Source organism: Streptomyces sp. NRRL F-5755, assembly GCF_001279365.1.
GTDB classification, from domain to species: domain Bacteria; phylum Actinomycetota; class Actinomycetes; order Streptomycetales; family Streptomycetaceae; genus Streptomyces; species Streptomyces rimosus.
In genome coordinates this window covers 1-57,671 of sequence record NZ_LGCW01000261.1, presented here as the reverse complement: position 1 = coordinate 57,671, position 57,671 = coordinate 1, and the positions used below count along the sequence as shown (strand labels likewise).

Here is a 57,671-nt window from a genome sequence, read left to right as displayed (position 1 = left end):
GGTCGATGAGGAAGGCGCCCACGAAGCCGGTGGCCCCGGTGACCAGGACGCGCGCCGGGTTCCGCCAGCGGGGGACGGGGCCGCCGACGGGCGGCAGCCGCAGCCCCAGGCGCGCCTCGCGCAGGAAGTCCGCCTCCGAGGCGGGCGCGGAACCGGTCCGGCGCCCGGCGCGGTCGGCCCGCAGCGCCCGGACCACCGCCGCCGTGTACGCGCCGAGCGTCGGCTCCCGCAGCAGACTGCGGACGAGGAAGGTGCCGTGCGCCGCGTCCATGCCCAGCGCGGTCATCGTCCTGGTGGTCACCTCGGCGATGAGCAGCGAGTCGCCGCCGAGGTCGAAGAAGCTGTCGGCGGGCGCCGGGCGGACGCGCAGGATGTGCTCCCAGACGTCGGCGAGCACCCCCAGCAGACCGGAACCGTCCTCCGTCGCACCGCCTCCGGCCCCCGAATGCGCCACGCGCGCCCGGCGTTGCCCGTTTGCGTTCGTGTCGCCGTTCCCGGTTGCATCCGTTTGCCCGGCCGGCACGCGCGCGTACGGCCCGGTGCCGGTCAGCCCGGAACCGGTGCGTACGGCGGCGTCCGGGCGGGCCCCGTCGCGGGCCGCCGGCATCGTCGTCCGCGCAATCAGGGCGCGCCGGTCGACCTTGCCGGCGCCGGTGACGGGGAACCGGTCCAGGACGTGGATGCGCGCCGGTACGGCGGGCGCGGGCAGCCAGGACGCCACGTACGCGCGCACCTGGTCGACCTGGACCGCCCCGCCGGGGCGCGCCGGCGTCACGAAGGCCACCGGCCGGGCGGCGGCGCCCTCCCCGTCGATCTCCACGACCGCCTCCCCGACGGCCTCGTGCGAGCGCAGCCGCGTCTCGATCTCGTCCAGCTCCACCCGGAAGCCGCGCAGTTTGACCTGCCGGTCGCGGCGCCCCCGGTACTCCAGGGCGCCGTCCGGCCGCCACCGTGCCCGGTCGCCCGTGCGGTACAGGCGCCCGCCGGGGCGGGGGCCGAACGGATCGTCGCGGAAGCGCTCGGCGGTCAGGGCCGGGTCGTTGAGGTAGCCGATGGCGATGCCGTCGCCCCCGACGTACAGATCGCCCTCCTCGCCGGGCCCGGCGGGCGTGCCGTCGTCACGCAGCACGTAACAGGCGGAGTTGGGGAAGGGGCGCCCGATGGGCACGGTGGCCGCGTCGGCGGGCAGGTCGCGGACGACGTAGGCGCTGGAGACGACGCTGTTCTCGGTGGGCCCGTAGAAGTTGACCAGGGTGATCCCCGGGCAGGCGGCCAGCACGCGGCGGCACAGCCGGGCGTCGAGCGCCTCGCCGCCCGCCGAGACGAACCGCAGGCTGCGCAGCGCCTCGGGCCGGCTGCGGGCCACGTGGTGCAGCACCCCCGCGGTCAGGAAGGCGACCGCCACGTCCTCCGCGCGCAGCAGCCGCTCCAGCGCGTCCACCGACAGCAACTGCTCCCGCTCCGCGACGACGAGGCAGGCCCCGGACAGCAGCGCCGTCCAGATCTCGATCGTCGAGGCGTCGGAGGAGCAGCTGTACGCGTGCAGCACCCGCTCCCCGGGGGCGGGCGGCGAGAGCCAGGGGCCGGAGGAGGCCAGGCGCACCACGCCGCGGTGCGGGATCGCGACGGGCTTCGGACGGCCGGTCGAGCCGGAGGTGAACATGACGTACGCGCAGTCCTCCGGGGCGACGGCGACGGCCCGCGGCGCAGGGGGCCCGGCCGGGTCGCCCGTCCCCGGCGGCGGCGCGGTGAGATCGCCCTCGATGCACGCCCGCAGTCTGCGCACCCGGCAGGCGCTGCCCGGCAGCGCCACGGCGACGCGCACGTCGGCCTCCTCGGCCATCGCACGCAACCGGGCGGGCGGGTACGCGTCGTCCAACGGCACATACGACGCGCCGCACTTCAGGGCGGCCAGGAAGGCCACCAGCGCCTCGGGGCACCGGCCGCCCATCACCCCCACGGCGCTGCCGGGACGGACACCCGCGGTCAGCAGCCGCCCGGCGAGGGCGTCGGAGTACCGGCTCAGTTCGCCGTACGTCACGGTGCGGTCGCCGTGCCGGACGGCGGGTGCGCCGGGTGCAACCTGCGCCCGTTTCTCGAACAGCTCGTGCAGGCAGTGGTCGCGGGGATACGGCGTCACCGTGTCGTTCCACGGCGCGGGCCGGTCCGGCCGGCCGGACGTCTGGTTGGGTCGCGGCATGATCAGTACCTCGGAACGGTCGACGGGCCGGAACGGCCGGGACGGGAGGGGAGAAAGGGAGGCCGGCGGAGGGGGAATCGGCGGGTTCTGGCGGTCCGGGTCAGCTGAACGCGGCGGCGAAGGAGGCGAAGTCGGCGGTGCGCCACCGCTCGGGGCGCATCCGTACGGTCACGTCGGTGGTGAGCTGGTCCGCCGTCGCGGCCAGGTAGGCGCGGGCGGTCTCCGGCGGCAGATAGCGGTGGGCCAGCGCCGCCCGCTCGGCCGCGTCCACCCGGTCCTCGAAGGCGGTCACCGGGCCCTCGACGCTGACGTACTTGTACGGAGCCGTCTCCCGCTGCACGCAGAGGCCGAGCCGGCCCGCCGCGCGGATACGCCGGGCCTTGACGGACTTCCGGCCGGTCAGGACGACGATCTCGCCGCCCGGCCGGTAGGCGTACCAGACGGGTACGAGCAGCGGTGGCCCGTCCGGGGCGCCGACGCCCAGCACGGCCACGTGGGCACCGGCGAGGAACGCCTCCCGGTCGGCCGTAGTCATCGCAAGGGACATGTCAGACACACCTCTTCGTGTGCGGGGGGACGGAGAAGGGGAACGCGGGGAGGGCCGGGCGGGAAGAGCCGGCCGGCGCGTTCGGCGGGACGCCGCCGGGGGCGGTCGGCCGGGTGCCGCGTACCGCGTCCGGCGCGGCGGGGCCGGCCGGGCGTGTCGCCCTGACCTCCACATCACCCGGAAAAACGGGTGCACTAGGCAGTTACCCAGCTATGCGCTGTCGGTGTTCACTCATGCGGATGACGCGGAACGTTCCGGTGAGCAAATACGAGCCTGCCGGGAGCGGTGTACCACCGTCCACGCCGCCGTGCGCCCCGTGGTGCGGGTGACGCTGCCCGGCAAGGGGTTTGCGGAGGGGTGCGGTTGCGCAGAAATCGTGGCGAACGTGTCCACACTGCGGAGGCGAAGCGGCACCGGGGCTCCCGGAGTTGCCCGGCGGCGCTCCGTGGCTGCCCGGCCGCCGGGCCGCACCCGCCGTCGGCCGATCACCTCAGGTTCTTCACGTCCGTAGCCGGCCCGGCGCCGGCGCGGCACCCGCGACAGCACCGGCCCTGCGTACGGAATCGGCCCCCGCGTACGGAACCGGAGCCGCCGCGCTGCCCACACCCGTGCCCGGCCCTGGCTCCGGGCCCCGGCTCTCGGCCTCCGGTCACGGACCTCCGGCCCCTGGTCCCCGCCCTCGGACCCCCGGCTCCGGTCCCCACCAGCCCCGGACCCTGGCCGTGGTCCCCGGCTCCCCGGGCCACGGCTCCCTGACCGCGTTCCCGGAACCGGCTCCGCCGGGGCCCGGCGACCCCTTTCCCCGCACTCCCCGTGGAGGCCCGCATGCCCGACCCAGGCCCTGCCCCCGACTCTGCCCTCGCCCAGGAGACGACAGCCCCCGCCCCGTCACCGGCCGTCCCCCAGGCCCGGCCGCCCGACGAGCCGCGCGACCGCGTGCCGCCCTGCGACCCGCGTGCCCTGTGGCCCGCACTCGGCGCGTCGCGTCAGGCACGGCGCAGCGCGCTGCTGGCCCCGCTGACGCGGACGGCGGGCCCGCCGCCGGAGCGGCAGCACCTCACCTGGGTGGGAGACCTCCAGCAGGGCGACGGCGGCAAGGGCGCCATGACCGACCGGCTGGCGCCCGCGCACCAGATCGCCGCCCGGGTACAGGGCGGGGACAACGCCGGGCACACCACGGTCTTCCGGGGCGCAGAGGGCGGCGAACACACCCTCAAGAATCATCTGCTGCCGTCCGGGCTGCGCCACCCCGGCGTGCTCGGTGTCATCGCCAACGGCGTGCTGGTCAACCCGCAGACCCTCGCCGAGGAGGTCGCGTCGTTCGCCCCGCACGTACCGGCGCTGCGCCGACGGCTGGTGATCAGCGACCGGGCCCATCTCGTACTGCCGTTGCACCGGCTCGTCGACGGCCGCCAGGAGAGCGGCGGCGGACGCTGCTCGGACGTGATCGGCACCACCCGCCGCGGCATCGGCCCGGCCAACGTCAGCAAGGCCAACCGCATCGGCATCCGGGTGCGCGACCTGCGGGACCCCGGCCTGCTGCGGCGCCGGATCGAGCAGAACATCCGCTTCTTCGGCCTGCCGTCCGGCCACGCCGACAGCGACCTTGAGTGGCTGGAGACCTACCGCAACCTGCTGCTGTCCCTGGCCACGGACACGGTCGCGCTGCTCGACGCCGCGGTCGAAGCGGGGTATTCGGTCCTGCTGGAGGGCGCCCAGGGCCCGGTGCTCGACGTGGAGCACGGCACGTACCCGTACGTGACGACCTCGCCCACCGCCTTCTACTCCGTCACCAGCGGCACCGGCCTGGACGGCTCGCTGGTCGGCCACCGGATCGGCGTGCTGAAGGCGTACCAGACCATGGTCGGCAACGGCCCCTTCGTCACCGAGGACGCCGGTGAACTCGGCGACCGCCTGCGCCGGACCGGGGAGGAGTTCGGCACCACCACGGGCCGCTCCCGGCGCTGCGGCTGGCTGGACCTCGCGCACGCGCGGTGGGCCGCCGGCTTCAACCGCTACACGAGCGTGGTGGTGACCAAGCTCGACATCCTGGACGGCTTCGACCGTATCGGTGTGTGCGTCGGGTACCAGATGCCGAACGGCGAGTACGGCGAATTCGTACCGGACCACGCGTATCTGGAACGCTGCCGCCCGCTGTACTGCTGGCTGCCCGGCTGGCGCCCCCGCACCCGCGGCCTGACCCGCTTCGACCAGCTCCCGCCCGAGGCGCGCGACTTCCTGCGCTACATCGCCGACTTCCTGGGCGTCGAAGTGGCCGCGGCCGGTACGGGCCCGGCGGACCGGGACCTGCTCGTCGACCCCGCCGCACGCCTGGCCGGCCTGCTCCCCGCGCCCGCGGCGGCGGGACTGCTGCGGGCGGTCCGCAACGGACGAAAGAAGAGGACGACGCCATGAACCCGCACCCGAACCCGCACACCGGCTCCACCGGGGACGCGGCCACGGCACGCCCGGCCGACGGCACGCTCAAGAGGCTGTGTGTGTTCTGCGGCGCCAGTGCGGGCGTGCGGACCACACACGTCCAACTCGCCGCACGGCTGGGGCAGACATGCGCCCGGCGCGGCATCCACGTCGTCTACGGTGCGGGCGGCGTCGGCGTGATGGGCGCCCTGTCCGACGCGGTGCTCGCCGAGGGCGGCAGCATCACCGGGGTGATCCCGCAGGCGCTGATGGACCGGGAGTACGGGCGGCGCGACCTGACCGAGCTGCGCATCGTCGGGTCGATGCACGAGCGCAAGGCCCTGATGCACTCCCGGAGCGACGCCTTTCTCGCCCTCCCGGGCGGTTACGGCACGCTGGAGGAACTCTTCGAGATCACCGCCTGGGCGCAACTGGGCCTGCACCGCAAGCGCATCGTGCTCCTGGACGACGGCGGATTCTTCACCCCCCTCAGCCGGATGCTCGACCACGCCCGCGACGAAGGGTTCCTGTCCGACGCCGACCGGCAGCTCGTCCAGCACGCCAAGTCCGTGGACGACGCCCTGCGCCTGGCCGCCCGGCCGCCCGCCCCGCCCACGGAGGCACCGGCGATCGGCCCGTCGCAGACCTGACGCGCGGAAAGAGCGGCTACGCGCCCGGGGACACCCTTGTCCCGCCCCGGGACACCGCTGCCCCTTGAAACACCCTGCCCTCCGCCCCTCCCTCCAGGCCGAGACAAGGAGCACCAGCCCATGCCGGACGCCGGACGTCTCCCTCGATACCCCTTCGCCTTCCGGGGTGACCACCTCGCGCCCGAGCTGGCCGAATCGGTGGTCCACCGCCCGATCCAGCGCGTACGGACCAACACCGGTACCGACGCCTGGCTGGTGACCGGCCACGAACTGGTGCGCTCGGTACTCCGGGACCGCCGCTTCAGCCTCACCCTCACCTCCGACCCCTGGATGCCCCGGCAGGACCCCCTCATCCCACCGCTCTCGGTCACCGACATCCGCACCCAGTGCGAGAACGCGGGCCTCCTTCAGGACCTCTTCCAAGGCGTGGGACCGCACCAGCGGTACCTGACACCGGGCCGCGTGCGGGAGATCGCCGGCGGGCTGCTGGACACCTTTCTGGCCGGAGAGCAACCGGGCGATCTGATGGACGGGTTCATCATGCCGCTCTCCCGCGCGCTCACCATGGAACTGCTGGGCCTGGACCCGGAAGGCTGCCCGGACAACGCCGAGCTCTTCAACATCTTCCGTACCGGCCCGGAGAGCATGCAGGGCGTGCCGGAGAGCTGGAACCTGGCCCTTACCTGGATGCTGGGACGGCTTCCCGGGCTGCGCGCGTCCGGCGCCGGACTGCTGGGCCGCCTCATCACCCTCAGCGACGCGTCCGGCGTACTGAGCGAGGAGGAGGTCGCCGACCTCTTCGTCTTCCTCCTCATCTCCCAGTTCGGCAACCCCGCCACCTTCCTCGGCGCGGCGACCGTGGGGCTGATGCAGCACCCGGAGGTGACGGCCCGGCTGCGGAAGGACCCCGGGCTGCTGCCGCGGGCCGTCGACGAACTGCTGCGCTGGACGGTCTTCCTGGGCGACGCGCTGCCCCGCAACGCGCGCGAGGACGTGCTGCTGGGCGGCGTTCTCGTACGGGAGGGCGACCTCGTCTTGGTGTCCACCGACGCGGCCAACCGCGACCCGCGGGTCTTCCCCGACCCGCACCGCCTCGACATCGACCGGGAGCCCGGCCCGCACCTGCGGTTCAGCGACGGGCGGCACCGCTGCCCGGGCGGCCCGGTCGCCCGCATGCAGGCCGCGGAGACGCTGCGCGTACTGCTGGGGCGGACCGCCGATCTGCGCCTGGCGGTGCCCGCCGACGCGATCGAATGGCACCGCTACTACGCGGTCACGCTGCCGGTGGCGGTGCCGGTCCACTGGACGCTCCCCGGAGCGGCCGTTCCCGGGCCCGATGGCGGGACGCTCACTCCATGAACCCCTGATCGCGCAGGATCGTGTCGATACGGGCCCGATGGGCCGCCTCCCAGGCGTCGAGGGTCTCGTCCGCCTCCTTGGCCAGCTTCTCCCGGGCGTCGGCGAGCACCTGTCCCTGGCGGTCCCCGGGCCCGGGGGTGACCACGACGCCCTCTTCGTCGGCCACCACGATGTCACCGGCGCGTACGGTCACACCGCCGCAGCGCACCGGTTCGCCGAGCGGCGCGACGGCTGCCTTCGACCCGGGAACGGGGATGACCCCGCGTGCGAACACGGGGAAACCGGCCTCGCGTACCTCGCCGAGGTCACGGATCAGCCCGTCCGCCACGATCGCCGCGACCCCGCGCCGCCGGGCGACGGCACAAACGTTTCCTCCCGCCAGTGCGTAGTCCATGTCCCCCGACTCGACGACGATGACCGCACCCGGCTCTGCCCGGTGCACGGCCGCGTGCAGCATCAGGTTGTCACCCGGCGGGCACCGCACGGTGAACGCGGGACCGGCCACGCGCGGGACGGGGGACCACAGGGGGCGGATGCCGATGTCCATGACCTGCGCGCGGCCCAGGAGATCGGCGAGGGTGGTGGTCGGGATGCTTCGGAAGCCGGAGAAGTCGTTCATGAAACACTCTTCTACCGGCTCGGGCGAATCACCGTCAGGGTTTCTTGATGGCCTTTACATTTTTTGATGCCGAGCCGCGGTACGGCCATCGCCCCGCGCCCCTAATGTGATCACCGTGCCGCGTGGCCCCGGCGGGCCGGGCACCCGACCACCCACCGCACCCACGGAGACACCCGCCATGCACCTGCGCTGTGCCGTGCTCGACGACTACCAGGACATCGCCACGACCGCCGCCGACTGGAGCCCCGTCCAGGACCGGGTGGAGGTCACCGGATTCACCCGGCACTTCGCCACCGAGGACGAACTGGCCGCGGCGCTGGCCGGCTTCGACATCGTCGTCACGCTGCGCGAGCGGGTGCCGTTCCCGGCGGGGCTGTTCGCCCGGCTGCCCCGGCTCAAGCTCCTCGTCGCCTCGGGCATGCGCAACTCCGTGATCGACTTCGCGGCGGCGGCGGAGCACGGCGTGACCGTGTGCGGTACGGCCAGTTCGTCCGCCCCGCCCGTCGAACTGACCTGGGCCCTGCTCCTCGGCCTCGCCCGTGGCGTGGTCACCGAGCACAACGCGCTCCGCGCGGGCGGCCCCTGGCAGTCCACGGTCGGCGCCGACCTGCACGGCAAGCGGCTCGGCCTGCTCGGACTCGGCAAGATCGGCAGCCGGGTCGCCCAGGTCGGCGCGGCGTTCGGCATGGATGTGGTGGCCTGGAGCCGGAACCTCACCAAGGCGCGGACCGACGAGGTCGGCACCGGCCTCGCGGCGGACCTGGAGGAACTGCTCCGCACCAGCGACTTCGTCTCGGTCCACCTGGCCCTGGGCGACCGCACCCGCGGCCTGCTCGGCGCCCCCGAACTGGCCCTGCTCAAGCCGACCGCGTACCTGGTGAACACCTCACGCGCGGCCATCGTCGACCAGGACGCCCTGCTCGCCGTGCTGCACGAGGGCCGGATCGCCGGCGCGGGCGTCGACGTCTTCGACACCGAGCCGCTGCCCGCCGATCACCCGATGCGCACGGCACCGCGGCTGCTGGCCACGCCGCATCTCGGTTATGTGTCCCGGGACAACTACCGTACGTATTACGGCCAGGCCGTCGAGAACATCGAGGCGTTCCTTCAGGGGGCGCCGATACGTCGGCTGGGATGACCCTGGCCTGGCCGGAACCCGGGCGGCATCTGGGCGGTGGCCACCGGACCGGTCAGCACCGGGCTGCCCGGTGACGGAGGCTTCGTAACCACCGTAACCACCGGCCCGTGCACCGGCGATCGGGCGGCACGCCGATGCCGGCGCGCCGCCCGACGCGGTCCGCCGGTCCGCCGCCGTTCAGCCACCGTGCGAGGACACGGAAGGCCGACGGGACATCAGGCACCGAAGGGCACCTGATGTCGGCGAGACACTAGATGCCGTTGGCGAACCGCTTGAACGCGGCCTTGGTCTTCGTGCCGGCCTCACCGTCGATCCGGCCGGTGTAGCCCCAGCTGTGCTTCAGCAGACGCTGCAGCGCCTTGATGGTGCCGGACCCGACCTTCCCGTCGATCGCCCCGGTGTAGCCCCAGTTCGCCTTCAGGCAGCGCTGGAACGCCTTCCAGCTGTCCGTGCCCAGCTGCCCGTCGATCGCTCCGGTGTACCGCCAGTACGTCTTGAGCCACCGCTGGACCTTCTTGGCCTCCGCGACGGACAGACCGAGGTTGTTCACCGCGAGCACGGTGACGGCCTCGGCGCTCACCGCCGGCTGGGCCGCCGGCGCGGACGCCGCGTAGCCGGCGCCCGCCCCCGCCAGGCCCCCGGCGGCGATTCCGACGGCTGCGGTGACACTGACGAGGACCCTCGTCACGGTATTCGGTCGCATTGCGTTCCCCCTTCGGGTCATGGGGCACCACCGGCCCGGCCGACGCGCATGTGATCGGCCGTACCGGTACGCCCACTGATGGCCGTACGGCGCCGCGGCGACTCCGGCGGTGACGCTCCCCGTTCGCCTCAGCGCGGCACGGGGGAGAAGCTATCCGTGCGGCGTGGTGCCCTTCGTCAACCCACGAAGGGAAATCGGGGTCAACCAGGAGTTGATGTCCGGGCTCCGCCAACGGCGGTAGCGGCAGAGGTTGTACAACTTCCGCGGTACCCGGCGCGCAAGGGGCCGGTGACGGCCTTCAGCGCCGGCCGTGGTCAGCTGGGGGCCAACCGGGGCCCGCCGATTGCCATGCCGATCGCCTGCCGGGGGTCAGCGATCCGCCGACCGCTGCGCCCGCCACTCCGGCGCCAGCACCGACCAGATCTCCATGTCGTGCCGCTTGCCCCGGTACAGATAGCTCTGGCGCGCGACCCCGTCCCGCGTCATCCCCAGCCGCCGGGCCACCGCGATGCTGGGCACGTTCTCCGCCGCGGCCCACCACTCCACGCGGTGGATGCCCCGCTCCTCCACGGCCCAGTCGATGAGCACCCGTACGGCCCGGGTCACCAGCCCCTTGCCCGCCGCCGCCGGCTCCAGCCAGCAGCCCACCTCGGCGGTGCCCTGCGCGACGTCCATCGTCCGGAAGAAGACCGCGCCGACCAGCGTGCCGTCGGTCCGGATTCCGTACAGGTGCCCGGTGTCGGAGGCGACCTTCTCCGCGTACGTACGGAGGAACGCGCGGCACGCGTCCAAGTCCTCCAGCACCTCCGGCAGGCCGTTGTACTGCCCGATGAATTCCCGCCCCCGGTCGATGTGGGCCAGCAACTCCCCGGCCTGCCAGGGTTCGAGGGGGCACAGCACCGCACCGTCGTCGCCCAGGGATATCGCGAACATCGTCGTCCTCCGTCACCGAAACCGTGCGTGGGTAGTGGGGTGATCTTTCCACGGGGATTCCGCTCGGTGGCCCGGACACCTACCGCTGCGCACCGGGCGGCTGTGGCAGTGCACGCAGCAGGACGGACACCGCCGCGGCCAGTGCCAGACAGAAGGCCAGCGCGGCGGCCAGGGCGGACCCGTACGCGCCCGGGTCGTGGTGTGCGGAGCCGCCCAGCGTGCCGTAGAAGATCACGCCGATGGCGGCGACGCCGACCGAGCCGCCCACCTGCTGGCCGGTGGAGAGGATGCCGGAGGCCATGCCGATCTCCGCGGGACGTACGCGGGCGAGTACGGCATTGAGCAGCGGTGTGACCAGTACGCCCGTGCCCGCGCCGATCACCAGCAGCGGTACGGCGAGGGACCGGGCGGTGAGCGCGGGCCCGGCCTGGAGGACGACGGCGATGGCGGCCGCGTGACCGAGGCCGAGGACGAGCGCCCCGGCCTGCAACGGGCGCCGCCCGTAACGGGCCAGGCGCCCGGCGGCGAGGCTGCCGGCGAAGAAGGCCGCCGCGAAAGGCAGGTAGCAGGCACCGGCGGCGAGAGTGCCCAGGCCGAGGCCGTCCTGAAGGGTGACGGACAGGACCAGGAAGAAGGAGTTGATCCCGAAGTAGGCGAGCAGGACCAGCACCATCCCGACCGCGAAGGCGCGCGACCGCAGCAGACGCAGCCGTACGAGAGGGGAACCGCCGCGCGCCTCCACCCGGCGTTCCACGCGCGCGAACGCGACGAGGGCCAGTGCCCCCAGGGCCAGGCTGAGCCACGTCCACAGCGGCCAGCCGGCCTCCCGGCCCTCGACCAGCGGTACGACGAGGAGAAAGAGCGCGGGCGTCAGGACGGCCGCGCCCGCCAGGTCGAGGCGGCGCGCCTCCGGGGCCCGCGACTCGGGGACGAGGGCGGCCGCCAGCGCCAGCGTGAGCAGGCCGACGGGCACGTTCACCCAGAAGATCGGGCGCCAGGACGTGCCGAAGAGGTCGGCGGAGACCAGCACGCCGCCGAGGAGCTGCCCGGCGACCCCGGCCGTACCGATGACCGCCCCGAGCACCCCGAACGCCCGCGCGCGCCGCTCCGGCGGCAGCAGCACCTGGATCGTCGAGAAGACCTGCGGGGACATCACGGCGGCGCCGAGCCCCTGGACGAGCCGCGCGCCGATCAGCGCCCCGGCGCCGGGCGCGGCAGCACAGGCCGCCGAAGCGAGCGTGAAGAGAGCCATACCGATCAGGAAGCACCGTTTGCGGCCGATCAGGTCGCCGAGACGGGCGCCGGTGATCAGGGCGACGGCGTAGGCGAGCTGGTAGCCGGCGAGGACGAGCTGCACATCCGCGTCCGAGGCGTGCAGGTCCTGCTGGATGGCCGGAGTGGCCACGAGGACGATGAAGGTGTCCAGCACGGCCACGAAGATGCCGATGAGGACGACGGACAGGGCGCGCCAGGGGGATGGCGCGGCGAGGGCATGGGCGTGATCCGCGTCCGCATCACGGACGTCGGGTCCGGAGTCGGCCGGTGGCCTGGTGTACGTCATGATCCCGACCCTCATCCGGGCCCGGGCGCGGGTACAGAGGCCATTTATGCTGGTGGCGGCGGTACCCCCCTGAGGCCGGAAGCGCTGGGAGCGACGACGGGGTACACGCGTACTGAACGGGTGAACGGGCGGGGGAAGAAGCGCGATGAGCGGGCGCGAAGCCGGGACGGACGGGCGGCGCGAGACCGTGGCGAGCGGGGCGGGAACGGAACCCGGCCCGGAACGGCGCCGGGTGCTGGCCGCCTTCCTCCGCTCCCGCCGGGAACGCATCGCCCCCGGTGACGCGGGCCTCCCGGCGGGCCCGCGCCGCCGTACCCCCGGACTGCGCCGCGAGGAGGTCGCGACCCTGTCGGGTGTCAGCGTCACGTGGTACACGTGGCTCGAACAGGCCAGGGACATCACCGTGAGCCGCCAGGTGCTGCACAGCCTGGCCCGGGTCCTGTGCCTGTCCCCGGCCGAGACCCGCCACCTGTTCGCCCTGGCCGGACAGCCGTTGCCGGCACCCGACGCGGTACGGGCCGGAGGCCGGCCGTTGCAACGGCTCGTGGACGCGCTCGACCCGCACCCGGCGTACGTGGTCGCCGCCAACTGGGACCTGCTGGCCTGGAACCGCGCCGAAGCGGGCCTCATCGGGGACCCGGCCCGCTGGGACGATCCCGAACGCAATTTGCTCCGCCTGGTGTTCACCGACCCCCGCATCCGTACGCTCCTGGCCGACTGGCCCGACCAGGCCCGTACGCTGCTGGAGCAGTACCGGGCCAGCGCCGACCGGCACACCGGTGACCCGGCGTTCACCCGCCTGACCACCGAACTCCGCGAACGCAGCGAGGAATTCCGCGCCTGGTGGGACACCCACGACATCGCCGAATTCCGACCCACCCGCCGCGTCTTCGACCACCCGCAGCTGGGCCGCCTGACTTTCGACTACGTCAAACTCACACCGGTCGACACGCCAGGGGTCACGCTGGTCTCCTGCATGCCGTCGGACGACGGGACGGCCGGGAAACTGGGGGCGCTGAGCGAGTGCGCGGCGGATGATCGGGGTGCGACTTCGGAGTCGCGCGCCGGTGGCACACCGAATCCCGAATAATCCCTTCCACCTGCGCATACCCCAACCGGATACTGTCGCTATGGCTCTCACGCAACACCTCGCGCGCGTTTCCGAAGCGTATGTGGCGCAGTGCCGGCGCAACGCCGCTGCCTCAGCCGATGGCGATCCGGAATGGAACCCGCCCGACGAGGATGTACTGGACCTCGACTGGGCCGTGTGGGGCCTGCTTCGCTACTGCCAGGAGGCCGATGTCGCGTGTGAGTGGACCGGAGTCTTGCGGCGCAGCGTCAAAGGTGAGAACGCGGACAGTGTGCGCTTTCTCGACCACCCCGAGGTGTACGACGGATTCGGAGCGCCGCCCGCGCTGCTGGCACCGTCGGTGGTGGCCGAGGTGGCGCGGCGCTTGGACGCCATCGATGTGGGCAGCCTCTTGCGGGAGCTTCCCGCCGACGCCGATTCGGCGGCTGCCGTCTGCGGTTTCGGAATATTCCACGGTGACTTGAGGAAATACCTCGAAGACCACGTGGCCGCGCTGACGGACTTCTACCGCGGCGCCGCGCGGCAGGGAATGGCGATGGTGGAATGGGTCGATTGAGTGGTGGTCAGCGGGCCGCCGTTCCGGATTCTGCCGCCTCGGAGTCCGCGGTACGCAAAGACGCGTCGTCGTGGCGGAGTGCGCATCCGTCGTGCTGAAGGTGCACATCACGGAGGTTCTGCAACGAGGCCAGGGGAAAGGGGTGGAGCTTCCACTGCGCCAGGTACCCGCCCTCGCCATGGAGTTGCAGCACCGACTGCGCTGCATGGAGGACGACATGGCTCAGGCGGCTGCGGGAATGCGTGGAGGCCCAGGCAAGGGTGCCTTCCCGGTCCGGGACGCCGAAGCTCTTGTAGATGTCGGGGAACTGATGAATCGCGATGTCGACGTCCGGGCCTTTGCTCCGGAGGACCCATCGGACCTCGACCGGTTCGAGGTCGAAGGAGAATCGCTGGACCGGGTCCGGGCCGTAGAGCCCGGCGACGCCGTTGAGCAGGTCGGCAAGGGCGTCCGTGCAGTAGCTGACGAAGCGCTTGAGTTCTGAGGAGCCGTTCGCGATACGGCATGTAGCCCATCCGCTGCCGCTCAATTCCCAGCTGAACCGGAGCCCATCCGTCATTCGCCCACCCCTCCCGATGATCGCCTCCGCGAACATTACAGGGCGCAGGCGAAGCGGCCGCGGCCCGCCCCGGCAAGGCGGTGGGCGTCAGATCAGGGGTGGTGCGACCTCGGTGATCGTGGCCGTGCCGAGTACCGGCTGCCCCTCGTGCAGGGTGATCGCGTCGCCGGGGGCGAGGTGGCGCCACTGGTCGGGGCTCAGGGGGGCCAGGCGGATCATTGCGCTCTCGCCCGGGGATAGTTCGGGTGTCCCTTCGACCCATAGGCGGGCGAAGTTGAAGGCGCGGTCTCCGCCGGGGGCACGGTTGCCGATGTCCCAGAGCGGGTCGAGCTGTCCCCGGCCCGGGAACGGGGACCGGCGCCCGCCCTCCGCCGTCCTCCGCAGGCTCAGCCAGGCCCGTACCGTGCCGAACCGCGCTTCCCCGGCCCGCCAGCCGCACCACTCGGCGATGTCCGGCAGCCGGAGTTGGCGCGCGGCGTCCGTGAGGAGCGGCCAGAAGGCCGCGGGGATGGGGTGCTCGTCGCCGAACTCCAGGAGGAGGTCGAGCACGAACTCCCAGTCCTGCTGCCGCCGGCTGTCGTGCACGTCCTCGATGGCGGCGCCGCTTGTGGTGCGGGCCCCTGCGGGAAGCAGTCCGGTCGCGTGCCGGAGGAGCGTGAAGGCGTCGTCCATATGCGGCATTTTCCCCGGGGGCTCACCGTTGCCCGCGACCTGCCCCCGTAACCCGCCACCCGCACCCTGCCCCCTCAGGCCGCGGTACGCCGTACGCATTCCCCGACGACCGACCGCAGGTCCCCCGTACGCCCCAGCAGTTCCCGCTGAACCTGGGCCCCGTTGCCGCGGCCCATCAGGGTGTCGAGGCCCTCCTTGGCGAGGGTCAGGTCGCCGATGTCCTCCAGGGCCTCGCTGACGTGGTCGAGGAGGGCGCGGACCACGGCTTCGGCGGGGGCCGGGGTCCAGGTGAGCGGGTGGACGAGCCGGCCGGACAGGCCCGACCGGCCGGCCCGCCAGGTGGCGAGCCGCAGCAGGCCGATCCCGGCGGAGTCCGGCGGCTCGCCCGCGCGCCACGCGCGGGCGGCCGTCTCGACCAGTCCGCGGGTCAGCGCGGCGAGCAGCACCGTGTCGTCGGACTGCAAGCACACGTCGGCGACTCTGATCTCGACGGTGGGGTAGTGGCGCGACAGCCGGGCGTCGAAGTAGATCATGCCCTCGTCGAGCAGGGTGCCGGTCGCCAGCATCTCCTGTACCCGCCGGTGATAGTTCTCCGCGCTCCCGAACGGCTCCATCGGCCCGGAGGACGGCCAACGGCCCCATACCCGGCTCCGGTAGCTGCTGTACCGGGTGTCCTTGCCCTGCCAGAAGGGCGAGTTGGCGCTCAGGGCCAGGAGTGTCGGCAGCCAGGGGCGGATGCGGTCCAGTACGGCCACGCCCTCGTCGTCGGACTCCACGGCCACGTGGATGTGGCAGCCGCAGGCCAGCTGCTCCTGCGCGGTACGGCCGAACTCCTCCTCCAGCCGCTGGTAGCGCTCGTCCACGCTGAGGGACGGCGTGACGGGCAGGGGAGAGGTGGCCAGGGCCGCCAGTTCCGTACCGGCCCGGCGCGCCCGGTGTGCCGCCTCGCCGCGCCAGCGGCCGACCTCCTCGGCCAGGTCCTCGATCAGCGTCCTGGGGCGGGTGGCGATCTCCAGCTGCTCGCGGTGCAGTTCCTTGTCCAGCGTGGAATCGTGCGGAGTCGAGGCCAGCACGGTCCCGGCGACAGCTCGCGGCTCCCCCGAGTGCGGATCCACCAGGAGCAGTTCTTCTTCCACACCCACGCTCCGCATACGACTGCCTCTCTCGACCGGCGACGGTCAGCAGGACGGGTTTTCGGGCCTGCTGCCATAGGAAACGTTCGCGCGGCACGGCACAAGGGGTCGGGCGGCCACCGAGTGGCGTGATGAGAGCGGGGGTGCCGCGGGAGATCGGTCGGTTGGACATCGGTGCGCGGCCGATCGGATCTGCTGTGATGGTGTGGATGCCCGGGTTGTTCCGTGGGCGGGGGAGGGGACGGGCCGATGCCGGTGCTGAGGACGAACGGAATGCGTCTCGCGTACGAGGAGTACGGGTCCGGGGAGCCGGTCGTGATGGTCACCGGGACCGGCGCGCCCGGACGGGTGTGGCGCGCGCACCAGGTGCCGGCCCTGACCGCGGCCGGATACCGGGTGATCACCTTCGACCACCGGGGCGTCACGCCGAACGGCCACCCCGAGCGCCCGTTCACGCTCGACGACATGGCGGCCGACCTCGCCGGTCTCATCGCCCATGTGAGCCCGGGGCCGTGCCGCGTCGTGGGTTTCTCGCTGGGGTCGATCGTCGTACAGGAACTGCTCGTCGCCCGGCCCGGACTCGTCGGTCAGGCCGTGCTGATGGCGACCATCGGCCGGGCGGACACGCTGGTCGGTGTGATGGCGTCGGCCGAGATCGCCCTGTGCGACAGCGGGGCCGTGCTCCCGCCCCGGTACGCCGCCTACGTCCAGGCCCTGCAGTATCTGTCGGGAGAGACGCTCGCCGACGAGGAACGGCTGCGGGGCTGGCTGGACATCTTCGAGATGACGGCGGCGACCGATTTCACCGGTGTCCGCGGCCAGTTGGGCCTTCAGGTGATCCGGGACCGGCGGCCCGCGTACCGGGCCATTCGCTGCCCGTGCCTGGTCATCGGATTCGGGGACGACCGGATCGTCCGCCCGCAACTGGTGCGCGAGGTCGCCGAGTGCATTCCCGGCGCCGCGTATACCGAGCTGGCCGGGTGCGGTCATTACGGGTATCTGGAAAAGCCGGAGCTGGTGAATTCCGCCATCGTGGAATTCTTCGCGGGGCGGCGGAAAGCCTGAGCGGGGGCGCGTGGGAGGCGGGGGCCGGGGGGCCATGAATGCGCGCGTCTTTCGCCGCTCCTGGCCCCGGCCCTCCTTCACCCGCCCAGCATCGCCCGAATCCGCTTCTTGTCGGGCTTGCCCACCGGGGTCAGCGGGATCTCCGTGACCAGGTGCATTCCGGAGGGCGCGTACATCGCGCCCTTGTGCCGGGTGACGTACTCCCGCACCTGGTCCAGGTCGAGCGGGCGTTCGGGTACGGGGACGACCGCGATGTGCACCTCCTCGCCGGCGTCCGGGCCGCGCACGCCGAACGCCGCGCAGTGGGCGATGTCCGGGTGGGTGAGCAGCAGGTCCTCCAGCTCGCCGGTGTAGACGTGGCCGCCCACCACGATGATCATGTCCTTGAGCCGGTCGACGATGTAGAGGTAGCCCTCGTGGTCGAGGTGGCCGAGGTCACCGGTGTGCACCCACCCGTCGCGCAGCACCTGTGCGGTCAGTTCGGGCTGCTTCCAGTAGCCGGTCATGGCCTGGCCGGAGCGGACCCGGATCTCGCCCACCGCGCCGACGGGTACGGGGGCGCCGTGCTCGTCGTGGATCGCGACCTCGACGCCGGGGATCACGCGGCCGACCGTGGCCTGCCCGTTCTCGGGCATCTTCGCGTGCTCGTCGGGGCCGATGACGGTGACATGGCCCGCCTCGGACTGGCCGTAACCGCCGAACAGGACGGCGCCGAAGGTCTCGTGGGCCTGCCGCAGCCGGGTCGGTGACGCGGCGCAGCCGCCGTAGGAGATCCGCCGGATGCTGGACAGGTCGGTGCCGGCCAGGGCGGGGTGGTCGAGCAGGCGGTAGATCAGCGGGGGCAGCAGCCACAGGTGGCTGATCCGCTCGCGTTCGACCGCGGCGAGCACCCGGCCGGGGTCGAAGGAGTCCTGGAGGACCACGGAGCCGCCGGCCAGGAGGGTGGCGTCGGCGATGTTGCCGGCCACGTGGGCGAGGGTGGTGCAGGCCAGGAAGCGGGGCGGTTCGCCGGCGCCGAGGGAGCCGAAGGCGAGCATGGCCTCGTAGGGGCCGTGCGGCATCCGGACGCCCTTGGGGACGCCGGTGGTGCCGCCGGTGTGGCGGATGCACCAGTCGTCCTCGGGGCGTGCCGCGCTCCGTACGGGGCGGGGCTCGTGCCGCGCGGCGCGCGCCAGCAGGTCCTGGCCGTGCGCACCGGGGCCGAAGGAGAGGACGTACGGGGGCCGCGCGTGGGCCAGCAGGCTTTCGGCGGCCTCCGGCAGTTCCGGGTCGACGAGCAGCAGTGCGGTGTCCACGCTCCGGGCGATGTGTGCCAGCGTCTCGGGGGCCATGCCCTGGTACAGGAAGACGGCGCGGGCGCCGAGCAGATTGGCCGCGTACCGGGCGGTGAGGGCTTCGGGCCGGTTGCCGGAGAGCAGGGACACGGTGCTGCCGCGCCCGATGCCCCAGCCGCGCAATTCGCGCGCGATGCGGTAGACGTCGTCGTGGAATTCCCCGGCGGTGACCTGCCGGCCGTCCGCCGTGGTGACGACGGGGCGGTCCGGTGCGGCGGACAGCACGTCGAGAATCGATTCGGCATAGGTACGGAATGCGGTCGTGGGGGAATTCACCTCAACGGCGGCGATGTCGGCCTCGGTGGTCATGAAGTATTTCTCCCTACGGATGTAGGCGATTACTACTTCTCGGTAAGCTAACAACCGGTTGCCGTATGAAGGTGTCGTGCCGATGAACAGCGCGTGATGTCTGAAAAGTGGCTGGCGCGTCGTGCTTGCCCGTGCTGTACGGACCTGTCGGACGCGCCGCCGGGCCGCCCGGAGCGTGGGGCGGGGCGGCCCCGCCCCTTACGGCCGTTCCGGGCCGCCCCTCAGCCGTATGTCGACCTCGACCACCCCTTCGACCGCGCGGGCCAGCCGCGCGGCCACCGGTATGAGCGTGGTGTCGGCCAGGGTGCCGGAGAGCGTGACGATGCCCTCGGACACCTCGACGGTCAGCTCGTGCACGCGGTGGGCGAAGAGCTGGCCGACGACCGTGCGGCGGACCTCCTCGGCGATGTCCTCGTCCTCGCGGAGGAAGACCTTGAGCAGGTCACTGCGGCTGACGACGCCTTCGAGCCGCCCCACGGCGTCCACCACCGGCATCCGCTTGATGCGGTACCAGGCCATGGTGCGCGCCGCCTGGGCCAGGGTGGCGTCCGCGTGCACCGTCACGGCGGGCGCGGTCATCAGCTCGTCGGCGGTCACCCCACCGGACTTGATCAGGGCGTCCAGGACCCGCATCTGCTCGATGCGGGAGGGCGTGTGGTCGCGGAACTCCTCCTTGGGCAGCAGGTCCGCCTCGGACACCACGCCGACCACCCGCCCCTCGCCCTCGACGACGGGCAGGGCGCTGACCTTCCACTGCTCCATCGTGCGGACGATTTCCTTGAACGGGGCGGCGCGGCCGATGCTGATCACGGTGCGGGTCATCACGTCGCCGACGGTGCGGGGGCTGTTCCCTTGCGTCCCGGGTTCCTGCATCACGGACTCCTTCAGCGCGGGCTCTTCCCCAGGGTTGTGCCTCGCGGGCCCGTGCACCACACACCGTCCCGGCCGGGGTCCGGCGGTCGGAACCCGTGCCCGGGCCCCGGGCGCCCGGCCGGGGCCCGGACACAGGTGGTCGTCAGCGCACTCCGCTGCCGTACGGTCCGTACAGGTCCAGCAGCCGGGTACGCGCGCACCGCAGCCGGTCGCCGATCACCTCGGCGTACATGAGCACGAGCGCGTGGCCGAGCACCGGGTCCTCCTGGCACAGCGCCCGGACCTCCTGCGCATCGAACTCCCAGGCCCGTACCGGGCTCAGCGTCTCCGCGCCCAGCTGCCAGCTGTACGGCGGGAAGAGCCAGGACCAGCCCAGCGGGTCGCCCGGGTGCAGCGTCTCGACCACCGCGGCGCGGCGGCCCGGCACCCGGATGTCGAGCTGGACCGCTCCGGTCCGGACGATCCAGAAGCGGTCGGCCCTACGGTTCTCCTCGAAGATGCGCACGCCGGCCGGGAAGGAGACCTCCCGCGCCCGTGCCATCAGCCGCTCGCGGTGTTCCGCCGGCAGCGCACCGAGCCGCCCGGTCATCGTCCTCACCGCTCCACCTCCGCTTCCTCCGCGGCGCCGGCGCCCGCGGCCCTCGGGGGCGGGCCGTCGGGCACCGGCGGTTCCCATGCCATCAGCGTCCGCCGCGTACGGGTGTCCGGGCAGGGGCCGATCAGCCCTGCGGCCCGGCCGAACAGCCCTCGGGCACCAGCAGATCCGGACACGGGCGTGGATTCCGCGACGGCGCTAGGGCGTGTCTTTCGGATCATCCTGGGCACCCACGGACACCCAGTCCGAGGGCAATGCTCCGCCTTGCGATGCACCGCACCAGACGCCGCGGGCTGCTCCAGGCTGATCCAAAAGACACGCCCTAGGCCGACGCGGCGCCTTCACGCGGCGCCGCGGGCCGGACGACGCGCCCGTCCCGCAGCAGATGCACGGTGTCCGTGTACGCGGCGATCAGGTCGACTTCGTGGCTGACGAGGACGAGGGTCAGCCGCCGCGTCGCGCGCAGGTGGGCGAGGAGGTCCAGGACCGCGGCGGCGGTGGCCGGGTCGAGTGCGGAGGTGACCTCGTCGCACAGGAGGAGGTCCGGTTCGGTGGCCAGGGCGCGGGCGATGGAGGCGCGCTGGCGCTGTCCGCCGGAGAGTTCGTGGGGATAGCGGCGGACGAAGTCGCCGGGCAGGCCGACGGCTTCGAGGAGGGCGCCGACCCGGGCGGGCATCTCCCGTGCGCCGACGATGCGGTGGAGCCGGAGCGGGCGGGCGAGGGTGGCGCCGATCGTGCGGGCCGGATTGAGGGCGCCGAGCGGGTTCTGCGGGACGAACTGGATGCGCCGCTGCATGTCGCGGCTGCGTTTGCGTACGGGCGCGGGCAGGGGCCGGCCGTCCCAGGTGAGGGCGCCGGACTGCGGGACCTGGAGGCCGGCGAGGGTCCGTAGAAAGGTGGTCTTGCCGCAGCCGGAGGGGCCGGTGATGCCGGTGGCGGAGCCGATGGGGGCGTGGAAGTCGGCGCCCGCCAGGGCATGGTGGGTGTGGCCACGGTGGGTGAAGGCGACGTGCAGGTTCTCGGCGCGCAGACCTCCGGGGAGCGTGACGGGTTCCTCGGGAGGACGGCTCCGGGGAGCGGACGCCGTGTCGGACGGTGTGCCAAGTACGTGCGGAGCGCCAGGTGAGTGCAGCGCATCAGGTACGTGCGGGGCGCCAAGTGAGTGCGGAGCGCCAGGTACGTACGGTGCGTGAGGCGTGCCCCCGGTGGTGAGGGTGACCACCGCATCGGCGCACCTCTCCACCACGTACGGATCATGGCTCGCCATCACCACGGCGAGGCCGTGCTCGGTGGCGAGCCGCCGCAGGAGGGCGGTGATCTCGTCGCGCAGGGCGGCGTCCAGGCCCGCGGTGGGCTCGTCCAGCAGCAGTACCTCCGGACGCCGGGCCAGCGCGCGGGCCAGCGCGAGGCGGCGCTGCTGACCGCCGGACAGGGCGCCGGGCCGGTGGTGGGCGAGGGAAGCGGGCAAGTGGCAGTCGGCCATGAGCCGTTCGACCGCCTCCGGCGAACGGTCGGCGGCCAGTTCGGCGATCAGGCGCCGGGCCGTCATCCGGGGGTCGAGGGCGGAGCCCGGGTCCTGGCCGACGTAGGCGACGTGGCGGCGGCGCAGGGTGCGCAGCACGGCGGGTGCGAGCGCGAACACGTCCTGGCCCAGCACCTCGACGCTGCCGGAGGTGACGCGCGCGCCGTACGGGAGGTCGCCGATGACGGCGTGCAGAAGCGTCGTCTTGCCGGAGCCGGACGGCCCGGTGAGGGCGGTGATCCGGCCGCGCCGCAGGCTCAGGCCGGTGCGGCGCAGCAGTATGGGCCCGGTGCCGAGGCCGATTTCGAGGTCGGTGACCGTCACGGGCGGCGGGGCGTCGGTCGGGGCCAAATCGCTGTCCTCCAGAGGCGGTGCGGGACGGCGGGTCATCGCAGGGCGGCCCGGCGGGCGGTGGCGGGTGCCAGGGCGTTGGCGGCGAGGTTGACGCCGACCGCGAGCAGGCCGATGGCCAGGCCGGGCGCGAGGACCGCCCAGGGGTTGAGGAGGATGCCGGGGCCGTTCTCCCGGATCATCAGCGCCCAGTCGGCCTCCGGGGGCCGGGGGCCGAGCTGGAGGAACCCGGCCATGGCGATGACGTACACCGCGTCCACGAAGCGCAGGCCGAACAGCGCGAGCACGGTGGCGCGCAGGTTGGGCAGGATCTCGCGCAGCGCCAGGTGCACCAGGCGTTCACCGCTCGCGGTGGCCGCCTCGACGAATCCGGTGGCGGCGAGCGGGGCCGCCGCACCGGCGACGATCCGTACGGCGTACGGGGTCCCCAGCACGACGGCGGCCACACTGACCGCGAGCCGCCCACCGCCGGGCCAGGCCAGCGCGAGAAGCATGATGCCCAGCACCGACGGCAACAGGATCGCGGTGTCCGCCACGCGCTCGACCAGCCGCCCCAGTCGCGGGCTGAGCGCGGCGAAGCAGCCGAGCAGGGTCGCCAGGAAGGTCACCACGGCGGCCACCACGAGCGCACTCCCGATCAGCGCACTCCCGCCGCACAGCAGCCGACTGAGTACGTCCCGACCGAGCTGATCCCCGCCCAGCGGCGCACCACCCGTCCCCGCTTCCCCGTACGGGGCGGTGACCGGCCGGTCCACCGGATGCGCGGCGAGCAGCGGACCGGTGAGCGCCACGAGGACCAGGAGGAGGGCGGGCACGGCGGGCGCGAAGGTGCGCGGGCGCGGGCGGCGGGTGTGCGGTCGGGGGGTCGTTGCGGTGGTGCTCATGCGCGGGCCCCCGGGGTCATGTGCGTAGTTCCAGAGCGCGGGCGCGGTGACCAGGGTGGTCGAGCAGGTGACGACGGAGGTGTCGCGGTCGGCGACGGCGCCGGCCAGCACCGTGCCGATCCCCGGGTAGTTGAATCGAACCGGTCAGCGCCCCCCACGACCAGGACGAGGGCGGGCGCGGGGGCATGCGGGCTGCGGGTGCGCGGTCTGATGGCCGTTGCGGTGGTGCTCATGTGCGTGCTCCCAAAGTGCGGGCGCGTATCAGGTCGGCCAGCAGTAGGACGCCGGTGATCAGGGCGGCCGAGCAGGCGACGACGGCTGCGATGACGGGGGTGTCGCGGTCGGCGACGGCGCCGGCCAGTACCGTGCCGATTCCCGGGTAGTTGAAGAGGGTTTCGACGACGACGGTGCCGCCGAGCAGCATGCCGGTTGAGGTGGCCACGCCGGTGGCGATGGCAGGCCAGGCGCCCGGTAGCGCGTGCCGGAGCAGCACCTGTCGGGTGGGCAGTCCGTCCAGGCGGGCTGCCTCCACATGTGGGGCCGTGGCCTGGTCGGCCAGGGCGCCGCGGACGATGCGGGTGTTCCATCCGGTCTGCGGAACGGTCAGGGCCAGGACCGGCATCACCAGCATGCGCCAGCCGGCGGGCGTGCCGTCGGGGCCGGTGACGGTGGCGGCGGGCAGCCAGCCCGTCCACAGTGACAGCACCAGCAACAGGCCGACGGCGACCACGAATTCGGGCAGCGCGAAGGCGGCGGTCGAGGTCAGGTCCACGATCCGGTCCACGACGCCTTTCGGCCGGGCGGCGGCCCAGGTGCCCAGGGCGAGCGCGGCGAGGACGGTCAGGACGAACGCGGTGGAGCCCAGCAGTACGGTGTTGGGCAGCGGCGCGGCGAGCAGGTCGGCGACGCGTTCGCCGCGCGCCGAGGTGCTGAGGTCGCCGGTGGGCAGTGCGGTGATCCAGTCCCGGAAGCGTTCCCATACCGGCCGGTCCAGGCCGAGCAGGTGGCGGCGCGCGGCGACTCCTGCGGCGCCCTCCCCGCGCTCCGACGTGGCGGTGGCCGCGTCGCCCGGCAGCAGCTCGATCGCGGTGAACACGACGGCGAGCAGTACCACCAGCATCACGACGCGCTTGGCGAGCACGGCCGCGAGCCGTGCGGCCAGGGTTCCGGCGCGCCGCACGGCCGGTTCCGGTACGGACCGGGTGGTCTCCTCAAAGGCGTCCGTCACGGGGCGAGCCAGACGTTTTCGAGCTGTACGCGTCCGTAACCGGGCAGCTTCGGCAGACCGCGGACCTTCGGCGCGGCCAGGTCGATGCCGTCGGCCATGCCCCACAGCAGGTAGCCGGACCGGTCGTGCTCGATGCGCTGGAGGTCGCGCAGGGCCGCGGTGCGGGCCGTGCGGTCGGCGGTGGCCAGCACCTTGCGGTACGCGGCGTCGAATTCCCGGTCCGACCAGTCGGCCTCGTTCTGCCCGGCCCCGGTGGTCAGGGTCTTCGAGGCGAAGAAGACGACGGAGTCGTTGGTGCCCCAGTAGTTGGTGTAGAAGTCGCCCTTGAGCCAGGTCTTCTGGTAGAAGGCGCCGGACTCCTGCTTGACGACCTCGATCTTGACGCCGGCCTCCCGGGCCTGGGAGGCGAAGAGGGTGGCGGACTCGGCGAGCCCGGCGACGTCCTCCGTGGTGACCAGCTGGTACGTACGGGAGAAGTCGAATCCGGCGTCGGTCAGCAGCCGTTTGGCCTTGGCCAGGTCGCGTCCCCGTCGGGGGAGGTCCCTGGCGTAGGCGGGATCGCCCGTACCGAGGATGTCGTTGGCGACGGACCCGTACCCGGACAGCACCTGCCGGACCATCGCCTCACGGTCCACCAGCAGCTTCATCGCCTCCCGCACCCTGGCGTCGGCGAACGGGCCGTCGGCGGTGCGCATCACGACGGGCAGGGCCATGTCGTCGGGGCGGCGGACGATCTGGATGTCCCGGCGGGCCCTGGCGGTACGGGCGGCGACCGCGCCCGCGTTGGACGCCACGTCGATCTGGCCGGACAGCATCGCGTTCGTCATCGCCTGCGGGCTCTGGAACATGGTGACCTCGATGGCGTCGAGGTGGACCGCGCCGCCGTGCCAGCGCGCGTTGCGCAGCAGCCGGGCGTTGCCGCCGCGGTACCAGTCCAGCGTGAAGGGCCCGGTCCCGGGGGCCCCGGGTATCTCCTTGTCCGGGGTGTCCTTCTTGAGCACGAACGTGGTCAGCCGCGTGAGCAGGGGAAGTTCGGCGTTGGCATAGTCGGAGACGAGGACGACGGTGCGCTTGCCGTCGGCGGTGATGTGACCGGCCGTGATACCGGGCAGCCGGGCGGCTCCGGAGGGGGTGGCGCGCAGGCGGCGCAGCGACCAGACCACGTCGTCCGCGGTGACCGGCGTCCCGTCGTGGAAGGCGGCGCCCTCGGCGAGGGTGAAGCGCCAGGTCTTGAGGTCCTTCGAGGGCGTGAAGGCGGAGGCGAGGCGGGCGACGGTGTTGTTGTCCTTGCCGCCGGGCGCGGTCAGTGTGTCGTACACGAGGGCGATGACGAGGTAGTCGCTCTCGTTGCCCTGGGTGCCGTGCGGGTCGCGGGTGATCGCCGACGTACGGCCGAGCGCGCCGATGCGCAGGGTGCCGCCCTGTCGTGGTGAGCCGCCGGCGGGAGCCGTGCCGTCGCCGGCGCCACACGCCGCGAGCAACGCCGCCGTGCCCAAGCCGCCGCCTGCGTACAGAAGTTGCCGCCTGGTGAAGTCCACGCTGCCTCGCTCCGGTCGATGGTGCACTTAGGTTTGCCTACCCTCACGAAGGCGGTCGCCGCAAGAGTGCTCCCCGCTGAGTGCATCCGTGCGCCGGTGTCAACTGGGCTTTAACGGGAGGGAGTTGACCGAAGCCGGGCAGGCGCGGGCAAAGTAAAGTGAGGTTTGCCTAACCTAACTGTGGTGAGTAGCGTCATTACTGTCCGCTGGACTCCGGGTACGGAGCGGCAGCGATGACGCGCCGCACCCGGACCGTCGAGCGCGCCGCGCGCTGCCCGCGCGGCGTCGTACGGGACCCGATTCCCCGACTTCAACGGAAACGGACTGCCTCGACATGACCACGGGAGCCGCACCCGTCCGCCAGCTCACCCCCGCCGACGCCGCACACCTGCGCCGCACCGCCGAGAAGATCCTCGCCGGAACCGGTCGCGACACCTCCGCAGCTCCCCGACTCCTCGCCCGCGTAGCGGAATCCGCCGCCGCACTGCCCGCTCCGGTCCGGCGGAAGCTGCGCCCGGCCGACACCGACGACGGGCTCTTCGTCCTGCGCGGCCTGGACGTGGACGACGCCGAGCTGGGCCCCACGCCCACGGGCTGGGCCGCCGCCGTCGACAGCGGCGCCGTACACGACGTGATCCTGCTGCTGCTCGCCACCGCCATGGGCAACCCCATCGCCTGGGAAGGGCAGCAGGACGGCCGCTTCGTACACAACATCCTCCCGGCCGCCGGCCACGAGGGCGAACAGACCGGCGCCAGCAGCGCGGTGCTCCTCAGCCCGCACACCGAGGACGCCTTCCACCCCGGCCGCGCCCACCTGCTCCTGCTCAGCTGCATGCGCAACCCCGACCGCGTCGCCACCACCGCGGCCGGTGTGCGACGCGTACGGCTCGACGCGGCCGACATCGCACTGCTGGACCGGCCGCTGCTGCCGATCCTGCCCGACGACGCGTACGCCGAGGCCCAGCACTTCGTCGGCGGCCCGCCGCCCGCGGTTCCCACCCTCTTCCGCGCCGAGGACGGCCTGACGCTGCGCTTCGACCCCGCGTACACGCCGCTGGCCGACGCCACACCCGCCCACCGCGCCGCCTACCGGCGCCTGGAAGCCGAACTGGCCCGCGTCTCCGTGGCGGTGCGCCTCGTACCCGGCGACGTGCTCGTCATCGACAACGACCTGGTCGTGCACGGCCGGGTGCCCTTCCAAGCGCGCTACGACGGCACCGACCGCTGGCTCAAGCGTGCCTCCGTCCGTGTCCCCGCGCGCCGTACACGCCCCCTGGCCGAGGCATCCGAGCACGGTTACGGTCAGGCCGCCATCGAGGCGTACGCCGGATGACCGCTCGCATCTCCCCGAGGACGGACATGACCGACCGCACCGAGGCCGACGGCACCCGCTCCATACCCGCCGACGACCGGACCCTGACCCTCCTGTCCGCAGGCGACCTGGCCGGCCTGCGCATCGACTTCGCCGATGTCGTGGACACCGTCGAAGACGCCTACCGCACCCTGGCGTCGGGCCGCTCGGACAACCCGCGCAAACTCACCGTCACACCCGCCGACGGGCACTCCGTCGCGTACGCGATGCTCGGCCGGGACGGCTCCCGTGACGTGGTCGCCGTGAAGACCTCGTACAAACACGGCCTGGACCGGGGCCGCGACGAGCAGCACTACTACACGACGCTGACGCTCTACGACGACACCACCGGCCTGCCGGTCGCGATGATGGACTGCGGCCGCGTCGGCGCGCTGCGCACCCCGGCCGTCTCCGCCCTGCTGGCCCGTGAATGCGCGCCGCCCGGGGCCCGCAGCGCCCTGGTCATCGGCACCGGCACCCAGGGCCGCCTGGCCTTCCCGTTCCTGCTCACGACCCTGCCGGACCTGGAACGGCTGATGCTGTCGGGAACCCACCCCGAGGGCATCGCGGCGGTACGGAAGGAGCTGCGCGCCCACGCCCCCGGCCGGGACGTGGAGATCGTCACCGACCTGCGGGCCGCGGCGGGCGACGCCGATGTCCTCGTGGCAACGGCCGGCGGCCACACCCCGGCGGCCGTCGAGGCCGACTGGCTCAAGACCGGCGCGCTGTCCGTCCTCGTGGGCCACGGCCTGGCGCCCTCCACCCTGCACCGCGCCGACCGCGTCGTGGCCACCAGCGAGGCGCAGATGCGGATCACCGGCACCGACATGGCCGACCAGGGCGGGCGGCTGCCCGCCGTGGACGCCGAGTTCCCGGCCGTCCTCGCCGGTACGGCCACCGGGCGCGGCGCCGCCGGAGAGCGGGTCTTCGCGTACAACAGCGGCCTGGTCGTCACCGACATCGCGCTCGGCCACCGCTTCGCCCGGCTCGCCCTCGACCAGGGGCTGGGAACGCGGGTGGCGCTGTGGGCCTGACCGGACCGCGCCCCGCGGACCTGCCGACGCTGCCCGCCCACACCGACACCGGCACCGACCGGATCATGGACAGCGGGCTGCTGCACGAACTGTCCTACGCCTTCGACGGCCCCTTCCACTTCCTGCTGCCGCACCGCTTCGACGCCAACCTCGCGGCCTTCCGCGCCGCGCTCGGCGACGCCGGGGTGGCGGGGCGCGTGTACTACGCGAAGAAGGCCAACAAGGCCGCCGTCTGGGCCGAACGCTGCGCCGCCCACGGCGCGGGCGTAGACGTGGCGAGCGTCCCCGAACTGCGCGAAGCCCTCGGCCACGGCGTACGCGGCGAGCACATCGTCGTCACCGGCCCGGCCAAGAACGACGCCCTGCTGCGGCTGGCCGTCCTGCACGGCTGCCTCGTCGCCGTCGACGCCCTGGACGAACTCGACCTGCTCAGCACGCTCGCCCTCACCGGCACCGTACGCCCCGCCCGCCTGCTGCTGCGCCGCCTGCCGCCCGCCCAGCCGCACAGCCGCTTCGGGATGACGGCCGCCGAAGTGGACACCGCGCTGGACCGCTGCGTACGGGCCGGGGACGCCTTGCGGATGGAGGGCTTCAGCTTCCACCTGTCCGGATACGCCATCCGGCCGCGCGCCGACCTCGCCGCCCAGCTCGTCGACGCGTGCCTGCGCGCGCGGGAGCTGGGCCTGCCGGCCGACCGGATCAGCATCGGCGGCGGCTTCGCCGTGGACTACAGCAGCGACGGCCACTGGCACGCGTTCCTCGCCGCGCAGGGCCCCGAGCACTACCACGCGCACAGGATGTTCGACGTGGACGGCTTCTACCCGTACCACTCGCCCGTCGCCGGAGCCGACGCGCTGCGCGCCATCTTGGACACCGTGCCCGACGGCGGCCGTACGAGCCTGGCCGGACGCCTCAAGGAGACCGGAACGCTCCTGCTGACGGAGCCGGGGCGGGCCCTGCTGGACGGCGCCGGCGCATCCGTCTTCCGCGTCCAGGGCGTCAAGGAACGCGACGGCTACCGCATCCTGACCGTCGACGGCACCAGCCTCAGCCTGTCCGAGCAGTGGTTCAACAGCGAGTACCTGCCCGACCCGTACCTGGTCACCCCCGACGGGCGGGCCCGCGGCGACGCGGTGCACCCCGCGTGCGTCGGCGGCGCGACCTGCCTGGAATCCGACCTGCTCACCTGGCGCAAGGTCCCGTTCCCCGCCCGGCCGCGCGTCGGTGACCTGCTGGTCTATCCCAACACGGCCGGATACCAGATGGATTCGAACGAGTCCCCGTTCCACGGCCTCCCGCTGCCGCCCAAGGTCGTCGTGGACCGGGTCGGCGCCGTCCGGCCGCGCTGGCGCCTCGACCGAAGCTCCGCCCGCTGACCTTTGTGACCAGCCCTTCTCTGCCCCAGGAGTCCCCCTATGAACCAGGCCCTCGGGCGTCCCGCCGTGGTCTCCCGCGTGTCCGACCTCATCGGCGCCACCCCGCTGTTCGAGCTGGGCCGCACCGATACCGGCAGCCGGCTGCTGCTCAAGCTGGAGATGTTCAACCCCACCGGCAGCGCCAAGATCCGGATGGCCCGGCAGATGATCCTGGACGCCGAGGCACGCGGCGACCTGCGGCCCGGCGGGCGCATCGTGGAGTCCACGTCCGGCAACACCGGGCTGGGGCTGGCGGTCATCGCGGCCGAACGGGGGTATGCGTTCACGGCGGTGGTGGATCACCACGCGGCTTCCGACAAACTGCGTGCCATGCAAGCCCTGGGCACCGAACTCGTCTACGTGGCCGACGACGGGAGCGGGGACCTGGCCACCGCCGCGCGCGAGGAACTGGCCGCCGAACTGGCCCACGGCCGGGCCAACACCTTCTTCACCGAACAGCACAACAACCCCAGCAACGGCATCGGCTACTTCCCCGTCGCCCACGAACTCCACCAGGCCCTGGACGGGAAGCTCGACGTCCTGGTCGGCGCGGTGGGCACCGGCGGCGGGCTCTGCGGCACCGCCCGCGCACTGCGCACGCTCGTACCCGGCTGTACGACGGTCGGCGTCGAGCCCAAGGGCTCCATCGCCTTCGGCGGCCCGGCCCACGACTACTACCAGTCCGGCACCGGCACGCCCGAAGGCGCCGAGATCGGCGCGCTGGTCGACTTCGACCTCATCGACGCGGGCGTGAAGGTCGGCGACGTGGAAGCCTTCGCCACCGCCCGCGCCGTCGCCCGCGCCACCGGCCTCCTCATCGGCGGCTCGGCCGGCGGCGTCGTCCACGAGGCGCTGGCCCGCCTCCCCGCCCTGGCACCGGGTTCCACCATGGTCGCGCTGGTCAACGACGGCGGCGAGAAATACCTGGACACCGTCTTCAACGACGACTGGATGCACGCCCGCGCCCTCGTCGACCGCGAGCTGGAACGCGAGACCGACGAAACGCTCACCAAGCTGCGCAGGCGGTGAGGCCCGCCATGCGGCCCGCCACGCTCCTGCGCGACAGCCGCGCGCTGGCCGCCCTCGCCGTCCCCCTCGTCCTCACCCAGCTCGCGCAGGTGGCCCTGACCACCACCGACACCGTCATGATGGGCCTGCTCGGCACGGCCGACCTGGCGGCGGGCGGGCTCGCCATCGTCCTCTTCAACCAGCTGCGCACCATGGGCGTCGGACTCGTCACCTCCGTCGGCAACCGCACGGCCGCCGCTGCGGCGCGGGCGGAGGGAACGGGCGCCGACGTGCGCGAGGGCGCCGAGGAGGTCCGTAGGACCGTCCGCGCCGGACTGGCCGTCGCCACCCTCGCCGGACTGGCGGGCGCCGTCCTGATGCTCCTGATCGGCCGCGCGCTGACCTGGCTCGGCCAGGACGCGGAGATCACCGGCCGCGCGCAGCCGATGCTGCTCGCCCTCGCACCGGGCCTGCTGCCGTGCCTGTGGTTCCAGGCCGTGCGCCAGTTCACCGTGGGCATGCGGCGGCCGCAGGCGCTGCTGCGCATCACCGTCGCCTCCGTCGCCGTCAACGCGGCGCTCAACTGGGCCTTGATTCACGGCACATGGGGGCTGCCCGAACTGGGCCTGCCCGGCGCGGGAGTGGCCACCACGCTCGTGTACCTCCTCTCCTTCCTGGCGCTGTACGCCTCCGCCAAGCGGGACGCCGTACTGGCACCGCTGCTCAGCCTGAACATCGCCCGGACCGACCGCGCCACGGTGCGCCGCCTCGTCCGGCTCGGCGTGCCCATCGCCGCGACATACGGCTCCGAGGCGGGCTTCTTCTCCGTCACCGCCCTGATGGCGGGCTCGTTCGGGAGCGCGGCGCTGGCCGCGCACACCGCCGTCAACCAGCTCGTCTACATCGTCTTCCAGGTCGCCGTCGGCCTCTCGCACGCCGCGTCCATCAACGTCAGCCGCGAACTCGCCCTCGGCCGCACCGACACCGCCCTGCGCATCAGGAACACAGCCCTGGCCTGCGCGGGCGCCGTCATGGCCGTCGTCGCCGTCGTCTACGCCACGCTGCCCGGCCTGGTCCTCAGCCCGTTCTTCGACACCGCCGCGCCCCGCGACGCCGAAGCCGTCTCCATCGCGACCCGCCTGCTGCTGGTCGTCATGGTCCTGCAGTTCTTCGACTGCGCCCAGAACATCGGCGTCGGCCTCCTGCGCGGCCTCGACGACACCTCGGGCGGCTTCCGCGTCACCCTCGTCGGCTACTGGGCCGTGGGCCTGCCCGCCGCCTGGCTCCTGGGCTACGCCGCAGGGCTGCACACCCTCGGCATCTGGCTCGGCCTGCTCACCGGCCTCGCCACCACGGCCGTCCTGCTCCTGCGCCGCTACGGGGCGAGCCTGCGCGCCCGTACACCCGCGCCGCAGACCGTATGACAAGGGTGCACACTCGCTCCATGGCGGACATGCGGGCATTCCGGGAAGCGGTCGGCGACTGGGCGGCCGGAGGCCCCGGCGGACCGGCGGGCGAGCTGGCGGCACGACTGGGGGTGCGGACGGCGGTGCTGCTCGAAGGGCCGAGCGACCTCGCGGCCGTGGAAGCACTGGCCGTACGGCGTGGCCGGGACCTGACCGCCGAGGGGGTGTGCGTCCTGCCGATGGGCGGAGCGATGAGCGTCGGCCGCTACACCACAATCCTCGGGCCGCCCGGCCTCGGCCTGCGCCTGGCCGGACTGTGCGACGAGAACGAGCAGCGCTATTACGAACGCGCCCTGGAGCGCGCGCAAGCGCCACGCCGGGGCTTCTCCGTGTGTGTGCGGGACCTGGAGGAGGAGCTGATCCGCGCGCTGGGCACGGCACGGGTCGAGGAGATCGTACGGACCGAGGGCGACCTGCGTGCCTGGCAGACCTTCGTGCACCAGCCCGCACAGCTCGGCCGGTCCCGGCAGCAGCAGTTGCGACGCTTCCTCGGCACCAAGAAGGGCCGCAAGATCCGCTACGGCCGCCTCCTGGCCGAAGCCCTCGACCCCGGACAGGTACCGGCCCCGCTCGACGACCTCCTCACGTGCCTGTGAGAGCCTGTTTCTCTTCCGCTGACGTAGGTCTTTAAGCAGGTGGCAGCAGTTGGCTGCAGCCCGTGATGCGGGCTGGTGTGTCGGCGGGACGCCTGGCGCCGTCGCCTCCTGCGGCAGCACTAGGCTCCGTGGTGGCCTGCACCGGTATGGAGTGTGTGGGTCAGGCCCCGGTGCCCTGTGATGGAATGAGTACGGCAGCCGGGGCCGCAGCATCCGCTCTTCGTTGAGTCCGGTCGGCCCGCCTGCGCAGTATGACATTTCGTCCCTCGGTTGGCTGCCTGGCCGTGCCGGTGAAGAATCGGTCCCGGCCGGGCGGCGGCTGGGCATTCTTCCGCGCTGGTTCGCCCTTGCCGCCCGGCCGTGTCGGGGCCGGGGGGACGTGCGAGACCGCCGCGGCACTGCAGGCGGAGTGCCGCACCACCGACACTCACCCGCGCCCGACTCGACTCGAACAGCCGAACGGTACGGCCGGACATCACTGGTGCCGAGCTGTTGGGCAAGGTCATCTCGTATGCGGTCTGGACGCCGGACGCCCGGCGGCTCGCGGAGTTCTACGCTGCCGCTCTGGGCACCGCGGGGTCGGGGACGCCTACCCGGACGAAAACGGCAACGAGGCCGCGTTTCCCGTGTTCATCGGCGGGATGATGCATGTCTTCTACACCGCGAAGTCATCCACGGCTCCCGAGTGGCCGGCCCAGGAACTCCCCTTCCACCTGGACCTCGCCTTCGCGGACGTCACCGCGGCGGAACGCAGGCTCCTGGAACTGGGGGCCACCAAGCCCGCCCGCCAGCCGGGCGGGGAGCACTGGACAGTGCTGCTGGACCCCTCGGGCCAGCCCTTCTGCATCAGCCAGGCCGCCTAAAGTTCCAAGGCCGGGCCGCACCGGGCGGCGGACAGCGCGCGCTGCTGGGCTCGCGACCTCTCAGAACTGCTCATTTCTGGCACTCGCCCGCGGTCGCGACCGTCACCATGCGCTATCCCGGCGTGGATGTGACACAGCCACCGTGCGAACCGGCGCAGCCCCGCACGCTTTGGCGCCCTCTCGTCGGCCAGAACATCGCCCGATCCCGCGCGTTGCGCCGGGCCCGCATCGTCCATGAATTGCTCCGCTCCGTCATCCGCCGCATGGCAGCAGAGCGAACTCCTTGGCTCCCAAGGGCCGGGAACGGTTTTGTTGGTGATGGCGAGCCGCGGGCAGTTGTGGTCTGTCGGGGGCGGTGCCGTTGGCTCCGGTGAGGTCCTCTGGGACCTGGAGGTTCAGAGCGGTTACGGATGCGTCGATCCGGGCCCGCTGCTCGTCGGTGAGGTCGGGCAGCAGGGGGCATAGGGGGTGGAGGGCGAAGGCGAGGTTGCTGGGCGTGATGCTGCGCAGGAGGCCGGAGCGCTGTGGCGAAGGGCGTCCGGAGGACGCTCCCATGCCGGGCCCTGGAAAGAGGCCCAGGAAGTCGCCGGATTCGTTGGCGTTTTGCGGTCGCCCCTATCGCGCCACCGCTCCCTCAGGAACCTGGGTAACGGTGGTACGTCAGGGCGCAAGGCCGCAAGTCAGGCTCCGCTGTAACGGCTGAATGCGATGCCGTGAACCGCAAGGGGAGGATCGTAGGTATTGAGACCGTTCGTCACGTGGCTGTTTATGCCCTTCCTCATCCCGGTTGGCGTCTCTTTACATGTGAAGCGCAGGTACCACAAGCGGAGGAGGGGTCGTGTCCGGCGAACAGATCGCGCATATTCGAAACAGAATCAATGCAACGCGCGTTGTCGACGTGGACAACGATGTCGTTCTGCTCGAGTATTCGGCAACGGGCAGCGGTCAGGTTCTGGGAAATTCTGTCACTGATGTGGCGACGCATGTCTCGAAGCGGTACGCCGACGGAACGGAGACGGCCACAGCTCGTTTCGTGGTGACATCCGAGTCCGGGCAGGACCAGCTGGCCCTCGTCGGCAGCGCCGCGGGCGTTGTGGCGGCGGGCGGCGCCGTGACGTTCGAGGGTGTGCTGACGGGACGGGCCACGAGCGGGGTGTTCGCAGAGCTCAACGGGGTCGCCATCTTGGCCGAGGCGACGATGGACGCCGACGGCATGGTGACGCACAGCTGGCGAAGGTTCTGACGGGTCTTGCCGGCTGCTGTATGTCCCGGGGCGGGCGTCGGCCGTGTGCCAGCGGCCGCACCGGGCTGCAAGCGTTCGTTTGGAGCGGGGTTCGGACTGTGACTGTCTTTTCTTCTGCCGGGGATCGGGTGGCGGAGCCGGTTGCCGTGATCGGTGCGGGATGCCGGTTGCCGGGGGGTGTGGATTCCCTCGCTGCGCTGTGGCGGCTTCTGGAGGAAAAGCGGGAAACCGTTGGGCCGGTGCCGGCTGATCGGTGGGATGCGCGGGTGCTGGGGCGGGCGTTGCCGGACCGGGTGGCGGCTCCGATGCGGTTCGGTGGCTGGCTTGCCGGGGATATTGGCGCGTTTGACCCGCAGGCGTTCGGGATGTCGGGGCGGGAGGCGGCCTGGCTGGACCCGCAGCACCGCCTGCTGCTGATGGTGGCCTGGGAAGCGCTGGAGAACGCCGGGATTCCGATGCAGGAGCTGCGGGGCTCGCACGCGGGTGTGTTCGCGGGCCTGTACTCGGTGGACAACCTGCTGAGGGGCCATCGCCGGCCCCAGGACTCGGATCCGTACTGGTTCTCCGGCGGTCTGCCGGGGGTGGGCGTGGGGCGGCTGTCGTACCTGCTGGACCTGCACGGCCCCAGCCTGGCCGTGGACACCGGTTGCTCGTCGTCGCTGGTCGCCGTGCACCTGGCCTGCCAGGCCCTGCGGGCGGGCGAATGCCCGCTGGTGGTGGCGGCCGGTGTTTCGGCCGCGCTGGGGCCGGAGGTCAGTGCCTCCTCGGCCCGGTGGGAGATGTTCTCGCCCACCGGGCGCTGCCGGGCCTTCGACCAGGATGCCGACGGATACCTGCGTGCCGAGGGGTGCGGGGTGGTGGTCCTCAAGCTCCTGGCTGACGCCGAGCGCGACGGTGACCGGGTGCTGGCGGTGCTGCGCGGTTCCGCGGTCAACCAGGACGGCCACTCCGATCAGTTGACCGTGCCGTCCTCGCGGGCGCAGGCGGCGGTGTTCGCCATGGCACTGCGGCGTGCGGGGGTGGAGGCGTCGCGCGTGGGGATGGTGGAGGCGCACGGCACGGGCACCCCGGTCGGCGATCCGCTGGAGTTCGCCTCTCTCAAGGAGGTCTACGGAGCGGGGCGGGAGCGGTGTGCGATCGGGTCGGTCAAGACGAACATCGGGCACACCGAGCCGGCCTCAGGAGTGGTCGGGCTGCTGAAGGCCATCGTGAGCCTGCGGCAGGGCCGGGTGCCGGCCAGCTTGCACTTCACCCGGTTCAGTTCGCGGATCGACTCCGGCGGCTGCCGGCTGTTCGTGCCGACCGAGACGGTGGACTGGCCCGTGTCCGGCCGTCCCCGCTTCGCCGGGGTCTCCTCCTACGGTGTGGGTGGCACGAACGCCCATGTGATCGTCGAAGAGGCACCTGCCGGACGCCGCCTGCCCCAGCCCGCTTCCCAACGCCGTCCGGCCGGGGCCGCCGCGGACATCTTCCTGCTGAGCGCCGGCTCGCCGGCCGCGTTGCGGCAGGCCGCCGGGCGCCTGGCCGGATGGGTCGAAGGCGATGGGGCCGCAGTACCGCTGCGGGACGTCGCCTACACACTGGCGGTGCGGCGCTCGCACGGCGCATACCGGGCCGGTGTGGTGGCCTGCGGCAGGCAGGAGCTGGCCGCCCGGCTGCGGCGGTTGGCGGGCGGTGAGCAGAGCGAGGGTGTCGCGCAGAGCCGGGCCCGCCCGCGGGCGGAGGAAGTGGTGTTCGTCTATTCCGGCCACGGCTCGCAGTGGGCCCGGATGGGCCGGCGGCTGATCGGCCGGGACGAGGCGTTCACCGCGGCCCTGGACAAGGTGGAGCCGCTGGTGCGGGCGGAGAGCGGCTTCAGTGTGCGGGAGGTTTTGGCGGCCAAGACGGTGGTGTCGGGCATGGAGCGTGTGCAGCCGACACTCTTCGCCCTCCAGGTGGCGCTGACGGCCATGTGGCGTGCGCGAGGGGTGGAGCCGGCCGCGGTCATCGGCCACTCGATGGGCGAAGTCGCCGCCGCCGTCGCCGCCGGGGCGTTGAGCGTCGAGGACGGGGTGAAGGTCATCTGCCGTCGCTCACAGCTGCTCAGCAGTGTCAGCGGCGGGGCGATGGCTGTGGTGCGACTGCCGGCCGACCAGCTCGCCCGGGTCCTTCAGGCCACGGGCGACGACACGGTGGGCGTCGCGGTCATCGCCTCCCCGGACACCACCGTGATCTCCGGCGGCGCGGCCCGGGTCGATGCCCTGCTGCGCCAGTGGGAAGAACGCGGTGACGTCGAGGCGGCCCGCGTGGCGGTGGAGGTGGCCTCCCACTCCGCCCAGATGGACCCCATCCTCGGCACGCTGCGCGAACGGCTCGCCGGCCTCCGGCCGCAGGCGCCGTCCTGCACGTTCTACAGCACCGTCACCCAGGACCCGCGGTCCCCCGGGATGCTGGACGGCGGCTACTGGGCGGACAACCAGCGCAACGTGGTGCGCTTCGCCTCGGCAGTCGAGGCCGCGGCCGCCGACGGTCACCGCACCTTCCTTGAGATAAACGCCCATCCGCTGCTGGCCGCGGCCGTGACCGCGACCCTGGAGGCGAGCGGCGCCGGCGACGCGGCCGTCATCCCCACCCTGCGACGCGACCGTGACGAAGTACTGGACGTCGCCTTCCACCTGGCTGCCCTGCACTGCACCGGCCTGCCCATACCGTGGGAGCGGACCTACGACCAGGGTCGGCTGGCGGACGTCCCGGGCACCGCATGGGATCTGCGGCACCACTGGATCGCACCATCGGAACTGACCCGCGGCCACGGGGCCGCAGGCGGTGGGGCCCCGGGGCATCCGCTGCTGGGCACCCACCTCACCGATCCCGCTCACCCGCGCCGTCACCTGTGGCACGCCGCCCTCGACGCGGAGCTGACCAACTGGCTCAAGGACCATCACGCCACCGGGATGGCGGTGATGCCCGGCGCGGCCTGGTGCGAGATGGCGCTGGCCGCCGCCGCGCAGGTCCTCGACGCGCCGATCGACAAGGTGCGTGCGCTGGACGTGTCCTTCGACTCCTTCCTCGCCCTGGACCGGGCCGGTCTCCAGCTGACCTCCTCCGCCACGGTCCAGGACGGCGCGAGCTGCGCATGGCGGATACAGGCGGCCGACGACGGGCGGTTCGAGCAGCTCGCCGGCGCCACGCTCGCCCGCGCCGGCAACCCGCCCGGGCCTGTCCCTTTGGAGGAGCTGCTGCGCTCCTGCCCGAGGGAGGCGGACGTCCGGGCCCTCCGCGACCGGTGGGCCACCAGCTGCGACGTCAGGTACGGGCCGGCCTTCCACACCATCCGGTCCCTGCGGCTGTGCGACGAAGACGGCCGCCACGCCGCGCTGGCCCGCGTGAGCATCCCCGATCCGGCCCGCGCCGGCACCGGTGCCTTCCACTGGCACCCGGCACTGCTGGACGGATGCCTGCAAACCCTCGTCGCGGTGTGGACGACCGCCGTGGACCTGCCCGAAGGCAACGCCCACCCGCTGGGCATCGGCGAACTGCGCGTATGCGGCGACACCGCCACCGGCATCTACTGCCACGCGCGCGCCCACCGGCTCGACGAGCACACGGTCACCGGCGACGTGCGACTGCTGGATGCAGGCGGGATGCCGGTCGCCTACGCCGAGAACGTCCGCTTCGCCCACACCCCCCGCTCCTCGCGTGCCGACCGTCTTCAAAGCCACCTCATCCGGCACCGCTGGGAACCCCGGCCACTGGCCGCCCCGTCCCGTCCGTCCCCCAGCACGTGGCTGGTCCTCACGGAGACGGCGAGCCCGCACCCGTGGCACCGCAACCTCCTGGCCGCTCTCCGCCGCCCCCACGTCTGCGTCCAACGGTTCACCCTGCCCCTGGACGACCGAACGCCTGCCGGCCCACGCCTGACCGCGGCACTTCGCGGCGGTGCGGACCCCGTCACCGACGTCCTGCTGCTCCTGGAACCCGACACCGGCAGGCAGCCGGAGGCCGGCGCGGTGGCGCGGGCCGAACGACGCACCGCCCGGCTCATCAGCACCGTCCAGGCCCTGAGCGCCGGCGACACCACGGCCCGCCTGCATCTGCTCAGCCACCACGGCCAGGCCGTTCCCGGCGACGGCCGCCTGATCGCCCTGGGGCATGCCGGACTGCGCGGAGCCCTGCGCACCCTGACTTACGAGTATCCCGAGCTGTGCCCCAGTCTGTACGACACCGACACCTCCACCCCGGCCGAGAAGATCGCCACCCAGTTGCTGGCCGAGGACCCCGAGGATGAGGTGGCCTGGCGCAAAGGACAGCGGTACGTCGCCCGCCTGGCCCCGGCCCCGCTGGCCCCCACCGAGCGGCACACCACCAGCCGCATCATCGGCAAGGACCCCGTGCGGGCCGACGGCAGCGGCCCCACCCTCGCCTACACCGTCGCCGAGTCCCCGGGCCGACTTCAACGGCGCCAGGTTGTCCTTACCGTGCGCACCACCTGCCGGCCCGCACTGCGCACCGCCGGACCACCGGTCCACGCCTGCGCCGGCACCGTGAGCACCTCACACACCCGCGCCCTGGCCGCCGGACAGCAGGTCGCCGCCCTGGTGAGGGAAGAGGCCCCGGCCAACCCCGTCCGCACCGACGCGAACTGGTGCGTGCCTGTGCCCGGCCACCTGGACGCCGCCGCAGCGGCGTGCTCGCTCCTGCCCTACCTGACCGCCCACTACGCCCTGCACCACCTCGCCCGTATCCGCCCCGGCGAGCGGGTCCTCACCGTCGGCACGCGGCCACTGAACAAGGCGCTCCGGCACACGGCGTCCGCCGCCCGGGCCCGCGCGCGCACGGCTGCTTCGGCCACATCCGCCCTCAGGCGCGGCGGTTGCTGGGACGTCATCGTCGACACCACCGCGGAACCCGATCCCCGCCTCGGCCGTCTCCTCGCACCAGCCGGACGGCTTCTCACCACCACGCCTCGCCTCACCCTGGCACAGGACACCACCGGCAACACCGGAACGTACACCGTGGACACCGGCGCCCTGGCGGCAGCCGCCCCCGACACGGTCGCGGACCTGCTGTCGCGCATCGCGGACGGCCTGGCCGACAACACACTGCCCCCGCTGCCCGTCACCCGGCTGCCGCTGAGCGCTCTCGGCCGCCGTCAGGACACCGACCGGCCACGCGCCCACCGATGGCCCACCGGCACCGTCACCGCCTGTCTCCCGCCCGAGCAGGTCCCCGTCGTGCGCACCGGGAGCGCGTATGTGATCAGCGGCGGACTCGGCGGACTCGGCATGGTCCTGTGCCAGTGGCTGGCCGGCAAAGGCGCGGGCACCATCGTCCTCAACAGCCGCTCCCAGCCCAGCCGCCAGACTAGGGACGCCATCGACACGATGCGCCGGAAAGGTACGCACATCGAGGTCGTGACCGCCGACCTCGCCGAAACAGGTACGGCCGAGCACCTGCTGCGCACCGCCGAACGCCACGGCCACGCTCTGCGCGGCATCATCCACGCCGCAGCCGTCGTCGAGGACGCCACCGTCGCCCGGATCACCCCCGACCTGCTGCAACGGGTCTGGCGGCCCAAAGCCCACGGCGCCTGGCTGCTGCACCAGGCCAGTACCGGCTACCGCCTCGACTGGTGGGTGGCCTTCTCCTCCTTCGTCCCCCTCCTCGGCTCGCCGGGGCAGACCGCCTATGCCTCCGCCTCCGCCTGGCTCGACGCCCTCATCGCCTACCGCGCGGCCGACGGACTGCCTGCCACCGGGATCAACTGGGGAGCCTGGGCCGGCGCCGGCATCGGCGCCCGTACCCTCGGCAAACAAGGCTTCACCACCATTCCCGTCGACGACGCCCTGGCCGGCCTCGAACTGCTCCTCACCCACGCCCGCACCAGCGCCGGCTTCGTCGCCCTCGACATCGACCGCTGGCTGGAGCCCTACCCGGCCGCCGCGACCGCCCCCCTCCTCGCTCCCCTGCTGCCGGCCGCGTCCCCTGCCCGCGCAGTCGGCGACAGCGACCGGGGGATGCCGGCGGAAACCCTGCGGCAGGCATCCCCCGGTCAACGAGGCCGGATGGTAAAGGATCTCCTCATCCGGCAGACCGCCGCGCTTCTGGACTGCCCACCCGGCCGCATCGACGCCGACACCCCACTGACCGGACTGGGCGTCGACTCTCTCATCACCGTCCGGCTCCGCAACCGCCTCCAGCAGACCCTGGGCGTCCCCCTGCCCCGCACGGTCCTGCGGGCTCAGGCCACCCTCACCACACTGGCCGACTACCTCACCGACCACCTGCCACGCACCACAACCGGCTCCACCAGCCCCACAGAGATGCCCGAAGCGAGTCCACCCGTCCGCGTCGAGTCCACGCCGGACGGCACACCAGCCCCCCAGCCGCCGGGCGGGCCCGAACAGCACCGGGCACAGACACCACCGTCACAGGACGGCACCGGCTCCGCGACGCCTCGCGCCGTCCGCTCCCACGGTGAGCCGGCGGCCGGCCTGCCGACCCACACCAGCGCGTGGATCCTCGACCACCGCCCCGAGAGCCTGGCCGGCGACGAACACGTCCGCCTGGAGCAGCGCCCACTGCCGCCCCTCGGCGACGGGCAGGTGCTGATCAGGAACACCCATATGTCGGTGCACAGCGCCATGCTCGGCCAGATGCTGCCCACCCCCCTCGCCCAGTACTGCGGCGTGCGCGGCCCCCTCAACCCCACCGCGTTCTGGCTCCCGTACGCCGTCGGAGAGGCCATGACAGGGCCCGCAATCGGCGAAATCCTCGCCTCCCGCGCCGACCACATCGCCCCCGGCGACCTGGTCCGCCACCGCCTGGGCTGGCGCACCCACGCCGTCGCCGACGCCACCGCCGTGGAGAAACTCCCCGACACCGGCCTGGACCCGACCGCCCACCTCGGCCCGCTCGGCCTCAACGGCCTCACCGCCTACGGCGCCCTCATGGACGGCGGCCACCTCACCGACGGCGACACCGTCTTCGTCTCCGCCGCGGCCGGCGCGGTCGGCTGCCTCGCCGGCCAGATAGCCCGCCTCCAAGGCGCCACCCGCGTCGTCGGCAGCACCGGCACCCCCGACAAGGCCCGCCTCCTCACCGACACCCTCGGCTTCGACACCGCCATCGACTACACACAAGGCGACATCGCGGGCCAACTCCGCGCTGCGGCCCCCGACGGCATCGACGTCTACTTCGACAACGTCGGCGGCGACCACCTCGCGGCCGCCCTCGACGCCCTGCGTCCCCGCGGACGCATCCTGCTGTGCGGCCTGCACTCCCAGTACGCCCAAGCACACATCCGCTGGCCCGACAACCTTCCCCTGGCCATCGGCAAGGCCCTCCACATCACCGGCGTCAAAGTCTTCGACTACACCGCCCGCTTCCCCGACTTCCCCGCCGTCATGACCCGATGGCTGACCACCCGGGCGCTCACCTGCCCTGTCACCGTCACCCACCACATCGAAAACGCCTATCAAGCACTCCAGGGCCTGAGCACGGGAAAGAACACCGGGCAAGCCATCGTCCAGCTGTGAGGGCCGGGCTCTGGGTGTGCAGGGGCGGCGTGTGAGCCCTTGCTGTGCGCCGTCGCGCTGCGGAAAGATGCCGTGCCGCCGGGCGGTGGCTGAGCGGGTGCCCACTTGTCCGTGCCGCCGCCCGGCAGGGCAGCTGGGGCTGCCCTTTGCTGGGTAACCCGCAGGCAGACGGCTTCCCTTGGTTCGACACAGCAGCCGGGGAGTCGCCGCTGGCGGGCCGCAGGTTCGCCTCCGGGCTGCTGCCGATCCCGTGTGTGGGGTAGGGACCGGGCATGGACGATCCCGAATTACCGGATGACGAGTGGGTTGACGAGGACGACGACATTTCGTGTGCCTGATCGACTGCGACGAGTGCGGGAAGGCCATTGAGCCGGACCTGTTCGACGGCGACGACCCTCTGCTGACGGTGCTGCCGGACTCCTCGGCGATCTATGAGGACCCGAAGAATGACGGCACGCGGATGGTGATGCTGTGCTCGCAGGAGTGCCTGGACAAGATCCAGGAACGGTAGCGGCCGTTCGTCAACGAGGAACTGTGGGCAGGCAAGATCGCCCGTTCGGTGGTAGAGCATCCCGAGGGCGTCCCTCCGCGGCTGCTGGAACAGGAGACGGGACTGTCGCCCGCGCAGATTGTGAAGGGGCTCGCCTGGCTGGAGCGGATGCGCCCGGCGGGGAAGGACCAAGAGCACGGGCCGGAGGCGGGACCAGGGTGATCAGGCAGCCTGGAGCATCACGTAGCCGTGGGGGGCGTCGCGGCGTTCGGCGGGACGGCTCGTGCGGCGGGTCAGGCGCCGGGTCATCAGGGTGATGCAGGCCCAGGTGATCAGTGCTTCGCTCATCTCGGGCAGCCGTTCGTGGTCGCGGCAGTGGCGGCGGGCCCGCAAGATCCACGACCACGTGCGCTCCACGGCCCAGCGGCGTGGTTGCACGACAAACCTCCTGGCGCCGGGCGGGCGCCGTACTGTTTTCACGGTGATGTCGAGGTACTGCTTCGCCCAGGGCACCAGCTGGTTCTTGGCGTAGGCGGAATCCGCCCAGACGATGGCGACCTCCGGGTGCAGCAGCGCGAGCCGCAGCAGCATGTCGTGGGCGATCAGGGAGTCCTGGACGTCGGCGGGGGTGACCATCACCATCAGCACCAGGCCGCGGTGGTCACAGATCAGGTGCCGTTTCCTCCCATTGATGATCTTGCCGCCGTCGTAACCCCGGGTGGCCTTCGAGACGGTCTCGGACGCCTTGACCGTCTGGGCATCGATCAGCACCGAGGCGGTATTGGGAGCCTTGCCCGCGGCCAGGCGGATGCGGCGGCGCAACTGGTCGCGGATGACGCCGAGAACGCCGGTGGCAGCCCACCGGCGGGCGAAGCCGTAGATCGTGCGTCAAGGCGGGAAGTCGGCGGGCATTGCGCGCCATTTGATGCTGGTATCAACCAGATAGCGTATGCCATTGACGATGTCCCGGCGCGGCCACTTCTCCGGCCGCCCGCCCCTTGGGGTCTGGCTCGCCGGGACCGGCAGCAGAGGGCGGATCAGGTTCCATTCGGCGTCCGACATGTCGGAGGGGTAGCGGGAAGGACGCGTCACAGCAAGTCCAAGGCCCGGCCCTGGGCGTGGGGAGGGACGCCCGGGCCGGGCCCGGCCTCCTTTTCCATGCTGGAGCGTCCCGGCGGGAAAGGGGGAGGCGGGCCGGTCAGCGCCGCCTGCGGGCAGCCAGCTGCTCGGCGGCCAGCGCCAGCGCCGACTCGACCGCCCTGACCTGGTCCTTGAGATAGATGGCCCACAGGCTCTGCGGGAACAGCTCCAGGTGCGGGCCGATCACGCTGGTCAGCGCCCGGCCGAACTGGACCAGCTTCGCATCCAGCCACGCCTGCTCCCACAGCTCCAGTTCGTCCTCGTTGCCACAGAAGTGATATCCCAGGTCACGGGTCCAGGTCAGGGTCGGCCAATGGTTTTGTGCGCATATGTCTTTCAGCGCGGCCAGGGCCCGCCTGGTCTGCCACCGGCTCAGTTCACAGGCGCCCGCCAGCCGCATGAGCGTCATGCCGCCGGGCGCGACCCCCAGCAGGGCGGTGCGGATCAGCTCGGCGCGGCGCTCCGCCACAGGGGAGCGCTTGGGCATCGGTCATTCACCCCGCAGCAGGTTCGCCAGTTCCTCGTCCATGTCGACCTCGCCGGTCGCGGCCGCCGTCTCGATCCAGTCGAGCGTGGCCCGGCAGCGCGTGATCTTTTCCGCGAGTACTGCCTGCTCGTCCTCGCTCAGGCGCCGGCCGCGCAGCTTCGGCACCGCCTGCGTGCAGGCCATGACGAACCGGTGGCAGGCGGTCAGCAGCTCCAGGAACTCCTCACTGCGCTCGATCTTGCGCACCATCCGCCCGACGGGCGAGGTGCGGCGGAAGGACTCGGCCTTCTGCCGGGTGCGGTCCTGCTGGGCCTTGTTGACCAGGTGCCGGGCGGTGTCGTCGGCGACGACCCGGGCGGCGACCTCCGGCCGGCGCAGCACATCGGAGGCGACCTTGGCCGCCACCGTGTCGTCCGCGGTCAGGTCGTGGACGAGCTCGACCCGGTGCTGGGCGGCCTGAGCTTTATTGACGATGTGCCGGGCCCGAATCGTCGGCCATCACCTTCGCCGCCACCGCCGGCCGGCGCAGCACATCGGACGCCACCTTCGCGGCCACCTCGTCATCCACCGCCAGGTCGTGGATGGCGTCGACCTTCTGCCCCACCGTCTCCGGCTTCTCCGGCCGCCGGCCCACGCGCTTCTTGGCGCTGTCGGTGGTCCAGCGGCAGCAGCCCGCGCTCTCGTCCCAGGGCGGATCGGCGATCGCCGCGTACCGCTCGGCGTCATCGGCGATCACCGCCAGGATCGCGTGGACCTTGAAGGAGACGCCGGCCCGCCGGTGCTCGGGCGGGAAACGGAAGGCCGTGTAGCGGTACGTCCTGATCGTACTCAATGTCAACCCGATGTCATTGGCGTGGATCCGCAGCGACTCCCGCACGCTGATCTCATCCTGGTCCAGTGCCACCGACCCGCCGTGCGGGCGCATCGGCTCGATCTCCAGCGCGTGGTCGCCGATGCTGAACGCGCCCCCGCCCATCGACGCGACCGCCTTGCGGTCAGCGGCAATGGTCTGTTCGTAGCGCTCCCGGCTGACCTGCCCGATCCTGTCGGCCTCCGGCATCACGCCCACCTCCGCGGCAGGCCGGACACAGCCCCTTCAACGGCCGTGCACTGGACCCGGCCCGCCCGTCACCGGCAGAATCCGGCGGCCGGCCCTCCGGGAAAGGGCGCACGCCCCAGCGTATGGAGCACCGGCAAGCGCTCCGCAAAGCTTCTGCCACACCACCGTGACCGGAGCAAACTCCCGTACGCCCAAGCGTTTATCCGGACGCTTGAGCGTACGCTTCCGCCCGCGCCGCCCACGCCCTGCGCCGGCACCGCGCCGAGCAGTACACCGCGTTGCTGCGAAGATCCACCCCGGCCACCCACACCGCCGAACACACCGGGCAGACCCTCCGGCCCTCGCCCCCCTCCGACGCAGCCGTCCGCAACCGCACCCGCCGCAAACGGCGCCACTGCCTGGCACGACACACATCCGAACAGAAAACCGCCCGCGGCCCGGCACCCGGCCTCAGCCAGTCACCACAGCCCGGACAACGCCGACCCTGTGCCCGCCCGTTGACCTTGGCCACACCGCCAGCCTAGCCCCGCCCGAAGACCCGGACGAGGGGCTCAGAAACGGGCTCTGAGGACAGCCGGGGAACCTACGGCCACACCACCTGCCGGAAGGCGTACGAGCCGGCCGGCTTCAGCTCGACCAGCGCCAGCGGCTTGCCCTCCGGGTCACCGTGCTCGTCGAACCGGATCGGCCCGCTGACCCCGTACACCGGCTTGCTGCCGCCGATCAGGAACAGCATCTGGCGGGTGCTGCTGGTGGTCACCGGGCCGCTGCCCTGCCGGTCGGCACCGGCCCGGATGGCCACGCCGAGGGTGAGCAGGGCGTCGTGGCCCATGATGGCCTGCCCGTCGGACAGTTCGCCGACCGTGCGGCGGATGTCCTTGCGGTAGGCGTCGCGGAACTCCGGCAGCGGGTTCCCGTCGCCCGGATAGGTGGTGAGCCACTGGTCGGGGTGGGCCAGTACGGTGTGGTGCACGGTCAGCCGGCTGCGCTCCCAGACCTTCCGGAACGCCTGGCGCGCCTCGTAGCTCTCCGGTACGTCGAAGACGCCCACCACGTCGTCACCGGTGTACACCGAGGTGGGGCAGCGCCGCCCGGCGGCGGCCATCGCCTCGATGAAGCCGCGCAGCGCCCGCCCGCGGCCCGCGAAGTACACCGCGTCCGGCGGGTCGGTGCACACCCGGTCGGCGAGCGCGGAGAAGGCGTTGGCGGTGGCGCGGTCGGCCGAACTGTAGGCCAGCCCCATGTCGGTCAGCTTCAGGCCCTGGCGCGCGGCGGCCGCCGTGAAGCCCCGGTTCAGGGACGCGCTGTAGGTGTCCTGCTCGCTGCGGTCCTTGATGGTCGTCACCCGGTAGGGCCGCTGACCGGCCCGCTTCTGCAGCGCCCGCAGATGGCGCACCACCGCCGACGCCTGGTCGGCGTTGGGCGGCGCCACCCGCCAGAACCCGGTCTGCCCCGGCCGGTTGATGGCGTCGGCGGTCACCGTCGAGCCCATCATGGGAATGCCGGCGGCCCGCAGGGCGTCGATCGCGTCCTGTGTCGTCTGCCGGCTCTGCCCGAGCCCGGCCACCGCGACCAGGTGCCGGTCGCCGTCCTTCATCTCCTTGAGCTGGTCGACCAGCGGCCGCCACTGCTCCGAGCCGGCACCGCTGTTCGCCAGCAGCAGCTTGATCTGCGGCGAGTCGCCGCGCCCGCCGCGCCGCGGGTCGTTCAGCTCGCGCTGGGCCAGATACGCGCCCTCCAGCTCCCGCCGGATGATGTCGCGCCCCTTGTCGTCGGGGCCCGGCGTCATCGGCTGGAGGTAGGCCACCGACACCCAGGGCCTGCCGGACTTCGCCACCCGCCGGTTCTCGGCCTGGATCTGCCCCGAGATGTCCCGCAGCGCGGCGTCGAACACATATGAGCCGTCGGTCACGCCCACGCACTCGCCGCGCAGCCCCTGCTCGCGCACGCCGTCGGCACACCGTACGAACACCGAGTCGTAGAGCCAGTACCCGCCCGCGGCCAGCGCGACCGCGGTGATCAGGGCGACGGCGGCCCGCAGCCACCAGCGGGGCCGCGGCCGCGGGACCGCGAGGTGTTCGTCGTCACTCATCCCACGCTCACCAGGGCTTCCTCTCATAGGCTGCCGCCCGCTGCCACAGCACGTCGTGGTCCGTCTCGTCGCTCAGCCGGCCGCTCAGCATCTGGAGTGCATCGACAATCTTCGGGTGCAGTGCGGCCGCCGGATCGCCCAGCGGGTCGGACCACAGCGCCGCGTACGGGTCGGTCGCCGGATGGGTGGTGATCCACCCGGCGACCAGCAGACGGGTGACCATCACCAGGTCATGCGGGCCCGGCGTCCGCGCGATCCGGTGCTGGAACTCCGCGCCCGCCGAACGGCCCTGCGCCTCCGGCTCCCAGCGGCGCGGCGCGCGCTGAATCCAGGACAGCTCCTCGCACCACGCCTGCGCCGAGCCGCCACCCCCGCACACGGCGAGGAACCGGTCGTGCAGATAGGCCGCGGCGCCCTGGACGTCACCGCCCGCCAGTTGGTGGTACGCGCCCACGCGCCCCGACTCGGCGGCGGCGCCCAGGACGGCGTGGGCCGCGTCCCACGGCGAGGTGCCGTCCGGCGGCGCCGGAGCCAGCGACAGCCTGCCGAGCAGCAGCCTGCGGACGATGTCCGGGAGGGCGCTGTGCTGGTGGCCGTCGAAGGTGATCCGCTCGGCGTGCTGGTCGTCGTGGGCCAGGCGGCGCAGCAGCCGAGGCGGGGCGTCACCCTGCCGCCATAGGTCACCGGCGCTCGCGGCCTGCCCGAGAGTGACGGCCGCGGCAGCGCGCGGCAGGGCGTCGCGCAGCTCCTGCGGCACGTCCTGGAGCAGCAGGTCCAGCAGCGCGTCCGCCACGGAGTGGGGACCTTCCGGCGCCATCACCATGCGCAGCCGCCGCCCGCACGGCACCTCCGGCGCGAAATCCTCCAGCGCCTCCAGCACGATGCGGGTGGCAGCCGGATGGCCCCGCGTCAGCTCGTGGACCGTACGGCCGAGCCACGCCACCGGATGCGTGAGACCCGCCAGCGCCGCCGACGGCATCCGCTTCACATACGGACCTGCCTGCTCCTGCACCTCGGCCCGGTCCAGCGGGCGCAGCTGCGCCACCTCCAGCCGGGCACCGCCGCCGGGCCGGGTCACCACCCGCGGCACGAACAGCTCCGGCCCGTCCTCCCGCTCCGGCGGCTGCCAGCACTCCAGATAACCGCCGAGCGGCCGGGGCCCCAGCTCCAACTGCCGCAGCACTTCCGGGGGACGGCGCGCACACGCCACGACCACCAGCGGGTCCGGCTGTCCCGGAGCGGCGGCCCGCGCCTCGACCAGCGCCTGGAGGAACGCGTCCCCCAGCTCACTGTCGGCGTTGTCCAGCAGTACCAGGCAGCGCAGCGTGCGGGCGCGGTCGCCGCCGTGCTTCGTGTACGCGCCCTGGAGGTCGGCGAGGAAGGCCTGCAACAGAACCGACTCGGCCCGTTCACGCTGGGCCGCCGTGCCGTGCCGGAAGTGCTGGTTGAGTTCGACGAGCACGTCAGCGGGCAGCTGGGCGCGTGAGCCGCCGCGCGGGACCCGGCCCAGCCGCCGGTGCAACCGCCACCACACCCGGGCCCGCTGCCAGCCCTGTATCAGCGGCACGATCGCCGCCGACCAGCCGGGCAGCCCCACCGGCACGCCGACCGACGTCACCAGGTCCCGCAGCACCTCCAGCGAATGGTCCTCCGCGCGGCCGGCACGCAGGGCCTCGCGCATCTGCCCCAGGGCGGCGTCCCGGCTCTCCGGGTCGGCCTCGGCCGACAGCGCCATCAGCAGGACGGCGAAGGACGGCAGCGCCAGCGGCGGGAAGTCGGGGCGGCGCGCGTTGAGCTGGAAGGCGATACGGGCCAGGACGTCCACCGGGTGGTGCGCGCCGTCGTCGAGCGCCGCCAGGTCCAGGGCGGCCATCGGCGCGCTGCGGCCCCAGTTCTCCAGGTGGCCCGCCAGCGCGGTCTTGCCGCTGCCGCGGGGCCCGAGCAGGAGCAGAACGGGATGCCGGGCGTGCCCGCCGCGGGCCCGGACGAGCCGCTGCCCGACGAACGTGCGGATCATCAGATCACGTCGGGACTGCACCCGTGTCCCCCCTGTGGTCACCGTCGTGAAGGACCAGGATGCAGCAATTCCCGGGGCGCGCAAGGGTTTCAGGAGCGGGCGGTACGGGGGAGGGACGTGGGGCCGTTGAGGTGCGCCGCGTACCGCCTACCCGCCCTCTTCCTCCTCGTCCGGCACCCAGCGCAGCACGTCCCCGGGCTGGCAGCCGAGCGTGCGGCAGATCGCGTCGAGCGTCGTGAAACGCACCGCCTTGGCGCGGCCGTTCTTCAGTACGGCGATGTTGGCGGGCGTGATGCCGACGGCCTCCGCGAACTCGCCGACCGACATGCGGCTTCTGGCGAGCTGGACGTCGAGGTCGACGACGATCGCCATCAGATGACCTCGGCCATCTCGGCCCGCAGCTGCGTCGCCTTGCGCAGCAGGCCCCGCATGACGACGACGAGCATCGCGAACGCGGCGCCGACGACGGTGACCGCGCCCGTGGCGGCCAGCGCGCCGACGACGTCCATGCCGTCCTCGGGGGAGGGGATCTCGGCCACGGCGAGGTGTCCCGTGACGCCGAGCGCCAGCAGTGTCGCCACCGCCGAGGCCCCGATGATGACATCGACCCACCGGAAGGCCCGCTCTGTGAAGATCGCGTCGCGCTCGACCATGGTGAGCAGCATCCACAGGGCGACGAGCGCGACCTGGACGCAGGCGACGACGGCGATCGCCACCGCCGAGTAGGGCACCGCGTACGGCGCGTACGGCGGGAACCCGGCCACCTCGTCGGCCGCCGTCGCCGGGATGACCACGCACTGGCCGAAGAGGCCGATCAGGAACGCCGCGCCGATGCCGACCTGGAGTGTGGCGATGAGGAAACGATGCATGCATCGATTCTCGATCGGTTTCTATCGAAAATCAATCGATCAGGTCGGCTTGGTCAAGGGGTAGGGCCGAAGGGGGCGGGTCCTCCTCAGTAACGCCCTCCTCAGTAGCGGCTCCCGGGAATTCCGGCGTCGCGCGGGCCGTACGGGGCGGAGTCCAGCCACCGCCCGGCGCGGTCCGAACAGAGCGCAGCGGCGGCGGCCAGCCGCTGGGCGGCGCGGTGCCAGGGTGTGGGGGCGGTGAGGTGGGTCAGGGCCCGTCCGGCGGCGCGGCGGTTGAGGAGCGCGGCCCGGTGGCGGGCGTGCGCGTAACCGGAAACGTCGCCGGTGGACAGCGCGGCCGTGGCCGCCGCCGCGTCGGCGATGCCCGAGTTCAGGCCGCGCGCGCCGAACGGGGCGAAGAGGTGCCCCGCCTCCCCGGCGAGCAGCACCCGGCCGTACGCGTCGGTGAGCCGGTCGGCGACCACCTGCTGGAAGCGGTAGTGCGAGGACCAGGTCACGGAGCAGGCGTGTCCCTCCGGCAGCAGGCCGGGCAGCCAGTCGGCCGCGGCCTCGCCGAGCGCGTCGGGATCGTCGTCGGGCCGGCACTGCACATCCACCCGCAGCCCGCCGCGGAACGGCACGGTCAGCACGTTGCGTCCGGCCATGCGCGGATCCAGGTAGTGGAAGGCGCGCTCCTGCGGCAGCGGGTGCCCGGGGTCGTCCGCGAGGTCGAGCACGAGGAACGCGTGCGGGGAACGCGGCCCGTTCAGCCGTACGCCGATGGCCTGCCGTACGGCGGACCGGGCGCCGTCGCAGCCGACGGCGTACGCGGCCCTGAGCCCGCCCTCCGGAGTGCCGACCCGCACACCGTCGGTCGACACGGTGACGCCGGTGACCGGCGTCTCCCAGCGCAGCTCCGCGCCCGCGCGACGGCAGGCCGCCCGCAGCAGCTCCTCCATGACCGGTTGCGGAAGGCTGGAGAAAGGCGCACGGTCCGGCGGCGGCGGGGTGTACGCACGGTGGTGGACCTCCCGGCCCGCGTAACTCGTGCGCCGCGCGCCCCAGATGAGCCCGTTGCCGACCAGTTCGGCGCCCAGTACCGGGTCGGCGGCGGCGAGCGTGGCCAGCGACTGCCGGTGCAGGAAGATCGCCCGGCTGCCGGGCCGGGGCGCGTGCTCGGCCGCCGCCTCCAGGACGGTGACGGACAGGCCGCGCGTCCGCAGCAGCAGGGCGGTGGCCAGCCCGACCGGACCGGCGCCCACGACGATGACGGATGTCGGGATGGTGTCCATGACGGCCTCCTGAGAGCCGCTGCCTAACGGGGCAGCCGCCCGCGGGCGACCTTGCCGCCGGCGGTGGTGGGGAGTTCGGGCAGGAACGTCGTACGGCGGGGGATCTTGTACGGGGCCAGGTGCGCCCGGCAGTGGGCGAGGATGGCGGCCTCGTCGGCGGCCCGGCCGGGCGCGGTCGCGATCCAGGCGCGCGGCGACTCGCCGCGTACCGCGTCCGGCATGGCGGTGACGGCGACCGCCGCCACGGACGGATGGGCGGCGATCACCCGCTCCACCTCGGCCGGGTAGACCGTGTAACCCCCGCACAGGATCACGTCCTTGAGCCGGTCCAGCACGGTGACCCCGCCGTCGGCCGTCACCTCGCCGACGTCCCCGGTGCGCAGCTCGCCGCCGGGCATCAGGACCCGCGCGGTGGACTCGGGGGAGCCCAGGTAGCCGGAGGTCACGAAGGGCGCCCGGACCAGCAGTTCGCCGTCCTCGCCCGTACGGACCCGGGCGTCCGGCACGGGCGGCCCCGACGTGCCCGGGTGGCGGGGGTCGTCGGCCGGGGTGAGCGAGGCCAGTCCGGCCAGTTCGGTCATGCCCCAGCCCTCGGCGAAGACGGCGCCGGACCGGTCCTGCCAGTCGCGGGCGAGCTGTTCCCCGGCCGGCTGGCCCGCGGAGAGCGAACAGCGCACCGACTCCAGCGGCAGGTCCGCGCAGGCCAGCAGCCTGCGGTACATCGTCGGCACCCCGGCCAGCACGGAGGGCCGGTGACGGCGCAGCGCCCCGGCGACCGCGTCCTCGGTGAAGCGGGTGAGGAGGACGAGGGCCGCCCCGGCGCACAGTGCGGCGTTCAGGACGTTGGTGCCGTACGTGTGCGCCAGTGGCAGCGGGCTGAGCACCGTGTCGCCGGGACCCAGCGCGAGGCGCCGCGCGATGTTCTCGCCGCCGAGCCGGACCGCCTCCTGGGACTGGAGCGCGCCTTTGGGGCGGCCTGTGGTGCCGGAGGTGTAGGCGAGGGTCGCGATGGCGGTGAAGTCGGTGGCGGGGGAGTGCGGTGGCCCGGGTGGCGGCGGGCTGGGGCCGTTCGCGGTGAGGATGAGGACGGAGCCGCTGTCGTGGGCCGCGTGGCGGATCTCGTCCGGCGCGGAGGCGGCGTTCAGCGGGACGCTCACGGCGCCCAGCTCCGCCAGTGCGAGGTAATCGACCACCCACGCGCGGCCGTTGGGGCGGAAGATCACTGCCCGGTCACCGGGGCGCAGGCCGGTTGCGAACAGCTCGGTGGCCCGGTCGGTGACGGCGGCGCGCAGCGCGCGGCGGGTGAGGGGGCCCTGTTCGTCGATGAGGGCGATGTCGGGGTGGTGGTGGGAGAACATGGCGGGCTCGCTTTCGCTGTGTGTGGGCGGAGGAAGGTCAGACGGCAGGCCGCCAGGCGTCCGCGGCGGCGTGCACCGTCCGCAGCACCTCGGTAGGGGTACGGCCGTACTCGTCCAGCAGCAGGCCGCCCGGCCGGCTGCCCACCGAGTAGTGGGTGTCGAAGAAGGTGCCGACCTCGGCCGCCGCCGTGCCACCGCCGGGCCGGGGCGCGCAGACCCACGTGACCGGCGTGCCGGTGCAGGCCACCGCCTCGATCAGCGCGGGCAGTTCGGTCAGCATCCGGTCCGGGGCGAGCCGTACGGCCAGTACGAGCCGTCCCGGCACGCGGCCGGGATTGAGCGCCGCACAGCGCGCGGCGACCTCGCGGGGATGGCAGCCGGGCCGCGGGCGCAACCCGGCCACGGCGCCGGGGCGCGGTACGCGCTCGCCGTCGGCCGTCCAGTGGACCTGGCCCGCGAGGGTGGGCGGGCAGGCGTCGAGGAACGTCATCAGCTGGGGGAAGTCGCCCAGCCAGGCGGGGGAGCCGGCCGAAGCGCGGTACTCCTCGGCGATCCACCGCGCCTCGCGCGGCAGCACGCCCGGCGGCGGATGCCCGCCGGTGACGACGGTGACGGGCACACCGGCCGCGTAGTGGACCAGCCCGGCTGCCGCCGTCGTCAGCGCCCCGGTCGCATGGCGTCCGAGGTGCAGGAGGAAGGCTTCGCCGTCCGCCGTCGGGGCCAGCGCGCGGTGCGGCTCGGCGGCGGGCCCGGTGGTCTGGATCTCCTCGGTGAGCGGACGCGGGCGGCCCAGCAGCCGCTGCCGCGGCGGCGGTGCCGGGACGACGACCGGCTGCGGCCCTAGGGGAGCCGGTTCGCCGCCCGGCGCCGGACCGCCCCGTCGGCTGTCCGACCGCGCATCGTCCGCCCGCCTGTCGTCCGCGAGTCCGGCGGGCACCAGCCGCGGATTGAACAGCTCCCGGATGAACAGCCAGGGCCGCTCGCCGTCGAGCACCACATACGACTTGAACACGGCCGGCCGGATGCGCCCGTCCTGCTCCCACCCGGCCACCCCCACCTCGACCAGCCGCCGGGTGCGCATGGCGCCGGTGGCCCGCAGCCCGTAACCGATCGGTGTACGGGGGCTGGTGAGGCACGCGGCCAGCGCCGGGTCGTCCGGGACGAGGCCGACGACGGTGTTGAGTGAGACGGGCGTCAGCGCGGCGTCCGCCAGCGCGGAGCGGCGAACCAGGACCTGTTCGTCGCGGCCCAGGCTCAGACAACGGCGGGTCAGCGCGTCCTGCGCGGCGGCGGGCGCCGTGCCCTGGTGCAGTACGCGCAGCCGCAGGGGAGTGGCGAGCGCGGACTCCAGCAGGGTGGTGGTCAGTCCGTCGCTGGCGAGCAGCATCCGGGCCAGCGGACTGGCGAACCGGGCCACGTCCCCGAGGTCGAAGGGCCGCGGAGCCGGCCGGCCGGGGGACCGGTCGCCGGTGCTCGCGCAACCGTCCGGCAGGGGGCGTTCGGTACTGGGGTACCGCAGGGGGGTGAACACGGTCAGGTCCTTTCCATGAGGGCGGCGGAATCGGGGTCCGCCACCCGGCGGGGGCGGGGGCAGGAGGTGTGGCGGCGGGCGCGAGCCGCGCCGGCCAGCTCCCGCAGCAGCTGGGCGGTGCCGCTCCAGCCGATGCACGCGTCGGTGACGCTCTGTCCGAAGACCAGCGACGGGCCGCCGGGGTCCTGCCGCCCGGGTACGAGGAAGCTCTCCAGGAGCACCCCGCGCACCGCGGTGTCGCCGTCGGCGACGCGCACCGCGAGATCTTCGACGACCGCGTGCTGCCGCTCGTGCTGCTTGCCGCTGTTGCCGTGGCTGGCGTCCACCAGCACCCGGGCGGGCAGTCCGGCGTCGGTCAGCAGCCCGGCGGCCCGGCGGACGTGCGCCGCGCCGTAGTTGGGGCCGTCCGCGCCGCCGCGCAGGACGACGTGGCAGTCCGGGTTGCCGCTGGTGCGCAGCAGCGCCACAGGACCGGCGCCGGACGCGCCGAGGAAGGTGTGCGGCGCGGCGGCGGCCCGTACGCCGTCGACCGCGACCTGGACCGAGCCGTCCGTGCCGTTCTTGATGCCGACGGGCATCGGCAGGCCGCTGACCAGGTCGCGGTGCACCTGGCTCGCCGCCGTACGGGCCCCGACGCAGCCCCAGGCGACGACGTCGGACAGATAGGCCGAGGTGACCGGGTTGACCCATTCGCAGGCCACCGGCAGCCCGGTCTCGGCGATGTCGAGCATCAGGGACCGGGCCTCGGCCAGGCCGCGGCCGAGGTCGGCGCCGCCGTCCAGGCCGGGGTCGCCGACCAGGCCGGGCCAGCCGAGGCAGGAGCGCGGCTTCTCGACGTAGACCCGCATCACCACGAGCAGGTCGTCCGCCAGGGCGGCGGCCGTGTCCCGCAGCCGGGCGGCGTAGTCCAGGGCGGCCGCGCGGTCGTGCACGGAGCACGGCCCGACGATGGCGAGCAGCCGGTCGTCCCGGCCGTCGAGGACCCGCACGATGTCGTGCCGGGCGGTCAGGGCGGTGTGCGCCGCGTGGTAGGTCAGCGGCAGCCGCTCGGCCAGCTGGGCCGGGCTCTCCGCCGCCAGGACGCGGGTCTGGCCGCCGGTGGGGCGCACCCGGCGTCCGTCGCGGTGACGGATGCGGGGGGTTTCCGGGACGGTGATCGGGGTGGTCATGGTGGTTCGCTCCTCAGGGGCGGGGGTGGAACGGTTCGGCCGGGGCGGGTCGAAGGGAGTCATGACGTGTGACCTCCGTGCCCCGGGCCGGAGCCGTGGCCGTTGCCGTGATCGCCGCCCGCCATGCCGGGGTGCATGTCCATCACCGGCCCGGGCATGACCGTGAACGGCCGCATCATCGCCTCGTCCTCGTGTTCGAGGATGTGGCAGTGGTACATGTAGCGGCCCGACCCGCCGTCGAACTGCCCCAGTACGGAGACCAGTTGGCCGGACCCGGCGGGCGCCGGCGTGGTGTCGCCGACCCGTACGGTGTCCTTCCAGCCGCGGTCGGCGCCGGTGGCGGGCAGCTCCCCGGTGAAGGTGACGGGCGTGACGGTGCCGTAGCCGCGCACCGTGCCGTCGCCGTTGAGGAGCCGCTGGAAACCGCGGGCGTCGTAGTTCTGCCGCCGGGTCTCCTGGAAGCGGATCAGGTGGATGTGGAAGGGGTGCACGGGGCCGCCCAGGTTCAGGACGTTCCACTGCTCCCAGCCGCCCTCGCGCGCCATGATCGTCGTGGTGTCGTTGAATGTCTCCGCGACCCGGCGCAGCGTCAGCAGCGGCCGCCCCGGCATCCGCACCTGCACGATGCCGTCGCTGGGGATCTCCACCGCCGAGGCGTCCTCGACGGTCTCCATCTCCCACATCATCGGCATGCCGGTCGCGGCCGGCGGGGTCAGCACGATCCACCGGTGCTCGTGGTCCGGGGCCGTGGCGTGGCTGAGCCGTACGTACGACGGGCTCAGGTGCGCGGGCAGCGTGAACGGGTCGTCCGCCGCCTCGTCCGCGACCCGGAACTGGAGCACCTCGGGGGAGGGCGCCGGTCCGGGCGGGTTGGTGGCGGCATCGGCCCAGTGCACGCGCAGGCCCCGCAGGACGGAGAAGTCGGCCAGCACGTCGGCGCGTTCGCCGGGCGCCAGGGTCAGGCCCCGCTCCGGCAGCGGCTCCGGTTCGGGCAGCAGCCCGCTGTCCGTACCGATCTGGTGGAACGCCCGGTCGACCAGCTCCCGGTCCACCGGCGTCCCGTCCTCGTGGCACAGGCGCAGGGTGAAGAAGCGCGCGTTGGAGCCGTTGACCATCCGGAAGCGGTACCAGCGCGCGGCCACGTCGAGGTGCGGCTGGACGACGCCGTTGACGACGTTGTACGGACCGAAGAAGGGCCGGGGCACGTCCTGGTCGTCCCGCAGGACCTTGTGCATCAGCAGGCCGGTCGGGCGGCCCTCCCAGTCGGTGTCCACGTTGCGGTCGCACAGGACGAGCGGGATCTCGTGGACGCCGTCCGGCAGGCCGAGCGCCGCCTCCTCCTCGTCGCGTATCCAGTACATGCCGGCCAGGCCCGTCATCACGTTCAGCGCGGTGATGTTCATGGCGTGGTCGTGGTACCAGAGCGTGCAGGCCGCCTGGTCGTTGAGGTATTCGGAGAGCTGGGTCTCGCCCGGCGGCACCGCGTTGTCGGTCCAGCCGTCGTTGCCGCCGCCGGTGCGCGCACCGTGCAGGTGCACCACCGTCCAGGGCGGCAGCGCGGCCACCTTGCGGTCGAAGTCGTCCGCCGCCGGGTCGAAGCCCGGGCGCATGACGTTCGCCGGCACCCGCGTCTCCACCTTGATCAGCGGATACGGGCCGCTCAGCCCGTTGGCCCAGGACACCCGCAGCCGGGTGCCGCGCCGCACCTCGATGGTCGGCCCGGGGACCTCCCCCTCGTAGGCCCACATCAGGGACGGGGGAAGCTGCGAGTGCAAAGGGATACGGACGGGACGCGTCCGTACGGTCAGCTCGGCGCGCCCGGTCTCCGGATCGGTCTCGGGCCGCAGGACCGGCGGG

General features: G+C 72.9%; 45 protein-coding genes and 1 pseudogene (1 of these 46 running past the window's edge). 17 read left to right on the top strand and 29 right to left on the bottom strand.

What is annotated here, in order from left to right:
- Both ADK86_RS44615 and ADK86_RS21740 read right to left on the bottom strand, forming a co-directional pair.
- A protein-coding gene (locus tag ADK86_RS44615; RefSeq protein WP_053698083.1) for an amino acid adenylation domain-containing protein crosses the window boundary here: on the bottom strand, positions 1 to 2,200 show its 5' portion. The gene continues 1,085 nt to the left of window position 1, outside the view; 2,200 of the gene's 3,285 nt are visible here — the first part of the coding sequence; it begins with the start codon at positions 2,198 to 2,200; its stop codon lies off the left edge, out of view.
- A 100-nt stretch (positions 2,201 to 2,300) separates the two neighbouring features.
- Positions 2,301 to 2,747 (bottom strand): pyridoxamine 5'-phosphate oxidase family protein, encoded by a 447-nt coding sequence (locus ADK86_RS21740; protein ID WP_053698082.1) that lies wholly within the window; start codon positions 2,745 to 2,747, stop codon positions 2,301 to 2,303.
- An 825-nt stretch (positions 2,748 to 3,572) separates the two neighbouring features.
- Here ADK86_RS21740 and ADK86_RS21735 point away from each other — a divergent pair.
- The 3 genes from ADK86_RS21735 to ADK86_RS21725 all read left to right on the top strand — a co-directional run bounded on the left by ADK86_RS21735 (position 3,573) and on the right by ADK86_RS21725 (position 7,174).
- Positions 3,573 to 5,162, top strand: coding sequence for an adenylosuccinate synthetase (locus ADK86_RS21735; RefSeq protein WP_078952171.1), 1,590 nt, complete (start codon positions 3,573 to 3,575; stop codon positions 5,160 to 5,162).
- A complete protein-coding gene (locus ADK86_RS21730; protein ID WP_053698080.1) occupies positions 5,159 to 5,815 on the top strand; it encodes a TIGR00730 family Rossman fold protein in 657 nt (218 codons plus the stop codon). Before ADK86_RS21735 ends, ADK86_RS21730 begins: the two co-directional genes overlap by 4 nt.
- Before the next feature lie 120 nt (positions 5,816 to 5,935).
- Positions 5,936 to 7,174 (top strand): cytochrome P450, encoded by a 1,239-nt coding sequence (locus ADK86_RS21725; RefSeq protein WP_053698079.1) that lies wholly within the window; start codon positions 5,936 to 5,938, stop codon positions 7,172 to 7,174.
- Here the strand turns inward: ADK86_RS21725 and ADK86_RS21720 are convergent.
- Positions 7,164 to 7,793: an RraA family protein gene (locus tag ADK86_RS21720; protein ID WP_053698078.1), complete on the bottom strand. Its 630-nt coding sequence runs from the start codon at positions 7,791 to 7,793 to the stop codon at positions 7,164 to 7,166. The genes ADK86_RS21725 and ADK86_RS21720 overlap by 11 nt on opposite strands.
- A gap of 178 nt (positions 7,794 to 7,971) precedes the next feature.
- On the opposite strand from ADK86_RS21720, the gene ADK86_RS21715 reads away from it, so the two are divergent.
- Entirely contained in the window at positions 7,972 to 8,931 is a 960-nt protein-coding gene (locus ADK86_RS21715) for a D-2-hydroxyacid dehydrogenase family protein (RefSeq protein WP_053698077.1), read from the top strand.
- A gap of 250 nt (positions 8,932 to 9,181) precedes the next feature.
- Here ADK86_RS21715 and ADK86_RS21710 read toward each other — a convergent pair whose 3' ends face one another.
- The 3 genes from ADK86_RS21710 to ADK86_RS21700 form a co-directional block, all read right to left on the bottom strand.
- Positions 9,182 to 9,634 carry a peptidoglycan-binding protein gene (locus ADK86_RS21710; RefSeq protein WP_053698076.1) on the bottom strand — a complete coding sequence of 151 codons (453 nt, stop codon included), beginning with the start codon at positions 9,632 to 9,634 and terminating at the stop codon, positions 9,182 to 9,184.
- Between the two features lie 369 nt (positions 9,635 to 10,003).
- The gene (locus tag ADK86_RS21705) at positions 10,004 to 10,567 is read right to left on the bottom strand and encodes a GNAT family N-acetyltransferase (RefSeq protein WP_053698075.1); all 564 of its coding nucleotides are present in this window, start codon (positions 10,565 to 10,567) and stop codon (positions 10,004 to 10,006) included.
- A gap of 79 nt (positions 10,568 to 10,646) precedes the next feature.
- On the bottom strand, positions 10,647 to 12,128 hold the full coding sequence (locus ADK86_RS21700) for an MFS transporter (protein WP_053698074.1): 1,482 nt from the start codon (positions 12,126 to 12,128) through the stop codon (positions 10,647 to 10,649).
- Between the two features lie 145 nt (positions 12,129 to 12,273).
- Between ADK86_RS21700 and ADK86_RS21695 the strand changes: the two genes are divergently transcribed.
- Both ADK86_RS21695 and ADK86_RS21690 read left to right on the top strand, forming a co-directional pair.
- On the top strand, positions 12,274 to 13,218 hold the full coding sequence (locus ADK86_RS21695; protein WP_063789053.1) for a helix-turn-helix transcriptional regulator: 945 nt from the start codon (positions 12,274 to 12,276) through the stop codon (positions 13,216 to 13,218).
- A 40-nt stretch (positions 13,219 to 13,258) separates the two neighbouring features.
- A complete protein-coding gene (locus ADK86_RS21690; RefSeq protein ID WP_053698073.1) occupies positions 13,259 to 13,774 on the top strand; it encodes a DUF1877 family protein in 516 nt (171 codons plus the stop codon).
- 7 nt (positions 13,775 to 13,781) lie between these two features.
- Here ADK86_RS21690 and ADK86_RS21685 read toward each other — a convergent pair whose 3' ends face one another.
- The 3 genes from ADK86_RS21685 to ADK86_RS21675 all read right to left on the bottom strand — a co-directional run bounded on the left by ADK86_RS21685 (position 13,782) and on the right by ADK86_RS21675 (position 16,156).
- Positions 13,782 to 14,333, bottom strand: coding sequence for a hypothetical protein (locus ADK86_RS21685; RefSeq protein WP_053698112.1), 552 nt, complete (start codon positions 14,331 to 14,333; stop codon positions 13,782 to 13,784).
- Between the two features lie 87 nt (positions 14,334 to 14,420).
- On the bottom strand, positions 14,421 to 15,005 hold the full coding sequence (locus ADK86_RS21680; protein WP_234345965.1) for a hypothetical protein: 585 nt from the start codon (positions 15,003 to 15,005) through the stop codon (positions 14,421 to 14,423).
- A 74-nt stretch (positions 15,006 to 15,079) separates the two neighbouring features.
- Positions 15,080 to 16,156: a glutamate--cysteine ligase gene (locus ADK86_RS21675; RefSeq protein ID WP_053698071.1), complete on the bottom strand. Its 1,077-nt coding sequence runs from the start codon at positions 16,154 to 16,156 to the stop codon at positions 15,080 to 15,082.
- A 231-nt stretch (positions 16,157 to 16,387) separates the two neighbouring features.
- Between ADK86_RS21675 and ADK86_RS21670 the strand changes: the two genes are divergently transcribed.
- Positions 16,388 to 17,203 (top strand): alpha/beta fold hydrolase, encoded by an 816-nt coding sequence (locus tag ADK86_RS21670; RefSeq protein WP_053698070.1) that lies wholly within the window; start codon positions 16,388 to 16,390, stop codon positions 17,201 to 17,203.
- A gap of 77 nt (positions 17,204 to 17,280) precedes the next feature.
- On the opposite strand, the gene ADK86_RS21665 is transcribed toward ADK86_RS21670, so the two are convergent.
- The 7 genes from ADK86_RS21665 to ADK86_RS21635 all read right to left on the bottom strand — a co-directional run bounded on the left by ADK86_RS21665 (position 17,281) and on the right by ADK86_RS21635 (position 25,837).
- Positions 17,281 to 18,846, bottom strand: coding sequence for an AMP-binding protein (locus tag ADK86_RS21665; protein ID WP_053698069.1), 1,566 nt, complete (start codon positions 18,844 to 18,846; stop codon positions 17,281 to 17,283).
- Positions 18,847 to 19,044: 198 nt separating this feature from the next.
- Positions 19,045 to 19,719 (bottom strand): CBS domain-containing protein, encoded by a 675-nt coding sequence (locus ADK86_RS21660; RefSeq protein ID WP_053698068.1) that lies wholly within the window; start codon positions 19,717 to 19,719, stop codon positions 19,045 to 19,047.
- A gap of 142 nt (positions 19,720 to 19,861) precedes the next feature.
- Complete coding sequence (locus tag ADK86_RS21655) at positions 19,862 to 20,308, bottom strand: cyclic nucleotide-binding domain-containing protein (RefSeq protein ID WP_053698067.1); 447 nt, start codon at positions 20,306 to 20,308, stop codon at positions 19,862 to 19,864.
- Positions 20,309 to 20,636: 328 nt separating this feature from the next.
- The gene (locus tag ADK86_RS21650; RefSeq protein ID WP_234345963.1) at positions 20,637 to 22,187 is read right to left on the bottom strand and encodes an ABC transporter ATP-binding protein; all 1,551 of its coding nucleotides are present in this window, start codon (positions 22,185 to 22,187) and stop codon (positions 20,637 to 20,639) included.
- 35 nt (positions 22,188 to 22,222) lie between these two features.
- Positions 22,223 to 23,182 carry an ABC transporter permease gene (locus ADK86_RS21645; protein WP_234345962.1) on the bottom strand — a complete coding sequence of 320 codons (960 nt, stop codon included), beginning with the start codon at positions 23,180 to 23,182 and terminating at the stop codon, positions 22,223 to 22,225.
- 118 nt (positions 23,183 to 23,300) lie between these two features.
- The gene (locus tag ADK86_RS21640) at positions 23,301 to 24,191 is read right to left on the bottom strand and encodes an ABC transporter permease (protein WP_107088529.1); all 891 of its coding nucleotides are present in this window, start codon (positions 24,189 to 24,191) and stop codon (positions 23,301 to 23,303) included.
- A 104-nt stretch (positions 24,192 to 24,295) separates the two neighbouring features.
- Complete coding sequence (locus ADK86_RS21635) at positions 24,296 to 25,837, bottom strand: ABC transporter substrate-binding protein (protein ID WP_053698066.1); 1,542 nt, start codon at positions 25,835 to 25,837, stop codon at positions 24,296 to 24,298.
- Positions 25,838 to 26,171: 334 nt separating this feature from the next.
- Here ADK86_RS21635 and ADK86_RS21630 point away from each other — a divergent pair, with 334 nt between their 5' ends.
- The 10 genes from ADK86_RS21630 (at position 26,172) to ADK86_RS21585 (ending at position 42,841) form a co-directional block, all read left to right on the top strand.
- On the top strand, positions 26,172 to 27,170 hold the full coding sequence (locus ADK86_RS21630; RefSeq protein ID WP_053698065.1) for a TauD/TfdA family dioxygenase: 999 nt from the start codon (positions 26,172 to 26,174) through the stop codon (positions 27,168 to 27,170).
- A 26-nt stretch (positions 27,171 to 27,196) separates the two neighbouring features.
- Complete coding sequence (locus ADK86_RS21625; protein WP_078952169.1) at positions 27,197 to 28,222, top strand: ornithine cyclodeaminase; 1,026 nt, start codon at positions 27,197 to 27,199, stop codon at positions 28,220 to 28,222.
- Positions 28,213 to 29,598, top strand: coding sequence for a Y4yA family PLP-dependent enzyme (locus ADK86_RS21620; RefSeq protein ID WP_234345960.1), 1,386 nt, complete (start codon positions 28,213 to 28,215; stop codon positions 29,596 to 29,598). The genes ADK86_RS21625 and ADK86_RS21620 overlap by 10 nt, the downstream gene beginning before the upstream one ends.
- Positions 29,599 to 29,637: 39 nt before the next feature.
- Positions 29,638 to 30,666, top strand: a complete 1,029-nt coding sequence (locus ADK86_RS21615) for a cysteine synthase family protein (protein WP_053698064.1) — start codon at positions 29,638 to 29,640, stop codon at positions 30,664 to 30,666.
- An 8-nt stretch (positions 30,667 to 30,674) separates the two neighbouring features.
- The gene (locus ADK86_RS21610; RefSeq protein ID WP_053698063.1) at positions 30,675 to 32,069 is read left to right on the top strand and encodes an MATE family efflux transporter; all 1,395 of its coding nucleotides are present in this window, start codon (positions 30,675 to 30,677) and stop codon (positions 32,067 to 32,069) included.
- 20 nt (positions 32,070 to 32,089) lie between these two features.
- On the top strand, positions 32,090 to 32,707 hold the full coding sequence (locus ADK86_RS21605; protein ID WP_053698062.1) for a TOPRIM nucleotidyl transferase/hydrolase domain-containing protein: 618 nt from the start codon (positions 32,090 to 32,092) through the stop codon (positions 32,705 to 32,707).
- Positions 32,708 to 33,333: 626 nt separating this feature from the next.
- The gene (locus ADK86_RS45690; protein ID WP_420718871.1) at positions 33,334 to 33,570 is read left to right on the top strand and encodes a VOC family protein; all 237 of its coding nucleotides are present in this window, start codon (positions 33,334 to 33,336) and stop codon (positions 33,568 to 33,570) included.
- An 838-nt stretch (positions 33,571 to 34,408) separates the two neighbouring features.
- Positions 34,409 to 34,813, top strand: a complete 405-nt coding sequence (locus ADK86_RS21595) for a hypothetical protein (protein WP_053698061.1) — start codon at positions 34,409 to 34,411, stop codon at positions 34,811 to 34,813.
- A 20-nt stretch (positions 34,814 to 34,833) separates the two neighbouring features.
- Entirely contained in the window at positions 34,834 to 42,330 is a 7,497-nt protein-coding gene (locus ADK86_RS21590; protein WP_078952168.1) for a type I polyketide synthase, read from the top strand.
- Between the two features lie 328 nt (positions 42,331 to 42,658).
- Positions 42,659 to 42,841, top strand: a complete 183-nt coding sequence (locus tag ADK86_RS21585) for a hypothetical protein (protein WP_053698059.1) — start codon at positions 42,659 to 42,661, stop codon at positions 42,839 to 42,841.
- A gap of 267 nt (positions 42,842 to 43,108) precedes the next feature.
- Here ADK86_RS21585 and ADK86_RS21580 read toward each other — a convergent pair.
- The 13 genes and pseudogenes from ADK86_RS21580 to ADK86_RS21525 form a co-directional block, all read right to left on the bottom strand.
- Positions 43,109 to 43,882: pseudogene (locus tag ADK86_RS21580) on the bottom strand (IS5 family transposase); the annotation flags it as partial.
- A 136-nt stretch (positions 43,883 to 44,018) separates the two neighbouring features.
- Positions 44,019 to 44,447: a hypothetical protein gene (locus ADK86_RS21575; protein WP_053698057.1), complete on the bottom strand. Its 429-nt coding sequence runs from the start codon at positions 44,445 to 44,447 to the stop codon at positions 44,019 to 44,021.
- Between the two features lie 3 nt (positions 44,448 to 44,450).
- Positions 44,451 to 44,870, bottom strand: coding sequence for a DUF6192 family protein (locus ADK86_RS45235; protein WP_267888804.1), 420 nt, complete (start codon positions 44,868 to 44,870; stop codon positions 44,451 to 44,453).
- 40 nt (positions 44,871 to 44,910) lie between these two features.
- On the bottom strand, positions 44,911 to 45,507 hold the full coding sequence (locus tag ADK86_RS45230) for a DUF6192 family protein (RefSeq protein WP_063789051.1): 597 nt from the start codon (positions 45,505 to 45,507) through the stop codon (positions 44,911 to 44,913).
- A 583-nt stretch (positions 45,508 to 46,090) separates the two neighbouring features.
- A complete protein-coding gene (locus ADK86_RS21565; protein WP_053698056.1) occupies positions 46,091 to 47,599 on the bottom strand; it encodes an ABC transporter substrate-binding protein in 1,509 nt (502 codons plus the stop codon).
- A 7-nt stretch (positions 47,600 to 47,606) separates the two neighbouring features.
- Positions 47,607 to 49,637 carry an ATP-binding protein gene (locus tag ADK86_RS21560; RefSeq protein WP_159393908.1) on the bottom strand — a complete coding sequence of 677 codons (2,031 nt, stop codon included), beginning with the start codon at positions 49,635 to 49,637 and terminating at the stop codon, positions 47,607 to 47,609.
- Between the two features lie 126 nt (positions 49,638 to 49,763).
- Positions 49,764 to 49,988: a helix-turn-helix domain-containing protein gene (locus ADK86_RS21555; RefSeq protein ID WP_003984612.1), complete on the bottom strand. Its 225-nt coding sequence runs from the start codon at positions 49,986 to 49,988 to the stop codon at positions 49,764 to 49,766.
- A complete protein-coding gene (locus ADK86_RS21550) occupies positions 49,988 to 50,485 on the bottom strand; it encodes a DUF2975 domain-containing protein (RefSeq protein ID WP_053698054.1) in 498 nt (165 codons plus the stop codon). The genes ADK86_RS21555 and ADK86_RS21550 overlap by 1 nt, the downstream gene beginning before the upstream one ends.
- 101 nt (positions 50,486 to 50,586) lie before the next feature.
- Positions 50,587 to 51,756, bottom strand: coding sequence for an FAD-dependent oxidoreductase (locus ADK86_RS21545; RefSeq protein ID WP_053698053.1), 1,170 nt, complete (start codon positions 51,754 to 51,756; stop codon positions 50,587 to 50,589).
- Positions 51,757 to 51,779: 23 nt separating this feature from the next.
- The gene (locus ADK86_RS21540) at positions 51,780 to 53,114 is read right to left on the bottom strand and encodes a class I adenylate-forming enzyme family protein (RefSeq protein ID WP_053698052.1); all 1,335 of its coding nucleotides are present in this window, start codon (positions 53,112 to 53,114) and stop codon (positions 51,780 to 51,782) included.
- A gap of 37 nt (positions 53,115 to 53,151) precedes the next feature.
- Complete coding sequence (locus ADK86_RS21535; RefSeq protein ID WP_053698051.1) at positions 53,152 to 54,645, bottom strand: 3-deoxy-7-phosphoheptulonate synthase; 1,494 nt, start codon at positions 54,643 to 54,645, stop codon at positions 53,152 to 53,154.
- 2 nt (positions 54,646 to 54,647) lie between these two features.
- The gene (locus tag ADK86_RS21530; protein WP_078952165.1) at positions 54,648 to 55,814 is read right to left on the bottom strand and encodes a 3-deoxy-7-phosphoheptulonate synthase; all 1,167 of its coding nucleotides are present in this window, start codon (positions 55,812 to 55,814) and stop codon (positions 54,648 to 54,650) included.
- A 59-nt stretch (positions 55,815 to 55,873) separates the two neighbouring features.
- The coding region (locus tag ADK86_RS21525) for a multicopper oxidase family protein (RefSeq protein ID WP_053698050.1) at positions 55,874 to 57,671 on the bottom strand (1,798 nt) is incomplete at its 5' end.

Coding starts and splice junctions, on each gene's coding strand:
- ADK86_RS21740 (WP_053698082.1), bottom strand. CDS start 2,747: ATGTCCCTTGCGATGACTACGGCCGACCGGGAGGCGTTCCTCGCCGGT.
- ADK86_RS21735 (WP_078952171.1), top strand. CDS start 3,573: ATGCCCGACCCAGGCCCTGCCCCCGACTCTGCCCTCGCCCAGGAGACG.
- ADK86_RS21730 (WP_053698080.1), top strand. CDS start 5,159: ATGAACCCGCACCCGAACCCGCACACCGGCTCCACCGGGGACGCGGCC.
- ADK86_RS21725 (WP_053698079.1), top strand. CDS start 5,936: ATGCCGGACGCCGGACGTCTCCCTCGATACCCCTTCGCCTTCCGGGGT.
- ADK86_RS21720 (WP_053698078.1), bottom strand. CDS start 7,793: ATGAACGACTTCTCCGGCTTCCGAAGCATCCCGACCACCACCCTCGCC.
- ADK86_RS21715 (WP_053698077.1), top strand. CDS start 7,972: ATGCACCTGCGCTGTGCCGTGCTCGACGACTACCAGGACATCGCCACG.
- ADK86_RS21710 (WP_053698076.1), bottom strand. CDS start 9,634: ATGCGACCGAATACCGTGACGAGGGTCCTCGTCAGTGTCACCGCAGCC.
- ADK86_RS21705 (WP_053698075.1), bottom strand. CDS start 10,567: ATGTTCGCGATATCCCTGGGCGACGACGGTGCGGTGCTGTGCCCCCTC.
- ADK86_RS21700 (WP_053698074.1), bottom strand. CDS start 12,128: ATGACGTACACCAGGCCACCGGCCGACTCCGGACCCGACGTCCGTGAT.
- ADK86_RS21695 (WP_063789053.1), top strand. CDS start 12,274: ATGAGCGGGCGCGAAGCCGGGACGGACGGGCGGCGCGAGACCGTGGCG.
- ADK86_RS21690 (WP_053698073.1), top strand. CDS start 13,259: ATGGCTCTCACGCAACACCTCGCGCGCGTTTCCGAAGCGTATGTGGCG.
- ADK86_RS21685 (WP_053698112.1), bottom strand. CDS start 14,333: ATGACGGATGGGCTCCGGTTCAGCTGGGAATTGAGCGGCAGCGGATGG.
- ADK86_RS21680 (WP_234345965.1), bottom strand. CDS start 15,005: ATGGACGACGCCTTCACGCTCCTCCGGCACGCGACCGGACTGCTTCCC.
- ADK86_RS21675 (WP_053698071.1), bottom strand. CDS start 16,156: ATGCGGAGCGTGGGTGTGGAAGAAGAACTGCTCCTGGTGGATCCGCAC.
- ADK86_RS21670 (WP_053698070.1), top strand. CDS start 16,388: ATGCCGGTGCTGAGGACGAACGGAATGCGTCTCGCGTACGAGGAGTAC.
- ADK86_RS21665 (WP_053698069.1), bottom strand. CDS start 18,846: ATGACCACCGAGGCCGACATCGCCGCCGTTGAGGTGAATTCCCCCACG.
- ADK86_RS21660 (WP_053698068.1), bottom strand. CDS start 19,719: ATGCAGGAACCCGGGACGCAAGGGAACAGCCCCCGCACCGTCGGCGAC.
- ADK86_RS21655 (WP_053698067.1), bottom strand. CDS start 20,308: ATGACCGGGCGGCTCGGTGCGCTGCCGGCGGAACACCGCGAGCGGCTG.
- ADK86_RS21640 (WP_107088529.1), bottom strand. CDS start 24,191: ATGCTGGTGGTACTGCTCGCCGTCGTGTTCACCGCGATCGAGCTGCTG.
- ADK86_RS21630 (WP_053698065.1), top strand. CDS start 26,172: ATGACCACGGGAGCCGCACCCGTCCGCCAGCTCACCCCCGCCGACGCC.
- ADK86_RS21625 (WP_078952169.1), top strand. CDS start 27,197: ATGACCGACCGCACCGAGGCCGACGGCACCCGCTCCATACCCGCCGAC.
- ADK86_RS21615 (WP_053698064.1), top strand. CDS start 29,638: ATGAACCAGGCCCTCGGGCGTCCCGCCGTGGTCTCCCGCGTGTCCGAC.
- ADK86_RS21610 (WP_053698063.1), top strand. CDS start 30,675: ATGCGGCCCGCCACGCTCCTGCGCGACAGCCGCGCGCTGGCCGCCCTC.
- ADK86_RS21605 (WP_053698062.1), top strand. CDS start 32,090: ATGGCGGACATGCGGGCATTCCGGGAAGCGGTCGGCGACTGGGCGGCC.
- ADK86_RS21590 (WP_078952168.1), top strand. CDS start 34,834: ATGTCCCGGGGCGGGCGTCGGCCGTGTGCCAGCGGCCGCACCGGGCTG.
- ADK86_RS21575 (WP_053698057.1), bottom strand. CDS start 44,447: ATGCCCAAGCGCTCCCCTGTGGCGGAGCGCCGCGCCGAGCTGATCCGC.
- ADK86_RS45230 (WP_063789051.1), bottom strand. CDS start 45,507: ATGCCGGAGGCCGACAGGATCGGGCAGGTCAGCCGGGAGCGCTACGAA.
- ADK86_RS21565 (WP_053698056.1), bottom strand. CDS start 47,599: ATGAGTGACGACGAACACCTCGCGGTCCCGCGGCCGCGGCCCCGCTGG.
- ADK86_RS21555 (WP_003984612.1), bottom strand. CDS start 49,988: ATGGCGATCGTCGTCGACCTCGACGTCCAGCTCGCCAGAAGCCGCATG.
- ADK86_RS21550 (WP_053698054.1), bottom strand. CDS start 50,485: ATGCATCGTTTCCTCATCGCCACACTCCAGGTCGGCATCGGCGCGGCG.
- ADK86_RS21545 (WP_053698053.1), bottom strand. CDS start 51,756: ATGGACACCATCCCGACATCCGTCATCGTCGTGGGCGCCGGTCCGGTC.
- ADK86_RS21540 (WP_053698052.1), bottom strand. CDS start 53,114: ATGTTCTCCCACCACCACCCCGACATCGCCCTCATCGACGAACAGGGC.
- ADK86_RS21530 (WP_078952165.1), bottom strand. CDS start 55,814: ATGACCACCCCGATCACCGTCCCGGAAACCCCCCGCATCCGTCACCGC.